This is a genomic window from Bacillus sp. PK3_68, assembly GCF_003600835.1.
GTDB lineage: Bacteria > Bacillota > Bacilli > Bacillales > Domibacillaceae > Pseudobacillus.
In genome coordinates this window covers 3,200,001-3,257,671 of record NZ_NQYC01000001.1, presented here as the reverse complement: position 1 = coordinate 3,257,671, position 57,671 = coordinate 3,200,001, and the positions used below count along the sequence as shown (strand labels likewise).

Genomic DNA, 57,671 nt, shown 5'->3' with positions numbered 1-57,671 from the left:
TACTTTTGCATGATGTTGTTCCACCACTTCTTGATTATTACATACCATGAATAATCCGCTAATCGGAAATCCACCAATATGTTTCCCTTCAGGAATGCCTGATTTTTGCAGTAACTCCAAGCTTCCTCCTCCAGCTCCAAGGAAGACAAAATCGGCAGTATGGTATTCCATTTTACAGCCATCCATATCATGTACTTTTACTTCCCACAAACCATCTTTTGTGCGTTTAACACCTTCAACACTATGTTTATAATTGATATCGACATTTTGAGTTTTTAAATGATCAAATAGCATGCGTGTTAAGGCGCCAAAATTGACATCTGTCCCCGTGTCAATTTTTGTTGCCGCGATGGCTTCGTCTGCTGGACGGTCCTGCATAATAAGCGGAATCCATTCTTTCAGTTTTTCTGGATCATCAGAAAACTCCATCCCTTTGAAGAGAGGATTTTTTGACATTTCTTCAAAACGTTTCTTCAAGAACGCTACATTTTGCTCACCCTGCACCATACTAACGTGAGGTAATGGCATGATAAAGTCCTGTGGATTATTGATCAGCTTACTATTTACAAGGTAGGACCAAAATTGCATTGAAACTTGAAACTGTTCGTTAATATTTATCGCTTTGCTAATATCTACAGACCCGTCTGGTTTTTCAACTGTGTAATTAAGCTCGCATAGTGCTGCATGCCCTGTTCCTGCATTGTTCCACTCGTTAGAGCTTTCCTCTCCAGCATCCGCAAGCTTTTCAAACACTGTAATATTCCAGTCCGGTGCTAATTCTTTTAGGAGTGTTCCTAAAGTCGCACTCATGATTCCGGCGCCAATTAAGATGACGTCTGTTTTATTTTCTCTGCTGCTCATTTTTACCATCCTTATACCCTAAGATTTGCAGAAAAGATGTAGCCGCTCCTTCTTAGGCATCACAAGCAAGCCAAGGCGTGACCTGATCACACACCTTTTCTGTATCAATTGCATCCTATTTACAGTATATCACTATTATTTATAGATTAAAATATCACTATTATATGATGGTTATAATCCACTAAATATATGGAAAAATTTTAAAATCCGACCAAAAAGTTTTCATCCAGCTTGCTGCAAGTAAAAAAGCAGCTGCTCCCCCATACCGAATGCTATCGAGATGCGCCTAGCCCCCACATATGTTGAATGGCCCCTTCAAAGCGGCTGGTTGTTTAAAAGACAAAAGAGCGGTTGTTATGCGATTTCTCCCTATATTCCTTAAGACGCTCATTAATCCAGAATGGGCAGCCGTGCTTTTTTCTTTTATTTCTTCTTAATTCTTCCCATCACAATGGTATTATAGTAGTTTCCATCAGCTAATAATTTGTCATCTTTGAAAATGCCTTCTATTGTAAAGCCAAGACTTTCATAGAGTTTTACTGCTTTGTCATTCGTTTCAAGAACATGTAAGCTTATTTTTCTTATTCTATTCGAGTCTCCCCATTGAATTAATTCTTTTAAAAGATTTCGTCCAATGGCGTATCCCCAATAATCTTTTAAAACAGCAATACCAAATTCCACTCTATGGGATGTTCTTCTCAATTTGTTTCCAACCGCTCTTACAAACCCTACAATTTGATGATCAACTTCAGCTATTAGAAAGAGGTTGTTACTACCTTCTGTATCGTCTGCAATTATCTTTTTGAAGCCGGATTCATCTATAAAATCTTCTCCCTGTTCTCTATCTAAATTCTCGGTCTCCCCATCTATTTGTAATCTTATTTCAGACAAGGCTTTCGCATCTGTTTCCACTGCGGATCTAATTGTGTAAAACAAATCATTAATAAAAAATTTTTTCGATTCAATCCTCATAAAAGACGCTCCTCCGGATAATTCACATTTTGAAAGGCGCTGCGGAACGCTTCAAGAATTTATATTGAAAGGGAAAAGCATTAAAACGGGCACTTCCAAAACTTGCAAACAAGATAGAGAAGGGAGAAGATTAAAATACACTATAATCTTCTCCCGCTCTCTTCTCTTCATTAGATACAGCTCCTTCATGGACTGCATCTTTTAAAACACGTTTCACTGTCCCCGCCCCATCAATATTCTTTTTCAAAGTTATCAAGCAATGCCCGCACTTCATCTGTTGATTTTGTGTTCATTAATTGGTTTCTTAATTCACCAGCTCCACGGAATCCTTTGACATAAATTTTGAAAAAGCGATGAAGCCCTGTGATGGAACGTGGCAGTACTTCCGCATATTGATCTTGAAGATCAAGCTGCAATCTTAAAAGATCAAGATACTCTTTACTGCTATGCTCTTTTGGCTCTTTTTCAAAAGCAAAAGGATTTTTAAAAATACCTCGCCCGATCATCACACCATCAATACCATATTGTTCAGCAAGCTGCAGCCCAGTTTGACGGTCAGGAATGTCTCCATTGATTGTCAGCAGCGTATTTGGGGCGATCCGGTCACGTAATTTTTTGATTTCCGGAATTAGCTCCCAATGCGCAGCTACTTGGCTCATTTCCTTTCTTGTGCGTAAGTGAATAGAAAGGTTCGCAATATCCTGTTTTAAAATATGCGTTAGCCACTCTTCCCACTCATTTACATCCTCATAGCCAAGCCGTGTTTTCACACTGACAGGCAATCCGCCCGCTTTTGCTGCTTGAATAAGTTCTGCCGCAACGTCTGGACGCAAAATAAGGCCACTGCCTTTCCCTCTTGATGCCACATTCGGTACAGGGCAGCCCATATTAATATCGATACCTTTAAACCCTAACTCTGCCATGCCAATACTCATTTGACGGAAATATTCGGGATTATCCCCCCAAATATGTGCTACCATTGGCTGTTCATCTTCTGTAAAAATCAAACGGCCACGCACACTTTTCATACCATCTGGATGACAATAGCTATCCGAGTTTGTAAACTCTGTGAAGAATACATCCGGTCGACCGGCTTCACTTACTACGTGACGAAAAACAACATCTGTCACATCTTCCATTGGTGCAAGTACAAAAAATGGCCGTGGTAAATCACGCCAAAAATTATCTATCATTTCAAACTCAAATCCTCTCACTATGAATACCACTTCAAATTCTCGGTCAAAAAATATAAAATCAAATGTCCTGCTTCTTTTTCACTTATATCATGCTTAATAACTTATTATCAAACGCAAGTATGTTGGATATTTATCATTTATAAAAATCGGCAATGGTTATTTTACTAAAATCAACCCCGAATGATATTGTTATATGCAAAAAAGCAGGTGGTATAGATTTTTTCTATATCAACTGCTTTTCTATTATACCAATTCCAAACACGCGACCGCTTCACAATGTGTCGTTTGTGGAAACATATCAACTGGCTGTACATCAAGTGTTCTGTAGCCACCGTCTTCCAGTATGCGCAGGTCACGTGCTAAAGTAGCCGGATTACAGGAAACATAGACGACTTTTCCCGGCTTCATATCAATAATGGTTTCTAAAAGGGCTCCATCACAGCCTTTTCGGGGCGGGTCGACAACGAGGACATCTGCTCTGTTGCCCTGCTTATACCATTCTGTGATCACCTCTTCTGCTTTGCCAACGGCAAATTCAGCATTTTCAATTCCATTCAGCCGGGCATTTCTTTTTGCATCTTCAATGGCTTCTGGCACCACTTCAACCCCAAAAACTCTTTTGGCTTTTTGGGCAAGAAATAGGGAGATCGTGCCGATGCCGCAATAGGCGTCAATGACTGTTTCATTTCCGGTGAGATCCGCATATTCAAGCGCTTTGTCATACAGCACTTTCGTTTGTACCGGATTCACCTGGTAAAAGGATCTAGCTGAAATCGCGAACTTGACGTCGCCGATATAGTCATAGATCACTTCGCTTCCCCAGAGCACCTTTGTCGTCTCTCCCATAATAACGTTTGTCCGTTTTGAATTAACATTATGAACAATTGATTTCACATGAGGCAGCCTCGTGATCATCTCTTCTACAATTTTATCTTTATGGGGAAGCTCAGCTGTCCGGGTAATAAGGACGATCATTAGTTCCCCTGTTTGCTTTCCATAGCGGGCCATAATGTGGCGAAGCACCCCTTTGTGAGCCACTTCATCATATGCTTTAATGTCTAACTCACTGCAAATTTCCTTTACCGCCTGGATCGCTTCATTTACTTTCGGAAGCTGGATGATGCTCTCATTCGTATCAACAATTTCATGGCTGCGCGGCTTGAAGAAACCAGCAATCAATTTACCGTTCCTCTCTCCCACGGGTACCTGCGCCTTGTTACGGTAATACCATGGCTCTTCCATGCCTAAAACAGGATGCACGTTCACATCCTCAAGTTTTCCAATCCGGGTAAGTACTTCCCGGACTTGCTTTTCTTTAAATTGCAGCTGTCCTTCATAGCTAATGTGCTGCAGCTGGGTTCCTCCATATTTGTGCATGTCAGCAGCTGGCACATCTATACGGTGTGGGCTTCTTTCAAAAAGTTCAACCAGCCGGCCGAAGCCATAGCCTTTATTTATTTTCGTCACTTGAATGCGGCCTGTTTCTCCTGGCAGCGCACCCGCTACAAACAGCGGATAACCTTCTACTTTTGCTACCGCATTTCCATCATGAGTTAAATCTTCGAATTGTACTTCTATCATTTGATTTTTTTGAACAGGGGCTTGAATTTTTGCCACGATTATCCACCCTTTTTGTTTTTTCTTAAGAATCGAAAGCTATTCTATCACAGTTTCCTCAGAATTCGCAAAAAAGCCAATCACAAGAAGTTTGTTTCCCTTTATGATAAGATAAAATCTTTTCTTAAAAAAAGAGCTCGAATGAAAGATTACATTCCCTCTGCTCATCATAAAACAAAGCCTGCCTTTCACCCATTTATAACGGTGAAAGGCAGACTTTTATAACTGCGAAGCCGTGGCGAGACTGGCGTAATGCCCTTCCGTCTCTATAAGTTCTTCATGATTGCCTCGTTCAACAATCCGTCCTTGATTAAGCACAAGAATTTGGTCGGCCCGGCGGATCGTGTTCAACCGATGGGCAATCACAACGGTCGTCCTTCCTTCCATCAGACGATTGAGTGCTTCTTGAATATGCATTTCAGTAATGGTATCAATGCTGCTCGTTGCTTCATCTAAAATTAAAATAGCAGGATCTGCTAAGAGGGCTCTCGCAATAGCGAGCAGTTGCCTCTGTCCCTGGCTAATCCCTGAGCCTTCAGACTGTAGTTTTGTTTCATAGCCGTCCGGCAGCTTCATAATGAAGGAATGGGCATTGGCAGACTTGGCTGCTTTCACTACTTCTTCATCTGTTGCGTCTAAACGGCCATAGCGAATATTCTCTTTAATCGTCCCTTCAAATAAAAAGGAATCCTGGAGCACAAAGCCCATATGCTTTCTCAGTTCTTGACGCGGGATAGTGGACGTATTATAGCCATCTATGAAGATCGCTCCGTTGTCCGGATCATAAAAGCGGGCGAGAAGATTAATGATCGTTGACTTCCCTGATCCTGTCGGTCCGACAAGTGCTACCATGTCTCCTTTGTCCGCTTTAAAACTGACCTCTTTAATCGTTTCATTTCCCTTCTCATAAGAAAAGGATACTTTCCGAAACTCAATATCTCCGCGAACATGGTGTAATGGAAACTCATCAGCTTGCTCTTCTTCCTTTTCTGTATCTAAAATATCAAAGACTCGCTCTGCTCCGGCAAGTGCTGAAAGCAAGGTGTTAAATTGATTTGCAAGATCATTCAGAGGACGCGTAAACTGCCGCGAATACTCGGCAAACACGACAATGACCCCAACAGTCACATAGCCATGCAGTGCTAATAATCCCCCTGCTCCGGCAATTAATGCGAAGCTAATATTATTCAGCATGTTCATCAACTTCGGAATAAAGCCCGAATATGTCTGCGCCCAAAAGCCAGTTTCCTTCAACTTTGCATTTCTTTCATTAAAAGCGAGCGCAATCTTTTCCTCTTGGGAAAACATCTTGACAATATGTTTGCTTGACACAGCCTCTTCAATAAACCCGTTTAACTCACCTAAATGGCGCTGCTGTTCCTTGAAAAACCGCCGTGTCCGGCTTGTGATCCATTTCATGCCAATGTATAGAAGCGGAACAATCAACAGAGTTATCGCTGTCAGCATCGGGCTTAAATAAAGCATAACGATTACCGCTCCTGTCAGCGTCAATACACTGGAAGCAACTTGAATTACGGAACTGTTCAGCGTGCTGCTGATATTTTCAATATCATTCGTTACCCTGCTCATCAGCTCTCCGTGCTGGCGTTTGTCAAAGAAGGATAACGGCAGTTGTTGAAGGTGAGTAAATAACTCGGTTCTCATTTCAAATACCGTCTTCTGGGCGACACCGACCATCCAGTAGCTTTGTAAAAAAGTAGCTAAAGAATAAAAAATATAGACAACCCCAAGCAGGGCAAGCAGAAGAACGAGACCTTTTTCATCTTTCGTAATGATGAAATCATCAATTGCTATTCCAACAAGATACGGTCCGAGCAGACCCAACGCAGAACTAGCGGCCACCATGAGAACAACAAGAAAGAGAAGTCCTTTCCTTCTTGCCAAGTATCCAGCCAGCCTTTTCAACGTTGGCACAAGTTCCTTCACTTGCGGCTTTGATCCGGGATGACCGTGACGGCTATGAGGATGAGCAGGCTTAACGGCTGGCCTTGACATACGGCATCCCTTCCTTTCCGTATTGGGAAGCTAAAATGCGTCGATATAGTTCGCTTCCAGCTATAAGATCTTCGTGACTGCCAGATGCGGTAATGCGGCCGTCTTCCAGCAAAATAATCTGGTCTGCCTGCAGTGCTGTGCTAATTTTTTGTGTAATAATTATGGTTGTGCAATTCTCTTCCTGGAGAGCAGATAAGAGCCGTGCTTCTGTTTTTACATCAAGAGCGCTTGTGCTATCATCCAACAGCAATATGAGCGGCTTGCGGATAAGTGCGCGGGCAATAGACAGCCGCTGCTTTTGACCGCCTGATAAATTAACACCCTTCTGTCCGATCATCGTTTCATATTTATTCGGCAACCGTTCAATGGTTTCCTCAATTTGAGCTCGCCGAGCCGCTTCCACTATTTCTTCCATAGAAGCATCTTCTTTTCCCCAAGAGATATTCTCTCTGATAGTCCCCGTAAACAAATGGGATTCCTGCGGCACAAAGCCAATTTGTTCACGAAGGGCCGCCGGCTGAATAGAGCTGATGTTCTGACCATCAATTAAAATTTCACCTGAATCCGGTTCGTATAAGCGGGGAATTAAATAAAAAAGCGTTGATTTCCCGGATCCGGTTGCCCCTAAAACGGCTGCTGTTTTTCCAGGTTCAACCGAAAAAGTAAGCCCATCGAGAACAGGCTCCCTAACCCCTGGAAAAGAAAAAGTGACATGTTGAAATTCAATTTTACCGCCTAAAGGTTGAAAGTCATTTCCTTTTAAACGCTGGTCCCCTTCTTCCTCCGGCTGTTCAAGGAGCTCGCCAATTCGCTGACTCGAAGCCCGTGCTCTTGAAAAAGCCATTAAGATAAATGTAAACATAGATAAAGAAGAAATAATCCGCGTAGCATAGTTAATTACAGCAACAATCTGTCCTGCTGTTGCTGAACCGCTTGTGAATTCAGCAAGGCCGAACCACAAAATAGCAATCAAGCTGCTATTCATGACAAGAAGCAGAACAGGAGTCGTCGTTTCTACCGTACGCAGAACACGGGTCGTCTGTGTCATCAGCTTTTCGCTCGCCTGCCGAAAACGGCTGACTTCATATCTCCATCTGAGAAAAGCTTTAATAATACGAATGCCTATCAAGTTCTCCTGCATGACATTATTTACACCATCAAGCCGCTGCTGAACTGATTGAAAGAGAGAGGCACTTCTCTTCATCATATTTATTAGAAAAACGAGCATAAGCGGGATCGTTATCAGCAGAATCATTGTCAGCTTGGCATGAATAAGCAAAGCCATTACCGTGCCGAATATGACCATCAAAGGAGCACGCAACATAATCCGCAAGCTCATAAAAACGGCATTTTGCAGCTGAGTCACATCATTGGTCATTCGTGTAATTAAAGAAGAGGCCGCAAACCGGCTGTAGTTGGCGAAAGAAAATGACTGGACTTTTTCCATCATTTTCTCACGCAAATCAAAGCCGAAGTTTTGGCCGACGTGAGCGGCTACAAACGAGTTAATAATCCCGGAAGCAAAGGCAAGCAAAGACGTGCCCAGCATGAGAGCTCCCCATATATAAACAGCTCTCATATCATGCTTTATGATGCCTTCATCAATGATCTTGGCCATAAATAGCGGATGGGTTAGTTCAACTGCCAGCTCTATAAGCATTAACAGCCAAGCAAAAGCCATGTAATTTTTATACGGTTTTAAATAAAACAATACACGTTTCAAGGCCCTCTCCCCTCTCCTGCTGGCCCAATCTTACGACTGTGTTTTTACCAGTATAGTCCAAGCGATGGACAGCATCAAATCATTTGACGCTGCTTTTCTTGACGTCCATGCATCAACAAATAAACGAATAAACCTACTAATACATAGACCGCACAGTAAACATAAAGCATTCTAAAACTCATTCCTGTGACTGCCCAGCCGATAATAAAAGAACCAAGGCCAATGCCGAAATCGAATACAGACAGAAATGTAGCTGTCGCCAGCGCTTTCTTCTGAGGAGCTGCTTCTTGAATGGCTATGGTTTGAAAGCTCGGGAACAAGGTGCCCCAGCCGATGCCGATCATCCCGGCTGCTATAAGGAAAACAAGGGCTGTTGATGTTTGGCTAAGCAGAAGCAGGCCGGCTGAAAAAAGGAAAATGGCCGGATAGACAATTACATTCGCTCCATATTGATCAAACCATCTGCCGGTAAACGGACGGGACAGCAATAAAACGACCGCATAGACGATAAAGAAATAGCTGGCCACTTCTCCTACTTGGATCTCTTCTGCATAAACCGAAACGAAAGATAAGATTGATGAATAAGCGATCGAGAAAAAGGCGCCAACTACTGCGATCGGCAGCGCTGAAAACTCAAACAAATCTTTAGGATTAAACTTCACTTGAAAAATAGACATCACTCGAATCTCGTGTCTGCTTTCTTTCACATTGATTAACAGGCTGGTCACAAGAGCAAGGCCTGAGATGACGATACACATAACAAACATCGTAAAGCTGCCCCATTGCCGCATCACTGTTAATCCTAGGAAAGGGCCGATAACCATCGCCAGGTTCGTAGACATGACGTAGTAACCCATCCCCTCCCCGCGGCGCGAGCCGGGAATAATTTCAGCAACCATCGCTCCTGTAGCTGTGGTTGCCATTCCGAACCCAATTCCGTGAATAAATCGAATAGCCAACATCGTTCCCAGCGTGTCAGGGAAAAAGTATAACACCGATGCTCCCAAAAAAATCACTTGTGAACTGATCAATATGGTTTTTTTCCCTAACCGCTCAATCCACTGGCCGGCAAAGGGGCGGACCACAATAGCCGAGATTAAGAAGCAGGTGGTGAGCAGTCCAGCCTGTGCTGCACTTCCTCCTAATTCCTGAATGGCATATATTGGCATAGTAACTAATAGAAAATAAAAAGCAACGAACAAAAAGAAATTGCTCGCTGATACACTAATGAAATCCTTCGTCCATAAAGGCTCCTTATTCATTTCTGTTCTTCCTCTCCTTGATGACTTTCCAATGCAGACAGCCATTCTGTCATAAGCTTCTGCAATTGCTGTTGATGTTCTTTACCAAATCCTTTAATTGTTTGCTGATTCATCTCTAATACCGCTTGTTCCCAAACAGGATACTCTCTTTCGGCAAGCTCCGTCAGTTCAATGAATTTAACCCGTTTATCTGCACCCGGCACCTGCCGTACATACCCTTGCTTGACGAGACGCTGAATCGTCCGAGTCATTGGAGGGGCTTCAACAGCCAAATATTCACTGAGCTCTTTTTGTGTGAGTCTGCCTTTTTGCTTTAACACATACAATACGGACCATTGTGCACTGTAAAGACCGTACTTTTGTAATACGGTATTGTTGCGCTTCATGATCTGCCTTGACAACTGGTGAACAGAGTGAAACAAAAGATGCAATTCCATATCTCTTCTCCTTTAATTACCTAGGTAACTATTTGCAACTTTTCTATTGTATCATAGTTTTCTCTAAAGAAAATAAAAAACTGCCGAATTTTTTCGGCAGTTTTTGCATGGCTTAATAAATTCGATCTTGAGGGCGAAGTTGATCAACAGGAACAAATACTTCAAGATGGCGATACAAATTTTCAAAATCAGCAGGCAATGAGCCCCCCGGTTCACCGTCAAGATTCAGCAGCACTTTTTCCGGCGCATGAATCTTAATGCGATTTGCTTTCGTGTAAATGACATGAGGATCGTTTAAGTGTTCGCCTCTCAAAGCGAGCGTAGCAATCCGGATGAATTCAGCCAAGTTAGTTTTCTTTAGAATTAATAAAGAAAACAGACCGTCATTCACAGAAGAGTCCGGTGCCAGCTTTTCAAAACCGCCAACCGAGTTTGTCAACCCAATTAAAAACAGCATGACCTCTCCCTCAAACAGCTTGCCATCATATTCAATCGTTACCTCAGATGCTTTAATGGAAGGAAGCATTTCAATTCCTTTTAAATAATACGCTAATTGACCGATCATCGTTTTTAGTTTGCTCGGCACTTCATATGTCAGCTCTGTCAGGCGCCCGCCGCCCGCAATATTAATAAAGTATTTATCATTCATTCGTCCGATATCGACCGGAATGGTTTTCCCAGCTGTAATGATGTCTACAGCTCCATCAATGTCACGGGGAATTTTTAAAGCTCTGGCAAAATCATTGGTTGTCCCCATCGGAATCACACCAAATTTCGGGCGATATTCCTGTCCCGCTAAACCATTGACGACTTCATTCAACGTTCCGTCACCGCCAGCAGCAATCACCACATCAAACCGGCGCTCTACCGCAATTTCAGCGGCTCTCGTCGCATCTCCTGCTCCGGTAGTAGCGTGAGCGGATGTTTCATAGCCCGCTTCTTCAAGCTTTTGCAATACCTCCGGCAAATGCTTCTTGAACAGTTCGCGCCCTGAAGTAGGATTATAAATAATTCTTGCTCTTTTCATCTCTATCCATCCCAGTCTCAATTTATAATCATGTTTAATTTTACCACTCATATTTCCGCTTTATATCTTACTACTTTTTTTGGAAAAAAGCTATTTCTCCTTTTCTGACAACTATTCAAATAAGTAAATGCCCCTATCAGCTAAAAAGCTGAGTGACTCTTCCATTCCCTTTTCATCAATCCGGAATGCCTCTACTATTGCACGCTTCCACTGAGTCGGCTCACGAAAATGATACTCCCGGATATCCCGGTAATTCATTACTTTAAGCGTATGATTCCGTAAAAAGTAACAGTTATTTCCTTGAAAACGAACAGCTGAGATCCGCCGCATCGTAATATTGCTATCACAATCCTTATAGGATGCCTCAATGTCTTGCTGGAGCTCTTCTTCCGTAAGAGCCTCCCAAATGATCTGCTTTGTAACGAACGTCTTTCCATGGGACCTCCGTTCAAGCTGAAATCTTTTTTCGTTGCGGTTTGTGAAAATAATTTCTTCTCCAAACCCATGGAGAACGTGTTTCGGGCGGCTATTTAATTCAATGGGCCGTGTGATCGGGGAGCCATAGCCAACGTCTACATAAAATTCCTTGTTGGCCATATGAACCATGATCGCTGCATGTCCCGGCAGCACGCGTACGAATGAACATGAAAATCCCAATTCTTCAAGGAGCCTTGCAAAGTTCATATTCAATGAATAGCACGTGCCTCCCCATCCCCTGCTCTTCAGATTCATGACGAACTCGGTAAAACCCGGCACTTGGCAACCCTGCTCATTAAAATAATGAAATTTACTAAATGTTTCATATGGGATCAGCGACAAATGATGCTGGATAAGCCGCTGTAAATAATTCAAGCTCGGTTTTTCCCTGTTAATTTTCAGCTGTTCTAAATATGCTGATACAGCATCCATATGTCCACCTTCTTAATTCTTTTGTTTATCGTAACATGAAAATGGAATCGTTTCCTGTATGACACTTCATAAAAAAACAGGCTTGGGAAGTTTCCCGAAAGCCTGCCTTCAAATAAAGTTAAAACAGCCGCTCAGCTAATGATGTTTTGATGCTTCGGTACACTTCCTGCCATAGCTCCCTTTTAGTAAGGTATGCTTCTTGCAACTCCTTATACATCTCTTTCTGCCTGTCCGCAAACTCCTCATGATCAAGAGGCGGCAAGCTGGACCTCTTGCTGTTTACAAGCTCTTGTAACTCCTGAGCACGCGGCCCCCATACTGCTTTTTCTTCACCTTGTTCGTTCATAAAGATGAAGATCGGGATTGCCCGGGACGTTCCATTCGTCAAATATTGATCCATGAGTTCTAAATTTTGATCTCTATATAAGAAGCGCACTTCCATGCCAGCATGACGAGCAATTTCTAGCAGGATTGGTACATTCAGCATGGCATCGCCACACCAATCCTCCGTCAATACAATGACCTTCAGCTGTTCTGTCTGCAAGCCTGTTAAGAAAGAAGCTTCATCCTTTTGAATTTGAAAAGAGGATTGAATTTGTTTAACTCTTTCCTTATTCTCTTTCATATTTTCAATATATACATCCGTCGGGATGCCTTTTTGAAACCAATCCATCAAATTCATGGTCTTTTCCTCCGCTTATTAATTAAGAAGCCTCATACTTCTTCGTTTGTTATTCGCTATTCTCTCCAGAAACCCTTTTATTCTTCCCTTATTTATAAAAAGCTTTCCAAGGTAGAGACAAACTCTCTGATTGATACTCAAAAACTCATCAGAACCTATCTTCCAACACGCACAACCTAATGAGGAGCGCGAACGGATCATAGCAATTATGACTATCGCATACAGGTCGGCGTTAAATGATCAATAACTTGGGCTCCTTTCTTTATTATCTCATAAAGCAGAGCTTTTTTCTAAAAGTGGTTGATTTAATTCGCTAACCAATTTATAATTATAAAAAATTATTAATATTTATGTAATTTAATAAATAAAAATACAACAGGAGGACACAATGAAAGCAGCAGTTATCGGGGCCACTGGATATGGAGGAATTGAACTTATACGCCTTTTATCCAACCATCCAAATTTCACCCTTCATTCTGTATATTCATCGAGCAAGGATCAAGTACCAGCAACGGATGATTATCCTCATTTAAAAGATATTTGTCCTTTGCCTTTAAGAAAAATTGATGCAGAAAAAATTACGAGCGAATGCGATGCGGTGTTTTTAGCCGTCCCTTCAGGAGCCTCAACTACCCTGTCGCCTCAGCTCTTGAAAAATAACACGAAAGTCATTGATTTATCAGGGGATCTTCGTTTAAAAGATCCAGAACATTATGAAAAGTGGTATAAAAAACAGCCAGCTGATCCCTACATACTGGAGCAAGCCGTATATGGCTTAACGGAGTGGAATCGGAAAGCGGTCAAAGATGCAGTCCTTCTATCCAATCCAGGCTGCTATCCGACAGCTGCCTTACTCGGTCTTGCGCCAGCTATTCAGGCGGAAGTGATTGATGGCACCGGCCTTATTATCGATGCCAAATCCGGTGTATCTGGTGCCGGCCGCGGACTTTCACTTGCTGTCCACTTCGCCGAAATGAATGATAACTTTAAAATCTACAAGGTTAATCAACATCAGCATATCCCCGAGATTGAGCAGCAATTGAACCTCTGGGATAACAGCAGCAGCCCAATTACTTTTTCTACTCACCTTTTACCTATCACCCGTGGAATTATGACAACCATGTATGCTGAAATGAAAAAGCCAATGACTACGGAAGAATTGCATCAGCTATACGAAGAAACCTATCAGAACGACTTTTTTGTGAGAGTCCGGCCGCCCGGCGAGTTTCCGGGTGTGAAAGAAGTGTCCGGCTCCAATTTCTGCGACATTGGAGTAGCCGTTGATGAACGGACAAACAGAGCAACGATCGTCTCAGTCATTGATAACTTAATGAAGGGCGCTGCAGGCCAGGCCATCCAAAATGCGAACTTAATGTTCGGTTTTGAAGAAACCGCTGGCTTACGTGGATTCCCGATGTATCCATAACTTTCTTTAGGAGGAAATAACCTATGCATGCGATAAAGGAAACTACCCATATAAAAGTGCTGCCTCAAGGATCCATTGTCTCACCAAAAGGATTTTCTGCTGCCGGGGTGCACGCTGGCCTGCGTCATTCTAAAAACGATTTAGGCGTTATCTTCAGTGAAGTACCCGCCCAAAGTGCAGCCGTTTATACGACAAGCCATTTTCAGGCAGCACCGATTAAAGTAACAAAAGACAGCCTAGCAGTAGAAAATAAGCTGCAAGCCATCTTAGTAAACAGCGCTTGTGCCAATGCCTGCACAGGAAAACGCGGACTTGCTGACGCTTATCAAACACGCCAATGGCTCGCGGAACATCTAAATATCCCTGAACACCTAGTTGCCGTTTCTTCAACTGGTGTCATCGGTGAATATTTGAAAATGGATAAAATGAAAGCTGGTATTGCGAATTTGCAACCCATTCCAGAAGCAGCCGCTGCTGAACAGTTTGAGGCCGCCATTTTAACGACTGACCTGGCAACCAAAAAATGGGCTGTAGAAGCAACGATTGATGGAAAAACCGTCACGATGGGCGGCGCTGCCAAAGGCTCAGGGATGATCAATCCAAATATGGCCACGATGCTTGCTTACGTAACCACTGATGCGGTGGTTTCTGCGGATCATTTACAAACGGCTTTGAGTGAGATTACTGATCAAACATTCAATCAAATCACAGTAGACGGCGATACATCAACAAATGATACGGTCGTCGTGATGGCAAACGGCCTGGCAGGCCACTCCCCTCTATCTCCTGATCATCCGGAGTGGCCAGTCTTTCTCTCCATGCTTCATGAAATCAGTGAGCAGCTCGCCAAAAAGATTGCCCGTGATGGCGAAGGTGCTACAAAGCTTGTTGAAGTAGAAGTGCTTGGTGCTGTGTCCGATGAAGATGCAAAGAAAGCAGCTAAGGAAGTCGTCGGCTCCAATCTCGTTAAAACAGCAGTGTACGGTGCCGACGCTAACTGGGGCAGAATTATTAGTGCCATTGGCTATAGCGATATTGAAGTTAACCCTGAAACGATCGACATCTCAATCGGCGACTATCCGATCCTTTCTCAAAGCGAAGTAGCTGATTACTCAGAAGAAGCGGTCATTGAGTATCTAAAAGAAGAAGAAATCAAGATTACAGTAAATCTTCACCTTGGCGAGGGGCACGGTTTAGCCTGGGGCTGTGACCTTTCCTATGACTATATCAAAATTAATGCGAGTTACAGAACATAATTTTTTATAAAAGGAGCCTGCAGACCACTGGCTCCTTGCTATCTTTTAACAAGGAGGAGCTTATGAAAACCATCGTTGTGAAGTGCGGCGGCAGTGTACTGAGCGAGCTATCGGAATCATTTTTTGACAGCATGAAAGAATTAAAAGAGCAAGGATTTGCCATCGTATTCGTGCATGGCGGCGGACCTGAAATTAACTCCATGCTCGAAGCCTTGCAAGTCAAGAGTGAGTTTAAAAACGGTTTGCGTGTGACATCTGAACAAGTGCTTAAGACGGCTGAACTAGCTTTAGCTGGCAGCTTGAACCGCAAGCTGGTCAGAATGCTTGAAGAACACGGCATTCCAGCAATCGGCTTAAATTCAAGTGACAATGGCTTGCTGAAAGCTGACTTTATCAATCAGGAGCAACTTGGCTATGTCGGCGATGTAACAACAGTAAACAGCCATTTTATTCAATTATTATGCGAGGAGCAGCTGCTTCCTGTGATGACCCCGCTTGCAGCAGGACCAAACGGAACGGTATTAAATATCAATGCGGACCATGCTGCCTGTGCGGTGGCTAATGCCCTGCAGGCTGAGCATTTTCTTATGGTAACTGACGTCGATGGCGTATTAAAAGACGGCCAGCTTGTCCCAGCGCTCACTAAAGCAGAAACAGAAGCACTCATTGATACTGGGGTCATTAGCGGCGGAATGATTCCAAAGGTACAGTCTGCTCTAAAAGCTTTTTCTGACCATGTGCAAAGCGTACATATCGTTTCTGGCAAAAAAGCCTTTTATGAACAGGGAGAATGGCTCGGAACAAAGTTTGTAAAGGAGAAGGTGACAATATGAGCAGTTTATTTCCAACGTACGCCCGCTGGGATATCACGCCAGTTTCAGCTAAAGGGGCTTGGCTGACAGATAATAACGGAAAAAAATTTTTAGACTTTACGACCGGCATCAGTGTATGCAACCTTGGACATGTGCCGGACAATGTGAAACAAGCGGTGCAGGACCAGATTGGAAAATTTTGGCATACGTCTAACCTATTTCAAATTGAGCTTCAGGAAGAAGTAGCCAAACAATTGGCAACCGCTTCGGGACTTGACTTAGTCTTTTTTGCTAACAGTGGAGCAGAAGCGAATGAAGCAGCGATCAAATTGGCTCGTAAAGCAACTGGCCGGCCTAAAGTAATTACGTTTGTTGATTCTTTCCATGGACGCACATTTGCCACAATGGCAGCGACCGGTCAAGAAAAAATAAAAACCGGCTTCGGCCCGATGCTTGAGAAATTTGAATACGTCCCTTTCAATGATCTCAAAGCTTTGAAGAAAGCCATCGACGGAGAAACAGCCGCCATTATGTTTGAGGTGATTCAGGGCGAAGGCGGTCTAAACGCCGGTGAACCGGAATTTCTGCGCCAGGCTGAGGAGCTTGCTCATAACAATGGCTCACTTGTCATTGTGGATGAAGTTCAAACAGGGATCGGACGTACCGGCAAACCCTTTGCCTTCCAGCATATTGCACTTAATCCGGACATCGTTTCAAGCGCTAAAGGCATTGCCAGCGGCCTGCCACTCGGTGCGATCATCGGTAAAAAAGAATTGGCCGAAGCCTTTTCACCAGGGTCGCATGGCTCTACATTCGGGGGCAATCCTGTCTCTCTTGCTGCAGCAAAAGAAACACTTAAAACAATTTTTGAAAGCAGCTTTTTAGAAGAAGTAACAAGAAAAGGCAACAAGCTTTCCTCCCTGCTCGCAGGTGCCCTGTCTTCTGTCCCTCAAGTAAAAAAATTGAAAGGCAAAGGCTTGATGATCGGCATCGAAATGAATGAGGAAGCAGCACCGTTCATTCCGGCAGCACGCGCCAAAGGACTGTTAATTTTAACAGCCGGCACGAATACGATTCGTTTGCTTCCTCCTTTAAATGTAACAGATGAGGAAATTGAGCAAGCGGCAGCTATACTCGTCGATACCATTAAAGAGCTTGCTTATGAAAAAACAGCCGGCAACTAAAAGAAGGTGACTCTTTGTGAGTCACCTTCTTTATCTCCTTTATATACTTACCAGCTTCTTCCGGCACCTCCTCCACCTGAGGAGCCGCCACCTCCTCCTCGTGGGCCGCCACCCCGCCGCCGCGAGACAGAATAGCAAAAAAGATTTGTGTTAAAAAGCCGCCAAAAAACTTCATGTCGAGAAAGATAACAACCACGGCAATAATGATAAGCAGAAAAGGGTTGATCCCTATGCCTTCATCAGCCCGGTAAGGAGTCGCTTCTGCCGCATGACCATCCCAGCCATATTCAGCAGCCGTTTCATTATATAAAGCTTTATAAGTGTTCATAATCGCTTCGGCTGGTTCTTCATTCTCCAAATAAGGAAACGCATACTCGTCTAAAATCCGGCCGACTTTTCCATCAGGCAAAGCTCCCTCGAGTCCATAGCCGACTTCTACTCGGACCTTTCTTTTTCCCTTGTCTCCTTCAGTGGTCACAACGAGTAGCACACCGTTATTTTCTTTTTTGCTGCCAATTCCATATTGGCGAAACGCCTCATTGGCGTACTGTTCAACTGGCTTCCCTTCCGTCGTTGGTACGGTCAGCACAGCGACTTGAGCAGTGGTCGCATCTTCAAGCTGCCTGCCCAGTTGGACAAGCTCGGCTTTTTGCTCAACAGACAATACACCTGAAAAATCCTGGACATAAATGTCGCCTCGCGGAGCCGGCGCTGCCAGAGCAGGCAAAACAAAAGCTTGAATAGAAAGAATTGCTGCTGCCAAAAAGAAAGCAGCTTTTTTCATCATTGCTGCACACCTTCAAAGTCTACTTTTGGTGCCTCCTGCGCTCCCGCTTCTGCTTTGAAGTATTCCTTTTCATCGAAGCCGAAGATACCCGCCATTAATGAACCAGGGAATCGTTTTACTCTCTTATTAAATGTTGCTACTTGAGCGTTATAATCTTGACGAGCAACAGCTAACCGATTTTCTGTACCGGCGAGCTCATCCATTAATTGTCTGAAATTAGCATCCGCCTTTAATTGCGGATAGTTTTCCACAACGACAAGCAACCGGCTCAACGCTCCCGATAGCTCATCATTCGCCTCAGCCTGCTCTTTCGGAGAACCAGCTCCTGCCAGCTTAGCACGAGCATCGGACACATTTTTCAGCACTTCTTTTTCATGACTCGCAAATCCTTTTACTGTATTTACTAAGTTCGGAATCAAGTCCATTCTTCGCTGCAATTGATTCTCTACCTGTGCGTATGCCTGGTCGACATCCTCTTCTTTTTCAACCATACCGTTGTAGCTTGATATGAGCATCGCCGCCAATATAACAACGATAATCGCAATAATAATAAGCGGGCCCCACCCTTTTTTCATTCTCTTCACCTCTTTATTCTATCTTTTTGTATTTACCTCTTTTTATGCAGCAGAAAACCAAAATAAAACACCTCTCTAGGCTAGAGAGGTGAAATAATGAGTTATTTTACAGCTGCATAAGAATGAACAGCAGCATAGGTGCGGATAAAGCGGGCCGCTTGCTCAACAATAAATTCCTTGTCATGATCCATAGAAGCGACATGATAAGAGTTCGGCAGTGTCACAAGCCGCTTGTTCTTCGAAGACAGTGCCCGATAAATAAAGACTGTGTTTTCAGGAGGAACTACATGATCTGTAAAAGATTTAATGCATAGGGCAGGAACCTCAATTTCACCGAGGACCGTTGGGGTCTCAGCCATTAATTCCTGCAACTCATGGATCGCCCGGACTGGCGCTTTTTCATACGTAATTTCATGAATGCCTTCTGCCTTAATATCAGGAGCGCCCTCTTTTATAAACCGAGGAGCGGAAGAGCCTCTTAAATACTCAAAAGCCGGAAGAGTTAAAGCCGCATTAATCGTAATCATCCCTTCAATGTCTTTGTATTCAGCCGCAAGCTTTAATGCTAAGGTTCCCCCATCGATTGTCCCATCACAAATACTCTTTTTCCTCGCTTCTTTAATTGCCAATAGCCTTGCTTTAAGCTTTTATACCAGTCTTCATGTGTGCACTTCTCCATATCAAGATAATGAGTGCCATGTCCTTTTAAGCGGGGAGCCAATACGGTAAATCCCTGCTTCGCAAGTTGTTCTCCTAAAAACCGTACACTTTGCGGCGTTCCAATAAATCCATGAGAAATCAAGATCCCAATGTCATTTCCTTCAAAGTAAAATGATTCTGCTCCTGGAATAACTGCAAATTGTTCTTTCATAGTTGGCTCCCCTTTCAATTCCGATTATTTTTATAGGTTATATACAGTTTAATCCTTTAATGCCTATCTGTCAACTAGGAATTAAAATTTAACATGTATCTTCTTCCTTTGTTTTTACTCTCGGAGATTAAGTTCATAGAGGAAAGGAGATAATGAGCGAGCCATGGACAAGGAACTTGAAAAAATTCACGTAGCTGGCGATTTGTAATTGTAGAGTGCAATAAGAGGAAGTACTCTTGAAGAGCACGAACATGAGCATCACGCGTGGAAAACAGACAGGCTGGACAATGCCATTTTCGAAGGTGACGTACCATAGAAAACTTGTAACATTGAGGACAAGATATTCCCTTTATTAAGTCCTCCTCTTTCAGCTGAAAACGTTGCAAAATATCGATCTCAAGAGGGACATGTTGCTGAACAAAGAAGGAGGAAAGTGTTCGCTGATCCCTGTTCGTAAGCGTCTTGCTGGCGAATTTTTCATCCAAGGAGCTTAAAAAAGAAGGAAGCTGTCCCAGTTGGATCACTTGGAGATTGTGCTTAAAGGACTTAATAATTGCTTTCTTGTTGGTAAAAACAGTTATCGTATGAATCTTTAGGCTAGGCTGCTTATACTGTGCAAACCATTCCTGCAGCAATACTCTTTGACGGGCTGTTTGTAAAACAGGATTAAGAAACCTCTCTTCTTTTCCCTCCATAATGCGGATCATTTGCTGGAATTGTTCCTGCTATATTTTTCATTTCCATAATCAATAAATAGCCAGGAGCGAGGAGTAATGTATCTATCTGGAAAAATTGATCGCGCACTCGCAGCCGGAGATCATGAAGGAAAAAGTGACGTGGGTTCGGATCGATTTCTAGATAAAAATCAATCGACTGTTCCCTACGAAGCCCTGCCTTCGAAATCGCTAACTCTTCTTCAATGAGAGGTCTTTTAATATGGTGATCAGGCAGCCTTCGCAGGAGAGCCTCCAGCTTCAATATTTTCACCGGAACCTTGCGTTCTTTGACAATCATAGCACCACTGATCATATCGATCGCTTCTTTTTAGGGCAAATCCCCTATTTTAGAGAAAAGTCTGCGATTTATCAGGGATCATGAGGAAGATATCTAGGATAGGAGAGGCGATCTCATCAATTATCCGCTATTTATCTGAGGATTAACTTTTTATCAGAGATTGTAGATTTTATATTTGGAATTAGACTCGCTTTCTTATGAATTACTCGCTGTTTATCAAGAATTCAACTTTTTATCATGAATGATTAGCTATATATCTGGAATTACCCGCACTTTTTCATGAATCATCCTCTATTCATCAAGAGTTTGCTTTTTTATCATAAATTGCAAGCACTATATCCAGCATCATGCACGCTTTATCTAAAAAAGCCTCTCAAGCAGACAGCTTGAGAGGCTTCCTATTTAACGCTTTTTAATTTCTTCGAGCAATAGTTTATTTAGTACAGACGGATTGGCTTGTCCTTTAGAGGCTTTCATAATTTGACCGACAAGGAAGCCGACTGCTTTGCTTTTACCATTCTTAAAGTCTTCGATGGATTGCGGGTTCGCATCAAGTGCTTCTGTAATAAACTTGAGCAATTCGCCTTCATCGGAGATTTGCACAAGGCCCTTTTCTTTAACGATCGTTTCCGGATCGCCGCCGTTTTCTACAAGCTCTTTAAAGACTTTCTTCGCGATCTTAGAAGAAATCGTGCCTTTTTCAATTAAAGCGATCATTCCTGCTAAGTTCTGCGGTGTCAGTGCAACCTCGCTTAGCTCTTTTCCTTCGGCGTTCAAGTAAGCGGACACCTCACTCATGAGCCAGTTAGAGGCTAGTTTAGGATCGGCTCCTTTTTGAACAGTCGCTTCAAAAAAGTCAGACATTTCTTTAGTAATGGTCAACACGTTCGCATCATGCGCCGGCAGACCAAGTTCATTCATATAACGCTCTTTTCGCTGATCCGGCAGCTCTGGAATCGAAGCGCGGACACGTTCTTTCCATTCGTCGTCAATGTACAGCTCAACGAGGTCCGGTTCAGGGAAATAACGATAATCATCCGAGCCTTCTTTTACACGCATAAGCAATGTTTTGCCTGTAGATTCATCAAAGCGGCGTGTTTCCTGATCGATCACACCACCGGTAGACAATACATCTGCCTGGCGTTTTTCTTCATACTCTAGTCCTTTTCTAACAAAGTTGAAAGAGTTTAAGTTTTTCAATTCGGTTTTTGTACCGAATTCCTCCTGGCCGTATGGGCGAAGAGAAATGTTCGCGTCACAGCGAAGGGACCCTTCTTCCATTTTACAGTCAGATACTTCTGTATATTGAATGATGGACTTTAATTTTTCAAGATATGCATATGCTTCTTCAGGTGTGCGGATATCCGGCTCAGAGACGATTTCAACGAGCGGTGTGCCTTGACGATTGTAGTCAACGAGCGAATAACCGTTACGGGAGTGCGTTAATTTCCCAGCATCCTCTTCTAAGTGAAGACGAGTAATGCCGATTTTTTTCTTTTGGCCATTTACTTCAATTTCAATCCAGCCGTTTTCACCGATTGGCTTGTCAAACTGCGAAATTTGATAAGCTTTCGGATTGTCCGGATAAAAATAGTTTTTACGGTCAAACTTCGTTTCCGTATTGATCTCGCAGTTCAATGCCATAGCCGCTTTCATCGCAAACTCGACTGCCTGCTTATTTAAAACAGGGAGCACACCTGGATAAGCAAGATCGATGACTGTTGTATTTGTGTTTGGCTCTGCTCCAAAATGAGCGGGAGCAGAAGAAAAGATTTTAGATTCTGTTTTCAGCTCTACGTGGACTTCTAGCCCAATAACCGTTTCAAAGTTCATGTGTGTCACCCCTTACAGCGATGGTTTCTGTTGATGAAAATTAGTTGCCTGCTCGTATGCATAAGCCGTACGGTAAACAGTTTTCTCATCAAAGTGCTTGCCGATAATTTGCAGACCAAGCGGCATACCGCCTGAGAATCCACACGGCACGGAAATTCCCGGAACTCCTGCAAGGTTAACAGGAATCGTTAAAATATCGTTCGCATACATCGTTAGCGGATCATCAATATTTTCACCAAGTTTAAAAGCTGGTGTCGGTGTAGTTGGCCCGATAATGACATCATAATTTTCAAATACGTCCTCAAAGTCTTTTTTGATTAATGTACGCACTTGTTGAGCTTTTTTATAGTATGCATCGTAGTAGCCAGAGCTTAAAGCAAATGTACCGAGCATAATACGGCGCTTTACTTCATCGCCAAAGCCTTCTGCACGTGTCTTTTTGTAAAGATCAATCAAGTTTTCTGCATTCTCAGTGCGATAGCCATAACGGATACCGTCAAAACGAGCAAGGTTAGAAGACGCTTCGGAAGAAGACAATAAATAATAAGTAGCAAGTCCATATTTAGAATGTGGAAGAGAGACTTCCTCCCATGTCGCGCCGAGCCCTTCTAACACTTTCAAAGCATCCAATACAGATTGACGCACGTCTTCTGAGACCCCTTCGCCAAGGTACTCTTTTGGCACAGCAATCCGTAAACCTTTAATATCACCTGTCAAGGCATCCGAATACGTATCAACTGGTACATTAGCAGAAGTGGCATCCATTGGATCTAAACCAGAAATGGCCTCAAGCAAACGGGCGTTATCTTCTACATTGCGTGTCACTGGTCCGATTTGATCTAAAGAAGAGGCAAAAGCGATCAAGCCGAAACGGGACACACGCCCATATGTTGGCTTCAAGCCAACAACCCCACAGAAAGCGGCCGGTTGGCGGATCGAGCCACCTGTATCGGAACCGAGTGAGAACGGTACTTCCCCTGCCGCAACCGCTGCAGCCGAACCACCTGACGAACCACCTGGTACTCTACTTAAATCCCATGGGTTCGCTGTCTTTTGATAGCTAGAATTTTCTGTCGAAGATCCCATCGCGAATTCATCCATGTTAAGTTTTCCAATCGTAATCGCTTGAGCTTCATTCAGCTTGTTCATAACTGTGGCATCATAGATTGGATCAAAGTTATTTAAAATTTGGCTGCCGCTCGTTGTGCGCAACCCTTTTGTCACAATATTATCTTTAATGCCAATTGGCATGCCGAACAGCAATCCTTTTGCCTCATCGGTGCCAATTTTCGCCTGCAAGGCTTCTGCCTGTTTGCGGGCATTTTCTTCATTTAATGTAATAAATGCTTTGACTTTATCTTCTACTTCGCTAATTCTTTTATAAGATTCATCCACTAAATCAGGAATGGATACTTCTTTCTTATGTAAAAGGTCATGAAGCTCAGTCAACGTATGATTAAATAATGACATCTTGTTCTCTCCTTACTCAATGATCGCCGGTACCCGGATTTGTCCATCTTCGTGATCTGGAGCATTTTTCAATACTTCCTCGCGCGGCAATCCTGGTTCAGATTTATCTTCGCGCAGTACATTTTTCATGTCCAATACGTGCGACGTTGGTTTCACACCTGTTGTATCCAGTTCATTCAACTGCTCAGCAAATTGAATAATGCTATCGAGCTGAGCTGTAAATGTTTCCACCTCTTCGTCTGATATAGCCAGACGTGCAAGATGAGCGACGTGTCTAACTTGCTCTTCGGAAATTCGTGACAATTTCCTTCACCTCCAAGAAAAATATAAAACGGTCACAATACTATTCATCTTATCAAATATTAAGGCTCACTAGCAATATTTCAACGGATTTCTCCAGCCTTTATTTTATCACTCTTTCTTTCATTCAAATAGCTTCCATGAAAAGAAGTCTATTTACTGTTAAGTGATGATCAAGCGGTTTAATTTTTATTGGGCTAACAAAGCAAGTTACTTCAATAAGGAGTAAACATTTGTTATAAAAAAAGGAATTTAAATTGATTTTTCATCACATAAATCGCTATAATTAGCACTAGGTATTAACACTAGATTGCAAATAAAAATAAGGGGTGGATTCTATGATAGGTGCGAGAATAACTGCTATTGGTACATACGTACCCGAAAAAAAGTTAACCAATGTTGAACTGGAGCAAATGGTTGAAACAAATGATGAGTGGATCATTCAAAGAACAGGGATTCATGAACGCAGAATTAGCCGTCCTGATGAATTTACCAGCGATTTATGTGAAGCTGCCGTAAGGAATTTAATGCAAAGATACAACAAAAACGTTGAAGATGTAGATATGATTCTTGTGGCAACGAGTACACCAGACTTCCCATTTCCTTCTGTTTCAAGTATCATACAAAGCCGTTTAAATATTGCTCGAACAGGGGCCATGGATTTAAGTGCGGCATGTGCAGGGTTTGTTTATGCATTGCATACGGCCCATTCTCTTATCGCCTCTGGACTCCACAAAAAGGTGCTTGTTATTGGAGCAGATACACTCTCAAAAATTACAGATTATAGCGATAGAAGTACATGTGTTTTATTTGGTGATGGTGCTGGTGCGGTATTGGTTGAAAAGGATGAACAATCAAAGAGTTTTATTGGGTTCAATCTGGGAAGTGACGGAAGCGGCGCACAGCATGTATACCGTTCTGGATTATCCAAAAAGGTCAATGGAATTGAGTTAGTCGATACTCAATATCTTGTGCAAAACGGCAGGGAAGTTTTTCGATGGGTTGTAAGGAATGTTCCTGATAGTGTAAAACAAATTTTAGAAAAAACGAGAACAAGTTTAGAACAAGTTGATTGGTTTATACCTCATAGTGCTAACTTGCGACTCATTGAACCGATTTGCGAGAAATTAGAATTTCCGATGGAAAAAACTCTTTATAGCCTAGTCAACTTTGGAAATACTTCCGCTGCAACTATTCCTTTAGCTCTTGATCTTGGAATCCGTGAGGGAAAAGTTAAAAATGGAGACAGGGTTCTCATGTATGGTTTTGGTTCTGGTTTAGTTCACGCAGGCCAACTTTTAGAATTAAATTTTGACGAACAAATTCATACTCCCGCACCGTTGTAACATAAAAAATGGTGAGAAATTTTACTTCAGCAATCAGGTGCGTTAGTTGAAGCAGAATGAAGCAACTTTATTATTAATTTTTGAGTGCGGACGTATAAACTAATCAACTCTAAAGAGCCTTCCTACACAATAAAATGTAGCAAGGCTCTTATATTTTTATGTGAAAAATTAACTAACTCTATTATTCTTTACAGTTACTTTATTTTGCCGTTCGCAGTTCCCTTCTTCTCCAGTGTAAAAAACTGCCTCCAAACAAATGGGAGGCAGTTTTTCTTATTAAGATTGTGTCTGGAATTGCTCTTCCTCTGTTGAGCCTTTTAGGGCTGTTGTGGAAGACTCACCGCCCGAGACAACCATCGATACTTGGTCAAAGTAACCAGTACCAACTTCGCGCTGGTGACGCGTAGCTGTATAGCCGTCTTTTTCGGAATCAAATTCTGCCTGTTGCAGTTCGGAGTAAGCACCCATGCCACGGTCTTTATAGCCAAGCGCCAATTGGAACATGCTGTGATTCAAAGAATGGAAGCCTGCAAGTGTAACGAATTGGAACTTGTAGCCCATTTTGCTAAGCTCCACTTGGAAGGTCTCGATTGTTTCATCATCCAATTTCGCTTTCCAGTTGAAAGAAGGCGAACAGTTGTAAGCAAGCATTTTTCCAGGAAATTTCTCATGGATCGCTTCAGCAAAGCGGCGTGCTTCTTCAAGGTTTGGTTCAGATGTTTCACACCAGATAAGGTCTGCATACGGAGCATACGCCAGACCGCGGGCAATCGCCTGATCAAGGCCTGCTGTTGTACGGTAGAAGCCGTCCGGTGTCCGCTCACCAGTAATAAATGGAGCATCCGCCGGATCAAAGTCGCTTGTGATCAAGTCAGCGGCATTCGCATCTGTACGGGCAACAAGAATGGTTGGTGTTCCCATAACATCAGCCGCAAGGCGGGCGGCAATCAAGTTTTTCACGGCTGTTTTAGTTGGCAGAAGAACTTTTCCTCCCAAGTGACCACATTTCTTCTCTGAAGAAAGCTGATCTTCGAAGTGAACACCTGCTGCACCCGCTTCGATCATTCCTTTCATTAATTCAAACACGTTCAACTGGCCACCAAATCCTGCTTCAGCATCTGCCACGATCGGCGCAAAGTAATCAATGGAATCGTCGCCTTCCATATGAGCGATTTGGTCAGCACGCTGTAACGCTTGGTTAATCCGCTTGACTACACTTGGAACGCTGTTCGCAGGGTATAAGCTTTGGTCTGGGTACATATGGCCGGAAAGGTTGGCATCCGCCGCCACCTGCCAGCCGCTTAAGTAAATAGCTTTGAGCCCGGCCTTTACTTGTTGGACAGCCTGGTTTCCTGTTAAAGCACCAAGAGCATTGATAAAGCCTTCTGTATGGAGGTAGTTCCATAGCTTTTCCGCTCCGCGGCGTGCCAATGTATGTTCAATATCGATCGATCCACGCAGCTTAATCACTTCTTCTGCAGAATACGGGCGAGTGATCCCCTGCCACCTTTCATCCTTTTCCCATTGTTCTTGTAATTGTTGTACGCGTTCGTTTGTCATTTTAATTCCTCCCATATGTTTTTTATGACTGTTGCGCAATAGCTGTTTTAAAAAATTATGTAACAGCACTGCTTACTTCTATTCGGCAATACCCCTTTAATGCCGCTGTTGTTCGTATATTAACCCCTTTTTGTTATAACACAGTTGTTATCTTATGATTGTATTATATAACAGCCATCACAAAATGGAAACCCTATTTTCAAACAATTTTAAATTTTCTTTTCGACAAAAGAAGACTGCCGAGAAACCCACGGCTACCACGCCAAGGTCAAGCGGCAATTAGACTGGGGAACGGCTGAACCAACCGCTAAACACTCCTACCTAATTGGTGTGATAAAATGAGCATACATTAAGAAGACAAGGGGGGATGAAACATGTTTAAGTGTGTAGTTTTTGATGTAGATGGAACCATTCTAGATACAGAAAGAGCGATACTAAAGTCTCTGCAAAAGATTTTAAGAGAAGAACAAGGGAAGAAGTATCCGTTAGAGGAATTAAGATTTTCCTTAGGCATTCCTGGTAAAGAAACGTTAAAGAAGTTGCAGATCTCGGATATAGATCGGATTCATTTAAAATGGTCTAAGGCCGTGCTCGATTTTTCTGGTGAAGTTTCTATATTTGCTGGTCTGGAAGAAGTGATTCATTATTTACATCAGAGTAAGATAAAAACAGGCATTGTTACTTCCAAAACAAAACAGGAACTTATGGATGAATTTGACCCGTTCGGCTTACGCCCATTTTTTGATCACACCATTTGTGCAAACGATACAGAAAAACATAAACCCCATCCGGAACCTCTTTTAACATGCCTCAAAATACTGGGGTGCGAACCCGAAGCTTCATTGTATATAGGCGATTCTATTTATGATATGCAATGCGCACAACAGGCTGGTGCAAAATTTGCTTTAGCGTTATGGGGGGCCAAAGCAATCAAGGGCTTTGAATCCGCTCATTACATATTGGAAGAACCACAAGATCTTTTAAATGTACTTAAAACTTAAAAAAACACACTTGCGAATTATTGAATAAACAGGAACAATAACTGAACAGTATGCAGATTTAAGCAGCTTTATGGTTATATATTTAAATCCGCTGCATTATTTTTTACATTTAAATCTGAATAACTGTATTTTACCCCGTTCTGAATTTAGAACGGGGTTATACTAGTTTAATATTTTAACATTAAGTACCTTTACTATCTATCGGCACCGCAGGATGTTTTTCTATTATTCTTTTACTCCAACGACGGATACCTCTCTGCTTCCTTTCCATCTGACTAATAAGGTCTTGTTGCTCTCTTGTTCTAAATGTTTAGGATTCATCAATTGCTTCAGTTGATTAAAGTCCTTCACTTTTTCCGCCGGCACCGGAATGTCGTTCAGTGCCGATTCCTTCTCACTGAAAGAGGTATCATATATATAACTAATTAACTGCTGGCGGCGCTTCCTTGTATTGGTAGTTAAAATATATGCTTCCTCGACCTGATCAGCTGAAGCAAAATTATTGCCGCCTTTTACTTTTCCATGAATGTAACTCATTGTTTGATTTTGATCCATATAGATTGGCACAGACATCATTTGTCCGTCGGTGAACCAAAATTGCACTTCTCCCACTTGAGAAAAGTCATCTACTTTAAATTGGCGTGAGGGTTCAGTTAAAATGTCATTTTTAAGTGCCTGCATCAACGCTTGCATCTCTTCCCGCTCAGTGACACGCAGCTCTCTCGTTCCACGAAAATCAGTGACCGCTAAATAACTGATTTTTTCCGGTCGGGAAATGGCAAATATAGGACTAGTTGTTTGTTTAAACTCTTGATTGTTTCTTAATCCCTTCGTCATTTCAGTTAACTGCTCATCCTTCAGATAATATTGCCGCTCTATCCGGCTGCCGTCTTTCAACCTATAGGTTATTCCAACTTGATAGCCTCTTTGTTTAGAGGGCTCCCCATTCTTTATCAACTGTTCATGGAGGGAGACAGCCTGACGGATGGATTCTTTTTCTTCCATCTCTGCCACCCTGTTTTTGTTAATGGCCATAGAATTAGGAAGATCCATCGAATGATAATCCACATTGTCTCCCACATATACTGCCGCAATATCGCTTTCTGCTGGGAGCCTTTTTTCATACATACTTGCAGCAATTGCAGTCGGTATAAGCAGCACGGCGAGTGCGACAACATAAAGAACAAACCCTTTCCACGGCCAGGAGAGCCGCAGCGTTTTCTGAACAATCATTTGCATAACGGTATAACCAGCGAATGCTCCGATGAGATAGCCAAGCATCGTCCATCCGAATGCGCCATCAAGAAATTCAGCAAAGTACAGTCCGCCTGCGAGCATCGCAAATAAGGTAAGACTAAAAATAAATAGCGTCCGGAAAAAAGGAAAAGCAATCGTTTCATCCACTGCTTCTGCCGGTCTTATTTTGTAAATCCAATAAGAAACAGCAACGAGCAGAACAATCAATCCAGCATATAAAGCAAGTTCTAAACTGCTGAACGGCCTTTCTAAAATTGACGCGGCCCTCACTAGAAAAATCCCTTCGGTCATCACTCTATCTATATAAACATCTGCCGCAAGTCCATTAATGAAAAAGCGAGCATTTCCTAAGACGAGCATAATGAGCGCACCCGGTAAAATAAGGACACCGTACGCCATCACACCCTGGAGCAGCGTGGCACCGATAAATAATCCAACAAAAATAGTGACGGCGAACAGCAATAACACAATTAATAGCGAAAGGCCAATCCAGCCAAAAACATCACCTACTGTGTAGAGCGGCGGTGTAATAAATGAGCGCAGGGCCAATAGTACAATTCCAGTCAGCAGGATCGGAAGAATCAGCGCCACACTGCCGGCTGCGTATACATGCGTCAGCAATGTTTGCCGCTTGAATGGCAAGCTATGCATAAAATCAGAGGACCCTTTTTTCGTCATATAGCTAGTCAAAATTAATCCTGTAATAACCGGAAAAATAAGGTAAGTAATGTATTGGAAAGGATAAGAAAAAGTAAAGACTCCATTTTTCCCTTTAGGAGGGAGATAGCTTTCCAGCGATTCTGCATTCATAAAGACCATCCACATCCCAAGTGGCAGGACGATCAGCAGTGCGAGTGCAAAAAAGACACTGATCCATAAAACAGAACGGGCATGCTGCTGAAACAGCCCTTTATTAAACGATAAGATTCCGGATTTCATAGCCGACACTCCCCATTTCATATGTAAATATTTCTTCAAGAGTTAGCGGCAGGATATCAAATATTGCCGGCTCAAATACTTGCACATGCCGGTGAATGTCCTCCTCTTGCCCGCGCACGATACAAATAAATACACGCCCCCGCTTCTCGTAGTGAAGAAGATCCAGGCCGTCAAGAAACACCTGATCCGGCACCTTGCGAAAGGCTACTTGCACCTTGCAGACGTCTGTCTTTAACTCTTCCAATTCGCGTTCAAACAGGAGCCCTCCCTTATGCATAATACCGACACTGTCACAAAAATCCTCCATCTCGCGCAAATTGTGAGAAGAGACAATAACAGTCATTTCCCTTTCGCTCACATCCTGGATAAGCAGATTCTTCACTTGCTGACGCACGACAGGATCAAGGCCGTCAAATGGCTCATCCAGTACAAGCACGTCCGGCATGGCAGACAAAGTTAAGATAAAAGCGGCCTGTCGCTGCATCCCTTTTGACATTCGCGAAAGCTTTGCATGCGGATCAAGGGAGAAATGCCCATGCAGTTGTTGGAATCGTTCACCATTCCATCTCTTGTAAACTGCTTTATAAAAAGAAGCCATCTGCATCAGCGTTGACTGTTGAAAGAAATAAGGTTGATCAGGAATGAACAATACTCTTTCTTTCACTTCTGGCCTTTCATAAATAGACACTCCTTCGATTTTGGTCATACCTTTATCTGGCCGGATGACGCCAGTAATAATTTTTAGAAACGTTGTTTTTCCAGCTCCGTTCGAACCGAGCAATCCGTAAATGGACCCTTTTTTTACATGGATAGATACATCTTTGACTGCTTCATAGCGCCCGAATCGCTTCGATACTTGTTCAGCTGTTATCATTCTCGCTCCCCCTTTCCGGCACATCCATTTTTTCGATCAAACGGATCACATCTTCTTTTGGTACGCCTAAAAATAAAATTTCCTCGACAATTCTCTCCAGTTCTTTCTTCAGCACCATCATCCGCTCCTCGCTCATTTCTTTTTTCACAGGGGAGACAAAGCTTCCTTTGCCTGGGATAGAGTAAATATATCCCTCCCGTTCCAATTCGCGGTACGCCTTTTGAATCGTATTCGGATTAATCGTTAAATCCTGGGCAAGTGAACGGACGGACGGCAACTGTTCGTCTTCCTTCCACACTTCACGAATAATAAGTTCTTTCAGCTTGCTCATCAGCTGCTCATAAATCGGTATACGACTCCTCGTATCAATCGTAAACATCGCTTCGCTTCCTTTCAGCCAACCGTATTAACTGTATTAATATATATAATACAGTTTTAAGGAAATATCAACCTTTTTTGAAATGAATATTCCAAAGAGGTAGCCAACAACACAAATATGGTATAATTAGTAAAAAGAGCGTGAGGTAAATGTATGGGATTCTTTATAGCAATCATTCTGCTGATCTACTTATTTGACTTCACAAAATTGCGGCAGCAAAATAAAACGATCATTCAGCAAAATGAAAAGATGATTTCTTTGTTGGAGGAAATAAGAAATAAATAACTAAAAAAGATGCCCAAAAAGCTTAAGCTTTTTGGGCATCTTTTAATTGTTACTCATATATATGCACTTGCGGTTCCTTTTCATTAGCTTTTTTCACAATAAGTGCTTCCGGTCCATTGACTGAAGAGATCGTTACTTCAATAGGAACATAGGCTGGGAAGTGGTCCATCACCAGTCCGGTAACAAACTGTGTAAAGCCGATGGCCTCTGCCTTTCCATAAAACTGAATAGGAATCTTAATCTTTAAGTCAACAAGTTCTTCGCCGTTATATAATGCAGTTCCAACCACACCATTATAGTTTTTAAAATACTTCTCCACATCTTGCTTGAAATTTAAAAAGTATGTGGTGTCATCCCGATGATCTTTCTCTGCTTCTGCCGATGGGAAAAGATAATATTTTTCATTCACTTTCTCCCATCCTCTTATTCTATCTTCATCAGCATCAAGATGCGTGTAAGCAATAAAATTGCCAGGCACAACGGAATTTTGAGGAGCCTGCTTAAACAAAGCGATCGTTACAGGAACATTCTCCAATCCTTTCGTCTTTCTGACTCGTTGAGCTACTTCCTCCGCTATTTTCTTGCCTTCACGCTCTACTTCTTCATCAGGGATTTTGTAATCATAGACAGCTCCGTACTTCTCTTTTGTATAGTAGTGTACAGAGTTTAAAGCAAGTCCAATAACAGCTCCTGATAATTGCAATGAATTGTTATCTGTTTTTGTCAGGTAATCATGCTCCATTACATGCGCCAAATAAATCGGGCTGTCTTCATTGCGCTGCTCCACTGAGCCTTTTCCGCTGTCCGGTGGATTCAACCCAAGATTTTTTACTGGATCCATATTTTTTTCTTTCAATTGCTCATTTTTTTCTTTCAGCTGTTCAGGTGTATACTTCCGTTCCAGCCATGCCTTGATCGTGTCGCCGTCAAGCATTTGCCCTTCCTGGAATAAATAATCTTTCGGAGAAAAGTTGTCTTGGGCAATTCTCATTAAACCCGTTTCAAATTCCACTATATCGTAGCGTGTATTAAGGTTGGAGACGACCATTCCTCTTGCCTTTCCTGGCTTAAATGGTACGATCGTCCGGTAAAAATTCTCGGAGATTTGATAGTTTGGAATGATCGCTTTCTCCTGCTTTCCATCTTCCTGGATTACTTCATCTTTTTTATCTAATTTCGGCGCGCATCCGCTCATGAGAAGCATCGCTGCGAGTGCCGCCGAAAATACTTTTTTCTTCAAAAGAGCCACCTCTTACTTATTAAGTTCAACCAACAGCTTTTGTTCATCCCATACTTCAATAGCTAGCTGCACCGCTTTTTCCAATTTAGAACCCGCTTCTTCACCAGCAATCACAAGATCCGTATTTTTGCTCACACTGCCCGCCACTTTTCCGCCAAGAGCTTCAATCCGCTCTTTTGCCTCGTTGCGAGTTAACTCATGCAGTTTCCCGGTTAAAACAACTGTTTTCCCTGCAAAGAATGAATCAGATGCTGCTACCGCTGCAAGCTTCGGCCCTTTGTAAGTCATATTGACCCCCGCCGCTTGCAGTTTAGCGATCAATTCTCCCACTTCCGGTTGATCAAAATACGTAACAACAGCCTCGGCCATTTTATCGCCAATCTCATGAATAGCTGTTAATTGTTCTATAGTTGCTTCGGAGAGTGCCTGCATCGTTTCAAAATGCTGGGCAAGTGTTTTAGCCGCTTTAGCTCCAACATGGCGAATACCAAGACCAAACAATAACTTTTCAAGTGAATTGTCCTTTGATGCTTCAATAGCCTCTAACAAGTTATCTGCCGACTTTTCTCCCATCCGCTCAAGCTGAATGAGCTGCTCTTTCGTTAGACTATACAAATCAGAGACATCCTGTACGAGACCGCTTCTATATAGCTGAGCTACCACTTTCTCTCCTAACCCGTCAATGTTCATCGCATTGCGAGAAACAAAGTGAATCATGCCTTCCCGTATTTGTGCGGGACATTGCGGATTTATGCAGCGAAGCGCTACCTCACCTTCCAGGCGGACAAGTTCGCTGTTACATTCCGGACAATGGGTCGGCATCTGAAACTCTTCTTCTTCGCCTGTCCGTCGTTCAGCAATGACATTGACAACCTCAGGAATAATATCCCCCGCTTTTTTAATGACCACAAAGTCACCGATCTTGATATCTTTTTCTCGAATTAGGTCTTCATTGTGCAGCGTTGCCCTCTGTACGGTTGTTCCAGCTACTTTGACCGGTTGCAATAAAGCGGTCGGTGTCACTACACCTGTCCGGCCCACACTTAACGTAATGCCAGTTAACTTTGTGACAACCTCTTCAGCTGGAAATTTGAAGGCAATCGCCCAACGTGGACTTTTTACTGTTGCTCCCAGTTCCTTTTGCTGTTCAAGCGAATTCACTTTGACTACGATGCCATCGATCTCATAAGGCAGCTTTGGCCGTTTATCGGCCCAGCCGCCAATATACTCGATGACTTCGTCAATCGTGCGGCACACTTGGCGCTCTTTATTTGTTTTAAATCCCAGACGGTCTAACATCTCCAAGCTTTCGCTATGAGTGTTAACCCCTAGCGTTTCCGCTTCGGCTACTCCATACAGAAAAATGTCCAAGTTGCGGGAAGCTGCAATCCGCGGGTCCAGCTGGCGCAGAGACCCGGCTGCTGCATTGCGGGGGTTTGCAAAAGGCTCTTCTCCCTTTTCGTCACGAATGGCGTTTAAAGCAATAAAGGATTGCTTTGGCATAAAAGCTTCTCCTCGTACTTCCATTGTCAGCGGCTCTTTTACACGTAAAGGGATAGAACGGATGGTCCTTAAATTCACGGAAATATCTTCACCGATCGTGCCATCCCCGCGTGTTGAGCCTTGAACGAATAATCCATCCTCATATTTTAAAGAAACAGCCAGACCGTCGATTTTCAATTCACATACGTAGGAATAGCTATCTTCATCCAGTGTCTGCTTTACCCGGCGGTCAAAATCCCGCAAGTCTTCTTCATTGAATGCATTAGCAAGGCTCAGCATGGGGGCATCGTGCTGCACTTTCTTAAAGGCATCTAGCACCTGGCCGCCGACACGCTGGGTAGGTGAATCAGGGGTTTGCAGTTCAGGGAACTCCTCTTCCAGCTTAAGCAGTTCCTGTGTTAAGCGGTCATACTCCGAATCAGGAACAGAGGGCTGGTCCAGCACATAATATTCATAATTATACTGATTTAATAGATTATGAAGCTCCTGTGCTTTCTTTTCAGCAGCTTGCAAGTCCATATTGACCACTCCTTCATTTATGCTTTTTCAATTGGGGCAAACGCAGCCAGAAGACGTTTAATGCCGATCGGGCTTGGAAAAGCAATATCTAATTCCATGCTTTCCCCGCTGCCTTTTACACTGACAACTGTTCCTGTCCCCCATTTTTTATGGCTCGCCTTGTCTCCGACCTTCCAATCAGAATTGATATTGGTTGTCTTTATTTGCGGTCTAGCAACCGGACGGCGGGCAGGTTGTGTTTTTAAACCGAATGATGTAGTAACCTTCTTGCTCGCTGCCAGATCATCAATTAGATCTGCCGGGATTTCGCTAATAAATCGCGAGACAGGGTTCATATTTGTCCGACCATACAGCGTCCGCATTTGAGCATTCGTCAAATAAAGCTCTTCTTCTGCCCTTGTAATGCCGACGTATGCCAGCCGTCTTTCTTCTTCCATTTCATTCTCATCCATTAAGGAACGGCTATGAGGGAAGACTCCTTCTTCCATTCCCATTAAAAAGACGACTGGAAACTCTAATCCTTTTGCGGAGTGAAGTGTCATTAAAACAACAGAATCCTGTACTTTTTCCTCTTTCCCCACTTCATCAATGTCTGCAACGAGTGCCAAGTCTGTGAGAAAAGCGACCAAGCTTTTATCTTCACTGTTGTCTTCGAAGTTCTTTGTAACGGATAGAAACTCTTCGATGTTTTCCAGTCGGCTTTGGGATTCAATTGTCTTTTCCGCTTTGAGCATGTCACGGTAACCCGTGCGCTCTAATACTTCTTCCACCAGCTCAGAAACCGATAAATATTCCTGCTGTTGAGTGTATGTTTCAATGAGTCTGCGGAATTCCAGGGCCGTCTTCGCCGCCTTGCTACTAATGCCGATAAAATCCGCTTCTGCTAAAGCTTCATACATCGTTAAGTCATTGTCTTGTGCGTACCGTGATATTTTATCAAGGGAGGTAGAGCCCAGTCCACGCTTTGGCACATTGATCACACGCTGTAAGCTAATATCATCTGCTGGATTAGCGATTAGCCGCAAATACGCCAGCAAATCCTTGATCTCTTTACGATCATAGAACTTGATGCCGCCCACGATGTTGTAATCAATGTTCGACTTCATCAATACTTCCTCAATTACACGAGATTGAGCATTCGTGCGGTATAAAATCGCGATGTCTGAACGCTTTCTTTGACCGCTCGCTGTCAATTCTTGAATCTTCCCTGCCACAAACTGAGCCTCCGTCTGCTGATTATCACCACGGAAGTACGCAATATTACAGCCGTCCGTATTTTCAGTCCATAAGTTTTTCGGCTTGCGATTTAAATTATTTTTGATTACCTCATTTGCAGCGTGCAAAATCCGCTTTGTTGATCGGTAGTTCTGTTCCAAGAAAATGGCCCGTGACTGCGGGTAATCCTTCTCAAAAGAAAGAATATTGGCAATGTCTGCTCCCCGCCAGCCGTATACACTCTGATCTGAGTCACCTACTACACATAAGTTCTGAAAACGGCTCGCCAGCAGCTTTACTAACATGTATTGTGCTCTATTCGTGTCCTGATACTCATCGATGTGGATATATTGAAATTTCCGCTGGTAAAACTCCAGCACTTCCGGCACCCGCTGAAACAGTTGAATCGTCACCATAATTAAGTCATCAAAGTCGAGCGCCTGGTTTTTCTTCAGTCGCTTTTGATATTCCGTATATACTTCGCTGACGATTTGATCCATATAACCGCCTTGCCGTTTGCTAAATGTTTCAGGATCAATCAGCTCATTCTTTGCTGAACTGATCGCTGCCAGGATGCCGCGAGGGTCAAACTTTTTTGGGTCAAGGTTTTTTTCTTTTAATATCCCCTTAATGACCGATTGCTGATCTGTTGTATCTAAAATTGTAAAATTACGGTTGTAACCAACCCGATCAATATCTCGACGTAAAATGCGGACACAAGCCGAGTGGAAAGTGGAGATCCAGACTTCCTCTGCCGCCCCACCAAGCAGCGCGCCGATCCGATCTTTCATTTCTCGTGCTGCTTTATTGGTAAAGGTAATAGCCAGAATGTTATACGGATTCACGCCTCTTTCTACCATCAAGTAAGCAATCCTATGAGTCAATACTCTTGTCTTTCCAGATCCTGCTCCCGCCATAATAAGCAACGGTCCCTCTGTCGTTTTGACAGCCTCCTTCTGCTGCTCATTCAAACCTGTTAATAGCTTTTCAGTTAAAAATTGCATCGTACTTTCACCGCCTATTAGAACGTTCGTTCCTATTATATCTGATTTTTGACTGCTGCAACTGTTTGAAGTGCTTGATTTAAATTTTCATATACGGCATTGCCCACAACAATCACGTCTGCATACTCAGCTACTTCTTTCGCCTGCTCTGGCCCAGTAATACCTCCACCATAAAAAAAGACCGTTTGATCAAGCGTCTGGCGTACGGCTTTTACGGCAGCTATATCTCCATATGTCCCACTGTATTCCAAGTAAAATAAAGGCAGTTGAAACATTTTTTCAGCCATCATGGCGTATGCTGTAATGTCTTCTATCGCAAGCGGAGCCTTTGCTTCCGTTAATGATGCCGCTTTGCAATCAGGATTTGCAATGCAATAGCCTTCTATATAAATTTCATCCCAGTCCATTAGATCTCCGTACTCTTTCACCGCCTTATGATGAAGACCGGTCACCCATTCCGAGCTGCCGCTGTTTAGTACCATCGGAATAAAGTACAGGTCAAATCCTGGGGTAATCGATTCAATCGTTGATATCTCTAGTACGCATGGTACCGTATAACGGCGGACACGCGCCATTAAATTCAGTACATTTTCTAAAGTAACTCCATCACTGCCACCGATCATAATGGCATCAGTTCCTGACTCGCATACCTGCTCGAGCGCTGAGTCATCTATCTCCTTATTTGGATCTAACTTAAACACATGACGCCATTCACGCACATCATACATCTAGCAATTTCCTCCATTCTTTTATCCATGCCGACTGCCTAATAGCAAATTTGCACCTCATCATTATAACATTTGTTTCTCCATGCTAAAACAAAGGTCTGACTCCCATCGCATGAATCAATTAACGCGATGAGGGCCAGACCCTATTTTTGTTCTTTTTATGGTTGTTTTTTTTCCAAAACTTGCTTTTCCTTTAAGCGGTCCAAAACAAGCTGGTAGGCATCATTTCCATAATTCAGGCAGCGCTTCACTCGTGAAATGGTAGCGGTAGATGCACCCGTGCCGTTTTCGATTTTATGATAGGTTTTGCCTTCTTTAAGCATACGCGCTACTTCCAAACGTTGGGCCAAAGACTGAATTTCATTTACCGTGCAAAGATCATCGAAAAATAAATAACATTCTTCTAAATCGCGAAGTGAAAGAACCGCTTCAAACAACTGATCCAATTCCCTTCCGCGCAGCTTTTCAATTTGCATATTAAGCGTCAAACCCCTTTTTTAGTTATTTCGCAAAGTTACCATCTTGTTTAACCCTTTAGAAGCAGGAATAATATTGATCCACGTCTTTCCCTTCACAAATCCCATTGGAGCCCCATCTTTAAAAGGTAAAATCCGCCCGTCTACATTTGACCACTCTGCCGTATGAACCACTCCATTCTGAAGAAGGTAAGCATTTCCTCCCGAAGAAAGATTGATATCAAGACGGCCTTCCCCATCTGTCACTCGATGCTCCGCTTCGATAATCAGGATATTAGCTGCACTGACGGCTTTTTTCGTTTCCCGGTCCACCTGCTGTTCCTCTCCGACAAATCGTTCATATTCCTTTTTGTCAGCGTCATACTTGTACTCCACCTGAAAGGCCGGCTTGCTAGAATAATTAATCTGAACAGACGGTGCTTTCTGTTCAGCTCCTGCAATCGCATCCGATGACTTGAGAAAATTCAGCCGGTCTGGCATCCCTTTCATCTTATATCCGTTGATCTCCGCCTGTTCATACATCTTGTCAAACTGGATATAAGAATTATGCGGTGCTTTACGAGAAGCATCCCTCATAAAAATTGTGTTGTCGTGCTGGATGCCATTTATTTGATCGATCTCTCCACTAAACAGCCTCTCCTTTGCTTCAGGACTATATCCGTGAGCAATAAATAAACTGTCGTATCCTTTAGCTAAATCAATAAAGTAGTCTCGGGCACTGCGAACAGGCCCTACTTCTTTAGGTTGTTCACTTTGATAAATAGCAAGAAATCTTGTCATATCCCCTTCAACTAATACTTCATACACCACGTCTGCGGCAGCTAAGCCCGTTTGCGGCCGTGCCTGCGGGTGATTATTAATTACTACGGCGACTGCACGCTGTTCAGGCCGTTCTTCCACTCTTTTTCCAGTTAAAGGAAATTTATATGTCTGTCCCTTGGCTTCCTGCACGCTGTCTTTTTCTATCTTTGTCTCTTTCTCTCCCCAGCAGCCGCCCATAAGCAAAGTGCTCGTTAACAAGGCGAGCATGGTCAATTTTTTCATACACAAACTCCCATATATATTTCTCTATACTTTACTATTTTAACGCATTATCGTTGGAAAGAGTACCGTTTTCTTCATTACATCATACATTCCTTGCGGAGTAATACGAATATATGGCAAATGAGTAGATGATAAAAATAATAGAGTATACAGAGGATCATCATATAAATAACCTCTTTCCACTAGAAGCCCCTTTAATTTTTCTTCTTCATCCATAATGTCCTCAAATGGCTTAGTGGACATTAGTCCTGAAAGCTCTAACGGAATCTCATAAATTACTTTTTCACCTTCAGCGAGGACAATTCCGCCACCCATTTCTTTCATCCGATTAAATGCTCGCTCCATCTCACGTTTACACTTTCCGATCAAAAGAATATCTCCCGTATTGGAAAAAGAAGAAGCAAGCCCTTCTACCTTTGAAGTAAATCCTTTAAGAGTGGTATTCACTCGCCATTTTCCCTGGCGATCGAGCAATACTAAAAAGCTCTCATCATCCGTGGTAGAAATCTCTTCCGCTGACATATCTCTTTCAAGTGAGTACGGCTTTGTTATTACGTTGTTAATAAGCTGCACTCCAAAAGGCATAGAAAATTGCAAATCTTCTTCTTTCAAGCTATAATCCAAATCAAGCGGACCAAATCCAAACTCCTCCCATCTTATAGTTGGGAAAGGCATAATTTCCTCTTCTCTCTTCACCCATTGCCCTTTTGACAACACAGAAATAGGCGAAGGATGGAATTCGTCCCTTAACACGTTAATATTAGCAATACGTCCCGGCGCAATCATGCCGTGTAAATGATCTATACGGTAATACTTTGCCACATTGTAGCTAGCCATATGGTAGGCATCAATGACTGGAATATCATATTCAATTGCTCTAGCAATCATCCAATCTAAAATGCCCTCTTTATAAAAGGAAGGGCTTGCGCCATCTGTTGTAAACATCATCATATCATATTGTTTAAGGCCCATGTCTTTCATATCCTGAAGCAGCACTTCAAGATCCGGCCGGATGGATGAATGGCGCAAGGAAACCATATAGCCAGCCATAAGTCGCTTATAGATGTCCTTTCCGTTCATCGCCTCATGATCGCTATCTGCTCCAAGCAGGGCCATCTTCGTTAGTGTTTTCTCGGAGGCGCCCGGAAAATGACCTTCAATTCGTTTGCGAAGGCGCTTTGTTTCCTGTATCCAGTGCAGCATCATCTCATCGCCAGCCAGAAGCTTCGGCCAGCCAGTCAGTTCGCCTCCCTGTACAACGGCATCATGCTCCATCCAAGCTTTCACCGCTACGTTAGAGACAACCTCTTCTTCATTCGCCAATTCTGTTTGGCCGTCGTAGCGGCACCACCAGTACATGCTGACAGGAAGTGACCGAAATTCTTCTAACAAAGAAAACGCTTTCTTTTCTTCTAATGACAAAAACAACATTAAGTTATCGTTAATAGATGTAGTTGTGCCTGTTTTCGCTGCAAATTCTGCGAAGCTTTGCGGATTGTAAAGTAAAAACGGATGGACATGCGGTTCAATATAACCCGGAACGAGAGTTTTGCCACTGCAATCATACACTTCGCCTTGATCAGCCTCTGGCATTTCTTCTCCTACATAAACGATACGATCTTCATATATCCATATATTCGCAGTTATCCATTGCTTTAGCACCGAATGCAAAAAGCGGGCATTCTTCAGCACTAGCGTCGGAGAAAGTTCACCATTCACTACCGCTACATGTTCTCTTAATTGTTTGTTTTTCCACTGATGTCTTTGTTCTAACATTTATCTAAACACCCCTCCTGCAAGGAAGCTATTATCCCGTATTTTAGATTAGTGTTATCTTAACATATTTCATAGTTTAAAGCATTAAAGAAATTGATTTTTTTTGAACAATATGTGAAAAATTGCGCATACTATTTCATATGGTGTTTTTCCTTTATATATGAACGTTTTTCTCCCCCTTATTTTCTGAATTTCCTTTCACATATGAATTGATTTCTCGCTAAAAATAGTCCCAGGAATCTGTCTGGGACTATTTTTCATTTTGTATTCATAGAGTTATAAAATGCAGCCGAGAAGACAGCTCTTGATGCCCGATGGGTTCCATAAAACTTCACATCACTAAAAATACCTGTCTTATCGATATTCTTCATTATTAAAGAAGCCTGATAAGCCCAATGCTGATCATTCACATCTGAGTATGTATTCGTTGCCTTCGCTAAATCGGGATTTAATTTAAACGCCCGCTGCACAATGACAGCCATTTCATTGCGAGTTAAATATTCATCCGGCCGAAACGTTTTATCCTGAAACCCGCTAATAATGTTCGCTTCCCGGATGGCGGCAATATCAGCAGCAAAACGTTTTGTTTTGGGAACATCCTTAAACTGACTCATCACCTTAGGTTTAAGCTTTAATACCCTGTTTATAATAGCCGCAGCCTGCCCTCGTGTAACAGGCTCGTCCGGTCTAAATATATGATCATCAAACCCTTCAATCACCTTTTGTTTAGAAAGAGCATCAATCGCCGCGTATGCTTTATCGGTCTCCAGCACATCTATGAAACTGTCACCAATGGGTAATTTTTTAATTACGCGCTTTGCTCCGGCATATTTCGGTCCCCAGTATGCATTATCTAACGATACAAGCGCCACGCCTTTACTCGTTGTTGCATTTAATACTTTGTTATAACCTGCATAGATAGCAACATATTAACATAAACACTAAGCTGAAGCCTGTCACGAAGGCAATCGAGCGCTGAATTAATAATGGTCTATCTACATATAATTTCTGATTTTGAATTGTTCCGCCTGTTAAGTGAGAGATATAAGCAGGAAGTATAGGAAAAATACATGGTGAAAAAAACGATAATAACCCTGCTCCCAACGCAACAATTAATGAGATTTGTTCCATCCTGACACCCTTTCATTGTGCTCTCTCTCATTTTGAGCGTTTTTTGTTAAGAATTTATGAAGATCATAAAAAAGACAGAAGGACACTTCCTTCTGCCTTAGTGAGCTATTTAAACTTTTATACCAATGATAGATAGGAGATGATCATATTTGATGAGCTTTTTATCACTTTGTTGAATAATGGTCAGTTTTTTTGCTCACTCCTTCATTGCTTTGTTAAACAGCGTCAATACAGTTAATCAATCTGCTTTCAATATCCCTTGCCACTTCTTTTAATTTGTCGTTTTCAAGCATGGAGATTAAAATTGTCGGCTTTGGCATCCCAACTTTTGTCTGGCCGTTCTCTTCATAAGCAACAATTTTACACGGCAGAAAGTAGCCGGCAAGACTTTCTTCTTCTAGCACTTTTTAGCTTCGTGCGGATTGCACACTTCCAGCACGATAAACTTCTTGTTAAAATCCACTCCCTTTTCTTGCAGTTTTTCCTGAATGTCAAATTGCCAAAGCACGCCAAACCTTTCGCTTTTCAAGGAGCTCTCCAGCCTAGAAATAGCTTCTTCTAAAGAAGCAGATACGACTTTTGTATAATGAAACATGCCTTTCCGCCTTTCTGTTTTGTAATCTTCCATAATTATTACTTTCCATAGGAAGCGGCTTACAAACATGATTACTTGACTGCCCTTTTGTGAAACACAAAAAAACAAGGCTCCTAAAAAGAGCCTTGTTCCGCTACATTATTTTATTGACTGGGCACTGGCAATGGCCCGGCTGCCAATATCTTTCCGGTAGAAAAAGTGATCTGTCTCAATCGCTGCTACTTTCTTATAGGCTTCTTGTCTGGCCTCCTGAATAGATGGAGCTATACCCGTCACAAGCAGTACCCGGCCTCCATTTGCACAGACCGTTCCTTCCTCGTCCTTAAATGTTCCTGCATGCAATACAGCAGAAGCTTCTATTCTCTCAATCCCTTTAATCGGGTGGCCTTTTTCATAGCTTCCAGGATAGCCCTCTGCTGCAAGCACAACACCGAGCACCGCCTCATCTTTCCATTTCAGCTCAGGATCTTTTCCTGACAGCACATCTAAGAAAACCTGGGCAAGATCTGATTCGAGCCGCGGCAACACCACCTGTGTTTCCGGGTCGCCAAAGCGGGCATTAAATTCGATTGTTTTTGGCCCCTCTTTTGTCAGCATTAATCCTGCGAAAATAATACCCGTGAACGGGCGTCCTTCCGCTGCCATCCCTTTGGCAATCGGGAGCAGAATTTCCTGAATGGACTGCTCAATCACATCAGCTGAAATATGAGGGATCGGAGAATAAGCCCCCATGCCGCCTGTATTCGGACCTTCATCGTTGTCAAACGCCCGCTTATGATCCTGAGCTGGTTCCATCGGATAGACATGCTCACCATTGACAAAGGCCATTAGAGAAAACTCTTCTCCTTCAAGGTACTCTTCAATGACTAGTCTCGAAGAAGCCTCGCCAAACTTTTTAGCTACCATCATCTCTTCAAGGGCAGCGAGCGCTTCCTCCAGCGTCATGGCGACCGTCACGCCTTTTCCAGCTGCAAGCCCGTCTGCTTTTAATACAATCGGTGCTCCCTGCTCTTCAATATATGCTTTTGCTTCCTTGTAATTATCGAAAGAAGCATAGTGGGCAGTAGGAATATTGTATTTTTCCATCATCATCTTAGCAAATGACTTGCTTCCTTCAAGCTCCGCTGCCGCTTTGTTCGGTCCGTATACTTTTAATCCCTTTTCTTGAAAGTGATCGACAATCCCGGCGGAAAGCGGATTTTCAGGGCCAATGATAGTTAACCCGACGTTCTGGCTGATAGCGAACTCGCTTAACGCGATAAAGTCCATTTCATCAAGCTCTACGATTTCTGCATCCTGGGCAATACCAGCATTGCCCGGTGCACAAAAGACTGTCTGCACTTGCGGGCTTTCCGAAAGCTTCTTACAGATTGCATGTTCTCTGCCTCCGCGGCCAATAACAAGAACGTTCATATCTTTGTTCCTCCCCCGCTTGATTAATGTTTAAAATGTCTAATGCCGGTCATCACCATCGCAATGCCGTATTCGTCCGCTTTTTTAATAGAATCTTCATCTTTAATGGACCCGCCCGGCTGGATAATCGCTGTAATGCCTGCTTTAGCTGCTGCTTCTACCGTATCATTCATCGGGAAAAACGCATCAGAAGCAAGGGCTGCTCCATTTGCTTTTTCTCCAGCTTGTTCAAGGGCAATTTTCGCTGCGCCTACGCGGTTCATTTGTCCTGCCCCAACACCGAGTGTCATCCTATCATCTGTCACAACAATGGCATTGGACTTGACATGTTTTACAACTTTCCAGCCAAGCTTCATTGCCGCCCACTCTTCTTTTGTCGGCTCACGTTTGGTAACCACTCGGAGGTCCGCATCGTCAAGTGAATGGAGGTCTAGATCTTGAATAAGCAAGCCGCCCTCTACAGATGTTAATACCTTTTCACTGCTATTTCCTTTATCAAACGGCAACGTTAACAGGCGAATGTTCTTCTTTGCTGTTAATATAGCAAGCGCTTCTTCTGTAAATTCCGGGGCAATGATGATTTCCAGGAAGATTTCGTGCAGTTTTTCAGCAAGTGTTCCATCTACAGGACGGTTCAACGCCACAATTCCTCCGAAAATAGAAGTTGGGTCTGCTTCATAAGCTCGCTCATACGCTTCCTGGATCGTACTGCCTACGCCAACACCACATGGATTCATGTGTTTCACTGCTACCGCCGCTGGCTCGGCAAACTCCTTAACGATTTGCAAGGCAGCATCAGCATCACGAATGTTATTGTACGAAAGCTCTTTTCCATGCAGCTGTTTGGCACGCGCAATCGAAAAGGCAGAGCCAAGCGGCTGTTCATAAAAAGCAGCTTTCTGATGTGGGTTTTCTCCATAACGGAGCGGCTGCTTTAACTCATATGTAACTGTCATTTTTTCCGGTTGCTTTTCATCTGTTAGTTCTGTCATGTAGTTAGCAATCATCGCGTCATAAGCTGCCGTGTGACGGAACACTTTTGCCGCCAGCTTTCGTCTTGTTTCTTTTGTTGTGTCTCCAGATGACTTTAATTCTGCCAATACTGTTTCATAATCAGCTGAATCTACAATCACTGTTACGTATTCATGATTTTTAGCAGAGGCACGCAGCATAGCTGGTCCGCCGATATCAATGTTTTCAATGGCATCATCTACTGTTACATCGGGTTTGGCAATCGTTTGTTGGAACGGATACAGATTGACACAGACAAGATGGATAGGAGTAATCTTTTGTTCCTCCAGCTGTCTCGCATGATCAGCTTCTCCTCTTTTTGCAAGAAGGCCTCCATGGATAAATGGATTTAATGTTTTCACACGGCCTTCAAGAATCTCCGGAAACCCAGTCACGTCACTGACACTCATGACCGGCAGTCCGGCTTCTTGAATCATTTTTTTCGTTCCGCCTGTTGAAACAATTTCAAAATCTAACGCTATTAATTCTTTGGCCAAATCTACGATGCCACTTTTATCTGATACACTGAGTAACGCACGTTTTTTCATTCTGTTATTCCCTCCATAACTGCTTCAGTTAAAAGTTTTTTGATTACCCGCGGATACAATTCATGTTCAACTGCTTGAATTTTTTTCTGTAATGATTCCCGTGTTTCATCTCCCGCCATCCGGACACTCTCCTGATCAATAATAGGCCCGGTGTCCATTCCTTCATCCACAAAGTGAACGGTCACTCCGGCAATCTTCACCCGAGCATTAAAAGCCTGGCCGATTGCATCTTTTCCTGGAAAAGCAGGAAGCAAAGAAGGATGGATATTTACTATTTTGCCACGATAAGCGTTTAAAAGAGTATCCCCAATTAAACGCATATATCCTGCCAGAAAAATAAAGTCAACTCCGGCTTCCCGGAGTCTCTCGACTATTTCTTGTTCGAATTCTGCCTTGGATGCGTAGTCTTTTGCCCGAAAAGAAAACACTGGAATATTAAATTGTTCTGCACGCTTGATCACATATGCATCCGGTTGGTCACAAACTAACAAAGCAATATGAGCCGGAATTTCCCCTTGTTGAACCGCTTCTGCGATCGCCTGAAAATTACTTCCGCTGCCGGATGCAAAGAGGGCGATACAGTTTTTTTTCTCTGTTTTCATCACTCGAATTGAACCCCTTCACCTGAGATAACCCGTCCGATTGTATAAGCTTTCTCCCCTGCTTGTTCAATCAGCTGTTTGGCCTGCTCTTCTTCTGTGGCAGATACGACCATGACTAATCCAATACCCATATTGAAAATGTTATACATTTCCTTCGGATCAAGCTCTCCGTATGCTTTCAATGCATGGAAAACCTCTGGAACGTCCCATGTGCCTTCTGTAATAACTGCACCTAATCCTTCCGGCAGTGTGCGTGGAATATTTTCGATAAAACCGCCGCCTGTTATATGGGCCATGCCCTTGACTTCCAAGTTTTTCAATACTTCAAGAACCGGCTTCACGTAAATCTTTGTCGGTGTAAGCAGTACCTCTCCGAGAGGAGCAGACAGCTCTTCCAGCTCCGCTTCTGGCGTAAGGCCATGTTGCTCAAAAAAGATTTTGCGTATGAGCGAGAACCCGTTGCTATGTACGCCGCTTGAAGGCAGTCCAATCAGGACATCTCCCTCCTGAATATTCTCACCAGTAATCAGCTTGCTTTTTTCCGCCACTCCTGTGGTAAAGCCGGCGATATCATATTCGCCGTCACTGTACATGCCGGGCATTTCTGCGGTTTCACCGCCGACTAATGCACATCCCGCCTGTTCACAGCCGTCGGCGACTCCCTTGACGATTTGCTCGATCTTTTCAGGCAAAGCCTGGCCGCAGGCAATATAATCAAGGAAGTAAAGCGGTTCTGCTCCCTGTACAATGACGTCATTCACGCACATCGCCACACAGTCAATACCAATCGTATCATGACGGTCCATCATAAAAGCGAGCTTTAATTTCGTGCCAACACCATCCGTGCCGGATACTAACACAGGTTCTTTTACATTTGTAGCAGATAAATCAAACATGCCGCCGAAACTGCCAAGCGTGCCCATCACGCCTGCACGGTTCGTCCGTTTTACATGTTTCTTCATCCGGTCCACCGCTTCATAGCCCGCTTCAATATTTACTCCTGCCGCTTCATACGACTTTGCCATTCGTAGATCCCCCTTATATACTCTTAGCTGCATGAACAGCTAGCTTTATTAACACATCAGTTCTTTATCATGCGGATGCATCGTGTCCGGCAAAATTTCTGTCGGATACTCCCCTGTAAAACAGGCGAGACACTGGCCGCAATGACCATTTTGTTTTTCATGACCGATTGCCTTAATCAATCCTTCCACACTCAAGAATGTTAAAGAGTCGGCGCCGATTGCCTCCCTTAATTCTTCTACGGAGTGAGTAGCGGAGATTAACTCTTCTCTTGTTGATGTATCAATGCCGTAATAGCAAGGATTTTTAATTGGCGGCGAAGTAATGCACACATGTACTTCCAACGCACCAGCATCCTTTAGCATTTTCACAATGCGTCTGCTCGTTGTACCGCGGACGATTGAATCATCTACCATGACAACCCGCTTGCCTTCAACAACGCCGCGAACCGGCGACAGCTTCATTTTTACCCCTTGTTCACGTAACGATTGAGAAGGCTGGATGAACGTCCGGCCGACATAGCGGTTTTTAATGAGTCCCATTTCATAAGGAATTCCTGTTGCTTCGGCAAAGCCGATAGCAGCCGAAATACTTGAATCTGGCACTCCAGTTACGACATCCGCTTCAATATTTACTTCTTTTGCTAGCTGAATGCCAGAACGCTTTCTCGCGCTGTGAACATTAATTCCGTGAATGTCACTATCCGGACGGGAGAAATAGACATATTCCATCGTGCAAATAGCCTGGTTGGTCGCCATTGAGAACCGCTCGGACCGTATGCCGTCCTTGTTAATAATTAATAATTCACCTGGTGCTACATCGCGAATAAATTTTGCACCGACAATATCAAAAGCACAAGTTTCGGAAGCGACACAAAATGCATCACCGAGCTGACCAATTGATAACGGGCGCAAACCATTCGGATCAAGCGCCACCAGCAATTCATTTTCTGTCATAACCAGAAAAGCATAAGCACCCTTTAGCATCGATAGCGCATGCTTCATCTGGTCTTTCATCGTTCCAAATCCGCCACGGCGGATTAAGTGAGCCAAAACTTCAGTATCTGAAGTTGTTTGGAAGATACTTCCTTGTCCTTCCAGCTGATGCTTTAAAGAAGTAGCATTCACTAAATTTCCATTATGAGCTAGTGCCAGACTGCCGGTTTGCGAATGAAACAGCAGCGGCTGAACATTTTCATATCCGCCGCCTCCTGCTGTTGTATATCTTACGTGGCCAATGGCACCAAAGCCCTTTAACTCTTGAACCTTTTCTTGGCTAAATACCTCTGTGACGAGTCCCTCACCTTTTACGCCACGAAGCTTTTCGCCGTCTGATACAACGATCCCAGCACCTTCTTGACCACGATGCTGTAGGCTGTGCAGACCATAATAAGTGATCTGTGCCGCATCCTCATGCCCCCATATGCCAAACACGCCGCACTCTTCATTTAAGCCTCTGACTTCAGCAAGCATGGAATCGCTCCTTTCCAAGCTCCTTCAAGTTCACGGACTTCTGCTTTGATAACTATATCCTCTTGCTGTTTGATCACTAAATTTTCTTCAGCTGTTACTTCTCCAACAAGCTTCGCTTCCGCTACGATGGATTCAAACGCCTCTTGGTTTTCTTTGCTGACTGTTACGATAAAACGGGACTGTGTTTCACTGAATAAAGCGGCTGTCCGCTCGATGTCATCATCCATTTCTATATTTGCTCCAAGACCTGTGCCGAAAGCTTTTTCCGCAAGGGCCACTGCAAATCCGCCCTCCGCTACATCATGTGCTGATTGTACAGCGCCTGCTTGGATGGCCCTTAATAAAGCCTCCTGTCTTGCTTCCTCTACTGTTAAATCAATCGCTGGTGCTTTTCCGAAGATTTCTCCATTATTATGCAGCTTCTGCAATTCACTTCCGCCAAACTCCGCTTTTGTTTCTCCGATGATATAGATAAGATCGCCTGCTTGTTTGAAGCTTTGCGTTGTAATATGAGAAAGATCTTTAATTAGACCGACCATGCCCACAACAGGTGTTGGGTAAACAGCTGTTCCGTTCGTTTCATTATATAAAGAAACATTTCCTCCGATTACCGGGGTACTCAACACTCGGCATGCCTCGCTCATTCCGTCTGTTGCTTTTTCAATCTGCCAGAAGATTTCCGGTTTTTCCGGATTTCCAAAGTTCAAACAGTCTGTAATGGCCAATGGTTCACCGCCTGAGCAAACGATATTACGCGCAGCTTCTGCTACCGCAATTTTTCCGCCTGTTTCCGGATCGAGATATAGATAACGAGAGTTACAGTCTGTTGTCATCGCTAGCGCTTTATTTGTACCGCGCACACGAATGACCGCTGCATCAGAGCCTGGAGCCACTACTGTATTTGTCCGTACTTGATAATCGTATTGCCCGTAAACCCATTCTTTGCTCGCAATGGTAGGCTGGGAAAGCAATTGAATCAGTGTTTCTTTAAAATCTGTGACTTGAGGCGTTTCCTGCTCCATTGCCTGATACTCGCGATAGTAAGCTGGCTCCGCTGACGGCTTATAGTAGACTGGTGCATCTTCCGCCAGTGCATCAGCAGGTACTTCCGCCACTATTTCCCCTCTATGAAGAAGGCGAAGCATACCGTCATCTGTTACACGGCCAACCTTAGCAGCCTCCAGTCCATATTTGGCAAAAAGCTCTTCGATTTCTTTTTCCCGTCCTTTTTTGATGACAATGAGCATCCGCTCTTGTGATTCTGAAAGCATCATTTCATATGGTGTCATGCCTGTTTCACGCTGAGGTACAAAATTAAGGTTCATTTCGATGCCTGAACCAGCCTTGCTCGCCATCTCAGCTGAAGAACTTGTCAATCCGGCTGCTCCCATATCTTGAATGCCGACAAGTGCATCACTTTTCACAAGTTCAAGACAAGCTTCCAGCAACAGTTTCTCCATAAACGGGTCACCTACTTGAACGGCCGGACGCTTTTCTTCAGATTGTTCACTCAATTCCTCAGAAGCAAAAGTCGCTCCGTGAATGCCATCGCGTCCTGTTTTTGCGCCTACGTACATAACCGTATTGCCAATGCCTTTTGCCTGGCCTTTTTGGATATCTTTGTGATCAATCAATCCGACACACATCGCATTAACGAGAGGGTTGCCTTCATACGTATGGTCAAACTGAATTTCCCCGCCGACCGTTGGAATACCAATACAGTTGCCATAGCCAGCAATGCCTGCTACTACTTCTTCAAATAAATACTTGACACGGCTTGACTCTAATTCACCAAACCGCAAGGAATTTAACATCGCTACCGGGCGGGCCCCCATTGAGAAAACATCGCGGATAATGCCGCCCACGCCTGTGGCTGCCCCTTGATACGGCTCAATCGCTGAAGGATGGTTGTGGCTTTCAATTTTAAACACAACGGCCTGCTCGTCGCCAATATCAACAATTCCAGCTCCTTCTCCCGGCCCTTGAAGAACACGTTCTCCTGTTACCGGAAATTTACGAAGTACTGGTTTGGAATTTTTATAGCTGCAGTGTTCAGACCACATAACAGAGAAAAGACCGGTTTCCGTATAGTTTGGCGTGCGTCCCAGAATCTGCTCAGCTTTTGCGAATTCCTCATCCGTCATGCCCATCTCGCGGTAAATTTTCTGTTCTTTAATTTGTGATGGACTTGGTTCAAGCATTAACGACATGAGATTCCCTCCATTGTTTTACGATTGATTGAAATAATTTTAATCCGTCTGCACTTCCAAGCAGCTCATCCACTGCTCGCTCAGGATGAGGCATCATTCCAAGAACATTTCCTTTTTCATTTACAATTCCAGCGATGTCCTGCAAACTACCATTGAAATTGTCTGCATACGTAAATACGATTTGCTGATTGTCTTGCAGTTGTTTTAACGTTGCTTCATCACAGTAGTAGTTTCCTTCTCCGTGAGCAACAGGAACAGTAATTTCTTCACCCTTGCTATATGCAGAAGAAAACATGGTTTCGTTGTTTTCTACTCGCAGTTGTGTCGGTCGGCAAACGAACTTTAAGTCTTTATTGCGCAGCATAGCTCCTGGCAGCAAACCTGACTCAAGTAGAATCTGGAAACCATTACATACACCGAGAACTGGCTTTCCTGCTTCAGCTGCTTTTTTTACTTCGTTCATCACCTTCGATAAATGGGCGATCGCTCCAGATCGAAGATAATCGCCGTAGGAGAAGCCGCCTGGTAGCAAAATGCCATCAAATTGGCTTAAATCATCAGCATCATGCCAAACATATTCTACTTCCTCGCCCAATTCGTCTTTCACTGCATGAAACATATCAACATCACAATTAGAGCCCGGGAACACAATCACTGCGAATTTCACTGCTGAACACTCTCCTCAATCTCGTATCTGTAATCTTCGATAACTGGATTAGACAACAGCTTCTCGCATACTTCGTTTACTGTCTTTTCTACTTCCTGACTGTTCCCATCGACCGTTAATTCCATATATTTTCCGATGCGTACGTCTTGAACGCCTTCATAACCAAGATTAGCTAATGACTGTTGAACCGCTTTTCCTTGTGGGTCTAATACACTTTCTCTTAATGTAACGAATACTTTTACTTTATACATGCTGATTTCCCCCTAATCTATTAAACACTTCTTCATATGCTTCTACTAAATTGCCTAAATCACGGCGGAACACATCTTTATCTAACTTGCGGTTTGTGTTCCGTTCCCATAGACGGCACGTATCCGGCGAGATTTCATCGGCCAGTAAAATGGATCCATTTTTGTCTTTGCCGAATTCGACTTTAAAGTCGATCAAATCGATTTCCATATCTGCAAATAATGAGAGGAGTGCTTCATTAATCGCCAGAGCTTGCTTCTTTATCTCAGCTACTTCCTCTTTAGAAGCAATTTTCAATAACTGAATGTGGTCTTCAGTAAGAAGAGGATCACCAAGTTGATCATCTTTAAAGTAGAATTCAACGATTGGCTGATCAAATACCTGTCCTTCTTCGAGTCCGAGACGCTTGGCTAGGCTGCCTGCCGCCACATTTCGCGTAACAACTTCGAGAGGAATAATACTTACATGCTTGACCAGCTGCTCATGTGTGGAGAGCTGTTCAATAAAGTGGGAGGGAATGTTAAGCTCCTTAAGCTTTAAAAAGAGGCGGCTGCTAATTTCATTATTCAATCTTCCCTTGCCCGCCAGCTCTGCCTTCTTCTCTCCGTTAAAAGCAGTGGCTGAATCTTTGTAGGCGATCAAGACAACATCCTCCTGATCAGTTGCATAAATCCGTTTCGCTTTTCCTTCATAAAGCAGTGAGCCTTTTTCCAATGTGACTTCCCCTTGTAAAATAATTAAAAATCTTCAGTCACTATTTGTTAGAGGAGGTCCCGCCTGTACGGAACCTCTATGTTGTTATCAGTCTAATTCAAGACGGGTAAAGATTGTATCAACATGCTGTAAGTGATAGTTATAGTCAAAGCAATCAGCAATTTCTTCAGCCGTTAATTTTGAGGTGATCTTCTCATCCGCTTCAATCAATTCACGGAATGGGACTTGTCTCTCCCATGCTTCCATTGCCTTCGGCTGAACCGTATCATAGGCTGCTTCGCGTGCCATACCTTTATCGATCAAAGCGAGCAGGACACGTTGTGAATAAATCAAGCCTAAGGTCCGATCCATATTGCGCTTCATATTCTCAGGAAAGACCGTTAGATTTTTCACGATATTTCCGAAACGGTTCAACATATAATTCAAGGCAATGGTAGCATCCGGTAAAATAATCCGTTCAGCTGAAGAGTGAGAGATGTCACGCTCATGCCAAAGCGGCACATTTTCATAAGCTGTCAGCATATGGCCACGGATCACACGGGCAAGGCCTGTCATGTTTTCTGAACCAATTGGATTGCGCTTATGCGGCATAGCAGAAGAACCTTTTTGACCTTTCGCAAAGAATTCTTCCACTTCGCGTGTTTCGCTTTTTTGCAGCCCGCGAATTTCCACCGCGAATTTCTCGACAGATGTAGCAATTAAAGCTAGCGTAGCCATGTAATGAGCGTGTCGATCGCGCTGCAATGTTTGTGTAGAAATCGGCGCCGGTTTTGTCCCAAGGTGTTTGCAGACATACTCTTCAACAAATGGGTCGATATTCGCATACGTACCGACAGCTCCAGAGATTTTTCCATACTCGACTCCTTCAGCTGCCTGATTAAAGCGTTCAAGATTTCTTTTCATTTCTTCATGCCACAGAGCCAGCTTCAAGCCAAATGTAGTCGGCTCTGCATGAACACCGTGCGTGCGTCCCATCATCACGGTATATTTATGTTCTTTTGCTTTTTCTTTAAGAATGCTGACAAAATTCTCAAGATCTTTTCTTAAGATCGTATTCGCCTGCTTCAGTAAATAAGATAATGCTGTATCGACAACATCCGTAGAGGTTAAGCCGTAATGAACCCATTTCCGTTCCTCTCCAAGTGTTTCAGATACCGCACGTGTAAAAGCCACCACGTCATGGCGTGTTTCTTCTTCAATCTCTTTAATGCGATTTACATCAAATCCTGCATTTTCGCGAATTTTTTGCACATCTTCTTTCGGAATGTCACCAAGTTCTGCCCATGCTTCACAGGCAAGAATCTCCACTTCCAACCAAGCCTGATAGCGGTTTTCCTCCGTCCAAATGGCTCCCATCTCCGGGCGTGTATAACGTTCGATCATTTTTTTATCCTCCGATCAGCTTTCCATTATTGCTCCAGATCCCGCTTGCCTCTACTTCTTCAAGTACGGCTTCCATGTCACTTGTCAGAATTGTGATATGTCCCATTTTTCGTTTTACTTTTGCTTCTGCTTTTCCGTATAAGTGAACGGACCATTCCGGGTGTTTTGCTATTCCCTCCAAAACCTCTGGCATGTGTTCGCCAAGTATATTGACCATGAGAGCGGGCTTTAAGAGCTCTGGCGTTTTTAGTGGCCAATTACAAATCGCACGAATGTGCTGGCCAAACTGGGAGACATCACAAGCTTCAATTGTATAATGCCCTGAATTGTGAGGTCTTGGCGCTAGCTCATTAATGTAAATTTCTCCATCCTTGCCGACAAACATTTCTACAGCCAGCGTGCCGACGAGTGAGAGTGCTTCAGCAATCTTCTCAGCTGCTTTAACAGCTTCTTTTTTGACCCCTTCTGCTACTCTTGCCGGTACAATCGTTTCATGGAGAATATTTTCTTTATGTACATTTTCTCCAACCGGAAAATAAGTTGTTTCTCCTTGAAGGTTTCGTGTAACAATCACTGAAATTTCCCGTTCAAATGGAATCCACTTTTCCAATACACAAACTCCATGCTGTAAAAGCTGAGCAGCTTTCTCAACCTGAGATGGCTCCTTAATCACAAATTGTCCCTTGCCATCGTAGCCGCCACGTGCTGTTTTTAAGACAGACGGATATCCGAGCTTATCTATCGTATCATAAATTTCCGCTGTTTCCGTAATGACTTCATAAGGTGCTACGGGAACGCCCGCTTTGACAATTGTTTCTTTTTCAGCCACACGGTTTTGTGTGATTCTGATTAGTTCCGCTCCTTGCGGGACAAATGCTTTTTCCTGCAGTTTTTTTAAACCTTCATAATCTATATTTTCAAATTCGTACGTAATCACATCACTAACAGCAGCCAATTGATCTAAAGCTTCAGGATCATCATAAGCCGCATTAATTTCGATATCAGCCACTTGTCCACATGGAGAGTTTTCTCCCGGCTCAAGAACCGCAATCTTAAAACCTGCTTCTTTAGCAGCTAGGGCCATCATTCGGCCAAGCTGTCCACCGCCGATAATTCCTATTGTTTGTCCAGGCACAATCATTCGTTTAGACAAGTTGATCACTACTTTCCAATACAGTTTCTTCTATATGTTTGCGGCGCTCTTTCAACCTTACAGCCAGACCATTATTAGTAACAGACAATATTTGTGCTGCCAGCAACCCAGCATTGATAGCCCCTGCTTTCCCAATGGCTACTGTTGCTACCGGCACACCCCCTGGCATTTGTACAATGGATAATAAAGAATCCATGCCATTTAGTGCTTTAGATTGGACAGGCACACCAATGACAGGCAAAGTCGTTTTAGCAGCAACCATTCCTGGAAGATGAGCGGCACCTCCCGCACCAGCGATAATTACCTTTATCCCTTTCTCTCTTGCGCTTTCAGCATACTGAAACATAAGATCAGGTGTGCGATGGGCTGAAACGACTTTTTTCTCAAATGGCACTTCAAGCTCTTCCAGAATATCGCAAGCATGCTTCATTGTTTCCCAATCAGAGGTACTTCCCATAATTACGCCCACTTCTACTGACATGATTGCCCTCCTAAATAGTTAATCGCATATAAAAAAACATATAAAAAACCGGATGGCTGTCCTTCTCACAAGAGAAAGCAGCTCATCCGGGCAAAAAAAGCTCGTTAAGACAGAATAAACCCCAGATAAAATGTGCTTTCCCCATAGTCCGATCATTTACGGTAATCGGGTAGAAACTTGCAGGCCATATCCCCGCTATTATATGAGGCAACGTATTTGTCATCTACATCTTAACAAGCTTAAAACTGTATTGTCAATAAAAAATCGAACGATTTTATTTTTTATTTTTTTAATGTTCGTGTTTAAGGGGTTAATTTCCCTTCAAAAATGATTTCTCTGCCGATCGGCGTATATTTTTTCTCCCCATCAACAGTTTCCTCTTTAAAAACAGGGCGTTCCATTCTTCGGACAGGTGTGTAACCTTCTGCCGACATACGCTTTAGACACTGGTCAATTGTTTCATTCTCCTGCAAATAAAATTTTTTCTTTTTGCTCATTCTGCCAGCTTCCCTCTTTTAACAGTTTTCACCCAGAACCCGCCGTGAATTGTTTTCGGTTCATAAGCGATAATAAACGCCTTAGGATCCAATTCTTTAATTTGGCTATATAGTTTCAACTCATATTTTCTTGGCGTTAAAATTTGCAGCGCCATACGATCTCCTTCAAGCCCATTGGCTGCCCAGCTCGTCACTCCATAACCTTGATCTCGAAGCTGCTTTGGCAAATCCTTATCATATTCTTTAGTAATCACATTGACAGTAATGTAGCCAAGCGCTAGCTTTTCTTCCAGTTTCATTCCGGCGATTACCCCTAAACCATAACCAACAGCATAAGCAATAACATTTTGAATTTCATTTAAGTTATCCAGCACCATGCCTAAACCAATAATATAAATAATAATTTCAACCATACTAACAAATGCAGCAAAATAACGATATCCCTTTAATGTTAGAATCATCCGAATCGTAAAGAATGATACATAACAAACATTAATAATTAAAATAATCAATGCCATAACTAATCCATTTTCCAGCATGGGACACCCTCCTTCAATTTAACAATCTTCCAAACAATGACGTAAGTTTATCACAAATTAAATAGAGAAAGAAGAAGGAAAAAAAGAAAGGGTCGTTTAGCATAATAAAAAAAAGAACAGCGTCTGCTGTTCTTTTGGATTGCCTGGCAGCGTCCTACTCTCACAGGGGGAATCCCCCAACTACCATCGGCGCTGAAGAGCTTAACTTCCGTGTTCGGGATGGGAACGGGTGTGACCTCTTCGCTATCGCCACCAGACTGTATAAAGTTGAAAGAGTTTGTTCTTTCAAAACTGGATAATATGTGTCAGTAACCGGCAACTCCGTGCCATTTCATGTGTGACGCCGTTAGGCGTATCATTAGGATAAGTCCTCGATCGATTAGTATTCGTCAGCTACACGTGTCGCCACGCTTCCACCTCGAACCTATCTACCTGATCATCTTTCAGGGATCTTACTAGCTTGCGCTATGGGAAATCTCATCTTGAGGGGGCTTCATGCTTAGATGCTTTCAGCACTTATCCCGTCCGCACATAGCTACCCAGCGATGCCTTTGGCAAGACAACTGGTACACCAGCGGTGCGTCCATCCCGGTCCTCTCGTACTAAG

50 protein-coding genes, 2 rRNA genes, 3 pseudogenes and 1 riboswitch (2 of these 56 cut by a window edge) are annotated in these 57,671 nt (G+C 43.2%); of the genes and pseudogenes, 7 read left to right on the top strand and 48 right to left on the bottom strand.

Annotated features, from left to right (window positions below; genetic code table 11):
• The 11 genes from mqo to CJ483_RS16420 all read right to left on the bottom strand — a co-directional run.
• Window positions 1-861: the 5' portion of a malate dehydrogenase (quinone) gene (gene mqo / locus CJ483_RS16470; RefSeq protein ID WP_120036213.1), read on the bottom strand. The gene continues 666 nt to the left of window position 1, outside the view; 861 of the gene's 1,527 nt are visible here — the first part of the coding sequence; it begins with the start codon at window positions 859-861; its stop codon lies off the left edge, out of view.
• A gap of 423 nt (window positions 862-1,284) precedes the next feature.
• The gene (locus CJ483_RS16465) at window positions 1,285-1,833 is read right to left on the bottom strand and encodes a GNAT family N-acetyltransferase (protein ID WP_120036212.1); all 549 of its coding nucleotides are present in this window, start codon (window positions 1,831-1,833) and stop codon (window positions 1,285-1,287) included.
• A 230-nt stretch (window positions 1,834-2,063) separates the two neighbouring features.
• Entirely contained in the window at window positions 2,064-3,026 is a 963-nt protein-coding gene (locus CJ483_RS16460) for a tRNA dihydrouridine synthase (protein ID WP_120038101.1), read from the bottom strand.
• 246 nt (window positions 3,027-3,272) lie between these two features.
• Window positions 3,273-4,646 carry a 23S rRNA (uracil(1939)-C(5))-methyltransferase RlmD gene (gene rlmD, locus CJ483_RS16455; RefSeq protein ID WP_259455691.1) on the bottom strand — a complete coding sequence of 458 codons (1,374 nt, stop codon included), beginning with the start codon at window positions 4,644-4,646 and terminating at the stop codon, window positions 3,273-3,275.
• Window positions 4,647-4,865: 219 nt separating this feature from the next.
• On the bottom strand, window positions 4,866-6,662 hold the full coding sequence (locus CJ483_RS16450; protein WP_120036211.1) for an ABC transporter ATP-binding protein: 1,797 nt from the start codon (window positions 6,660-6,662) through the stop codon (window positions 4,866-4,868).
• Window positions 6,643-8,385 (bottom strand): ABC transporter ATP-binding protein, encoded by a 1,743-nt coding sequence (locus tag CJ483_RS16445; RefSeq protein ID WP_120036210.1) that lies wholly within the window; start codon window positions 8,383-8,385, stop codon window positions 6,643-6,645. Before CJ483_RS16445 ends, CJ483_RS16450 begins: the two co-directional genes overlap by 20 nt.
• Before the next feature lie 74 nt (window positions 8,386-8,459).
• Entirely contained in the window at window positions 8,460-9,647 is a 1,188-nt protein-coding gene (locus CJ483_RS16440) for an MFS transporter (RefSeq protein ID WP_120036209.1), read from the bottom strand.
• Window positions 9,644-10,084, bottom strand: a complete 441-nt coding sequence (locus tag CJ483_RS16435; RefSeq protein ID WP_120036208.1) for a MarR family winged helix-turn-helix transcriptional regulator — start codon at window positions 10,082-10,084, stop codon at window positions 9,644-9,646. The genes CJ483_RS16440 and CJ483_RS16435 overlap by 4 nt, the downstream gene beginning before the upstream one ends.
• 112 nt (window positions 10,085-10,196) lie before the next feature.
• Window positions 10,197-11,111 (bottom strand): diacylglycerol kinase, encoded by a 915-nt coding sequence (locus tag CJ483_RS16430; RefSeq protein ID WP_120036207.1) that lies wholly within the window; start codon window positions 11,109-11,111, stop codon window positions 10,197-10,199.
• Between the two features lie 111 nt (window positions 11,112-11,222).
• Entirely contained in the window at window positions 11,223-12,020 is a 798-nt protein-coding gene (locus CJ483_RS16425) for an arylamine N-acetyltransferase (protein ID WP_120036206.1), read from the bottom strand.
• A gap of 118 nt (window positions 12,021-12,138) precedes the next feature.
• The gene (locus CJ483_RS16420) at window positions 12,139-12,702 is read right to left on the bottom strand and encodes a thioredoxin family protein (protein WP_120036205.1); all 564 of its coding nucleotides are present in this window, start codon (window positions 12,700-12,702) and stop codon (window positions 12,139-12,141) included.
• A 388-nt stretch (window positions 12,703-13,090) separates the two neighbouring features.
• Here CJ483_RS16420 and argC point away from each other — a divergent pair, with 388 nt between their 5' ends.
• The 4 genes from argC to CJ483_RS16400 all read left to right on the top strand — a co-directional run bounded on the left by argC (window position 13,091) and on the right by CJ483_RS16400 (window position 17,380).
• Window positions 13,091-14,128, top strand: coding sequence for an N-acetyl-gamma-glutamyl-phosphate reductase (gene argC / locus CJ483_RS16415; RefSeq protein ID WP_120036204.1), 1,038 nt, complete (start codon window positions 13,091-13,093; stop codon window positions 14,126-14,128).
• A 23-nt stretch (window positions 14,129-14,151) separates the two neighbouring features.
• Window positions 14,152-15,384: a bifunctional ornithine acetyltransferase/N-acetylglutamate synthase gene (gene argJ / locus CJ483_RS16410; RefSeq protein ID WP_120036203.1), complete on the top strand. Its 1,233-nt coding sequence runs from the start codon at window positions 14,152-14,154 to the stop codon at window positions 15,382-15,384.
• A gap of 62 nt (window positions 15,385-15,446) precedes the next feature.
• Window positions 15,447-16,217 (top strand): acetylglutamate kinase, encoded by a 771-nt coding sequence (gene argB / locus CJ483_RS16405; RefSeq protein WP_120036202.1) that lies wholly within the window; start codon window positions 15,447-15,449, stop codon window positions 16,215-16,217.
• Window positions 16,214-17,380, top strand: a complete 1,167-nt coding sequence (locus tag CJ483_RS16400) for an acetylornithine transaminase (protein WP_120036201.1) — start codon at window positions 16,214-16,216, stop codon at window positions 17,378-17,380. Before argB ends, CJ483_RS16400 begins: the two co-directional genes overlap by 4 nt.
• A gap of 47 nt (window positions 17,381-17,427) precedes the next feature.
• Here the strand turns inward: CJ483_RS16400 and CJ483_RS16395 are convergent.
• From CJ483_RS16395 to gatC, 8 genes and pseudogenes are all read right to left on the bottom strand, one after another.
• Window positions 17,428-18,164: pseudogene (locus tag CJ483_RS16395) on the bottom strand (TPM domain-containing protein).
• Window positions 18,164-18,742 carry a LemA family protein gene (locus CJ483_RS16390; protein WP_120036200.1) on the bottom strand — a complete coding sequence of 193 codons (579 nt, stop codon included), beginning with the start codon at window positions 18,740-18,742 and terminating at the stop codon, window positions 18,164-18,166. Before CJ483_RS16390 ends, CJ483_RS16395 begins: the two are co-directional and overlap by 1 nt.
• Before the next feature lie 101 nt (window positions 18,743-18,843).
• A pseudogene (locus tag CJ483_RS16385) lies at window positions 18,844-19,613 on the bottom strand (alpha/beta hydrolase).
• Window positions 19,614-19,687: 74 nt separating this feature from the next.
• Window positions 19,688-20,320 carry a hypothetical protein gene (locus CJ483_RS16380; RefSeq protein WP_142927237.1) on the bottom strand — a complete coding sequence of 211 codons (633 nt, stop codon included), beginning with the start codon at window positions 20,318-20,320 and terminating at the stop codon, window positions 19,688-19,690.
• Window positions 20,280-20,642, bottom strand: coding sequence for a nuclease-related domain-containing protein (locus CJ483_RS16375; protein WP_120036198.1), 363 nt, complete (start codon window positions 20,640-20,642; stop codon window positions 20,280-20,282). The genes CJ483_RS16380 and CJ483_RS16375 overlap by 41 nt, the downstream gene beginning before the upstream one ends.
• 387 nt (window positions 20,643-21,029) lie before the next feature.
• On the bottom strand, window positions 21,030-22,460 hold the full coding sequence (gatB, locus tag CJ483_RS16370; protein ID WP_120036197.1) for an Asp-tRNA(Asn)/Glu-tRNA(Gln) amidotransferase subunit GatB: 1,431 nt from the start codon (window positions 22,458-22,460) through the stop codon (window positions 21,030-21,032).
• Between the two features lie 12 nt (window positions 22,461-22,472).
• Window positions 22,473-23,930 carry an Asp-tRNA(Asn)/Glu-tRNA(Gln) amidotransferase subunit GatA gene (gene gatA, locus CJ483_RS16365; protein WP_120036196.1) on the bottom strand — a complete coding sequence of 486 codons (1,458 nt, stop codon included), beginning with the start codon at window positions 23,928-23,930 and terminating at the stop codon, window positions 22,473-22,475.
• Between the two features lie 12 nt (window positions 23,931-23,942).
• Entirely contained in the window at window positions 23,943-24,233 is a 291-nt protein-coding gene (gatC, locus tag CJ483_RS16360) for an Asp-tRNA(Asn)/Glu-tRNA(Gln) amidotransferase subunit GatC (protein ID WP_120036195.1), read from the bottom strand.
• A gap of 335 nt (window positions 24,234-24,568) precedes the next feature.
• Here gatC and CJ483_RS16355 point away from each other — a divergent pair, with 335 nt between their 5' ends.
• A complete protein-coding gene (locus CJ483_RS16355; protein ID WP_120036194.1) occupies window positions 24,569-25,576 on the top strand; it encodes a ketoacyl-ACP synthase III in 1,008 nt (335 codons plus the stop codon).
• A 276-nt stretch (window positions 25,577-25,852) separates the two neighbouring features.
• Here the strand turns inward: CJ483_RS16355 and aceA are convergent, their stop codons facing one another.
• On the bottom strand, window positions 25,853-27,136 hold the full coding sequence (aceA, locus tag CJ483_RS16350) for an isocitrate lyase (RefSeq protein WP_120036193.1): 1,284 nt from the start codon (window positions 27,134-27,136) through the stop codon (window positions 25,853-25,855).
• A gap of 374 nt (window positions 27,137-27,510) precedes the next feature.
• On the opposite strand from aceA, the gene CJ483_RS16345 reads away from it, so the two are divergent.
• Complete coding sequence (locus tag CJ483_RS16345; RefSeq protein ID WP_120036192.1) at window positions 27,511-28,137, top strand: HAD family hydrolase; 627 nt, start codon at window positions 27,511-27,513, stop codon at window positions 28,135-28,137.
• 225 nt (window positions 28,138-28,362) lie between these two features.
• Here CJ483_RS16345 and CJ483_RS16340 read toward each other — a convergent pair whose 3' ends face one another.
• From CJ483_RS16340 to CJ483_RS16330, 3 genes are read right to left on the bottom strand one after another with little or no spacing between them, the layout of a single operon-like run.
• Complete coding sequence (locus tag CJ483_RS16340; protein ID WP_120036191.1) at window positions 28,363-30,333, bottom strand: ABC-2 transporter permease; 1,971 nt, start codon at window positions 30,331-30,333, stop codon at window positions 28,363-28,365.
• Window positions 30,308-31,207, bottom strand: a complete 900-nt coding sequence (locus CJ483_RS16335; RefSeq protein WP_120036190.1) for an ABC transporter ATP-binding protein — start codon at window positions 31,205-31,207, stop codon at window positions 30,308-30,310. The genes CJ483_RS16340 and CJ483_RS16335 overlap by 26 nt, the downstream gene beginning before the upstream one ends.
• A complete protein-coding gene (locus CJ483_RS16330; RefSeq protein WP_120036189.1) occupies window positions 31,194-31,586 on the bottom strand; it encodes a GntR family transcriptional regulator in 393 nt (130 codons plus the stop codon). Before CJ483_RS16330 ends, CJ483_RS16335 begins: the two co-directional genes overlap by 14 nt.
• A gap of 153 nt (window positions 31,587-31,739) precedes the next feature.
• On the opposite strand from CJ483_RS16330, the gene CJ483_RS25145 reads away from it, so the two are divergent.
• Window positions 31,740-31,871: a hypothetical protein gene (locus CJ483_RS25145; protein ID WP_259455690.1), complete on the top strand. Its 132-nt coding sequence runs from the start codon at window positions 31,740-31,742 to the stop codon at window positions 31,869-31,871.
• 49 nt (window positions 31,872-31,920) lie between these two features.
• On the opposite strand, the gene CJ483_RS16325 is transcribed toward CJ483_RS25145, so the two are convergent.
• From CJ483_RS16325 to CJ483_RS16200, 25 genes and pseudogenes are all read right to left on the bottom strand, one after another.
• On the bottom strand, window positions 31,921-33,111 hold the full coding sequence (locus CJ483_RS16325) for a CamS family sex pheromone protein (RefSeq protein WP_259455689.1): 1,191 nt from the start codon (window positions 33,109-33,111) through the stop codon (window positions 31,921-31,923).
• Window positions 33,112-33,123: 12 nt separating this feature from the next.
• Window positions 33,124-35,133, bottom strand: coding sequence for an NAD-dependent DNA ligase LigA (gene ligA / locus CJ483_RS16320; protein WP_120036188.1), 2,010 nt, complete (start codon window positions 35,131-35,133; stop codon window positions 33,124-33,126).
• 17 nt (window positions 35,134-35,150) lie between these two features.
• Entirely contained in the window at window positions 35,151-37,352 is a 2,202-nt protein-coding gene (pcrA, locus tag CJ483_RS16315; RefSeq protein WP_120036187.1) for a DNA helicase PcrA, read from the bottom strand.
• 35 nt (window positions 37,353-37,387) lie between these two features.
• The gene (gene pcrB, locus CJ483_RS16310; protein WP_120036186.1) at window positions 37,388-38,080 is read right to left on the bottom strand and encodes a heptaprenylglyceryl phosphate synthase; all 693 of its coding nucleotides are present in this window, start codon (window positions 38,078-38,080) and stop codon (window positions 37,388-37,390) included.
• A 158-nt stretch (window positions 38,081-38,238) separates the two neighbouring features.
• A complete protein-coding gene (locus CJ483_RS16305; protein ID WP_120036185.1) occupies window positions 38,239-38,556 on the bottom strand; it encodes a YerC/YecD family TrpR-related protein in 318 nt (105 codons plus the stop codon).
• A gap of 21 nt (window positions 38,557-38,577) precedes the next feature.
• Complete coding sequence (locus CJ483_RS16300) at window positions 38,578-39,600, bottom strand: DUF3048 domain-containing protein (RefSeq protein WP_182917085.1); 1,023 nt, start codon at window positions 39,598-39,600, stop codon at window positions 38,578-38,580.
• Window positions 39,601-39,639: 39 nt separating this feature from the next.
• Entirely contained in the window at window positions 39,640-41,376 is a 1,737-nt protein-coding gene (locus tag CJ483_RS16295) for an adenine deaminase C-terminal domain-containing protein (RefSeq protein WP_120036184.1), read from the bottom strand.
• Between the two features lie 257 nt (window positions 41,377-41,633).
• Window positions 41,634-42,248: an S-layer homology domain-containing protein gene (locus tag CJ483_RS16290; RefSeq protein WP_259455688.1), complete on the bottom strand. Its 615-nt coding sequence runs from the start codon at window positions 42,246-42,248 to the stop codon at window positions 41,634-41,636.
• Between the two features lie 474 nt (window positions 42,249-42,722).
• Window positions 42,723-43,102 (bottom strand): annotated as a pseudogene (locus CJ483_RS16280) (DUF302 domain-containing protein).
• 138 nt (window positions 43,103-43,240) lie between these two features.
• A complete protein-coding gene (gene purD / locus CJ483_RS16275; RefSeq protein ID WP_120036181.1) occupies window positions 43,241-44,515 on the bottom strand; it encodes a phosphoribosylamine--glycine ligase in 1,275 nt (424 codons plus the stop codon).
• 23 nt (window positions 44,516-44,538) lie between these two features.
• On the bottom strand, window positions 44,539-46,074 hold the full coding sequence (gene purH / locus CJ483_RS16270) for a bifunctional phosphoribosylaminoimidazolecarboxamide formyltransferase/IMP cyclohydrolase (RefSeq protein WP_120036180.1): 1,536 nt from the start codon (window positions 46,072-46,074) through the stop codon (window positions 44,539-44,541).
• Window positions 46,071-46,676: a phosphoribosylglycinamide formyltransferase gene (gene purN, locus CJ483_RS16265; protein ID WP_120038093.1), complete on the bottom strand. Its 606-nt coding sequence runs from the start codon at window positions 46,674-46,676 to the stop codon at window positions 46,071-46,073. Before purN ends, purH begins: the two co-directional genes overlap by 4 nt.
• Complete coding sequence (gene purM / locus CJ483_RS16260; RefSeq protein WP_120036179.1) at window positions 46,676-47,701, bottom strand: phosphoribosylformylglycinamidine cyclo-ligase; 1,026 nt, start codon at window positions 47,699-47,701, stop codon at window positions 46,676-46,678. Before purM ends, purN begins: the two co-directional genes overlap by 1 nt.
• 48 nt (window positions 47,702-47,749) lie before the next feature.
• Window positions 47,750-49,171, bottom strand: a complete 1,422-nt coding sequence (purF, locus tag CJ483_RS16255) for an amidophosphoribosyltransferase (RefSeq protein ID WP_120036178.1) — start codon at window positions 49,169-49,171, stop codon at window positions 47,750-47,752.
• The gene (gene purL / locus CJ483_RS16250) at window positions 49,147-51,381 is read right to left on the bottom strand and encodes a phosphoribosylformylglycinamidine synthase subunit PurL (RefSeq protein WP_120036177.1); all 2,235 of its coding nucleotides are present in this window, start codon (window positions 51,379-51,381) and stop codon (window positions 49,147-49,149) included. Before purL ends, purF begins: the two co-directional genes overlap by 25 nt.
• Window positions 51,365-52,048 (bottom strand): phosphoribosylformylglycinamidine synthase subunit PurQ, encoded by a 684-nt coding sequence (gene purQ / locus CJ483_RS16245; RefSeq protein WP_120036176.1) that lies wholly within the window; start codon window positions 52,046-52,048, stop codon window positions 51,365-51,367. Before purQ ends, purL begins: the two co-directional genes overlap by 17 nt.
• The gene (gene purS / locus CJ483_RS16240; RefSeq protein ID WP_120036175.1) at window positions 52,045-52,299 is read right to left on the bottom strand and encodes a phosphoribosylformylglycinamidine synthase subunit PurS; all 255 of its coding nucleotides are present in this window, start codon (window positions 52,297-52,299) and stop codon (window positions 52,045-52,047) included. The genes purQ and purS overlap by 4 nt, the downstream gene beginning before the upstream one ends.
• Window positions 52,292-53,011: a phosphoribosylaminoimidazolesuccinocarboxamide synthase gene (gene purC, locus CJ483_RS16235; RefSeq protein WP_120036174.1), complete on the bottom strand. Its 720-nt coding sequence runs from the start codon at window positions 53,009-53,011 to the stop codon at window positions 52,292-52,294. The genes purS and purC overlap by 8 nt, the downstream gene beginning before the upstream one ends.
• 87 nt (window positions 53,012-53,098) lie before the next feature.
• Entirely contained in the window at window positions 53,099-54,394 is a 1,296-nt protein-coding gene (purB, locus tag CJ483_RS16230) for an adenylosuccinate lyase (RefSeq protein WP_120036173.1), read from the bottom strand.
• A 4-nt stretch (window positions 54,395-54,398) separates the two neighbouring features.
• Entirely contained in the window at window positions 54,399-55,535 is a 1,137-nt protein-coding gene (gene purK, locus CJ483_RS16225; RefSeq protein ID WP_182917168.1) for a 5-(carboxyamino)imidazole ribonucleotide synthase, read from the bottom strand.
• Window positions 55,536-55,539: 4 nt separating this feature from the next.
• Entirely contained in the window at window positions 55,540-56,028 is a 489-nt protein-coding gene (gene purE / locus CJ483_RS16220; RefSeq protein WP_120036171.1) for a 5-(carboxyamino)imidazole ribonucleotide mutase, read from the bottom strand.
• Window positions 56,029-56,152: 124 nt separating this feature from the next.
• Window positions 56,153-56,254, bottom strand: a riboswitch (purine riboswitch).
• A 76-nt stretch (window positions 56,255-56,330) separates the two neighbouring features.
• Window positions 56,331-56,525: an NETI motif-containing protein gene (locus CJ483_RS16215; protein WP_120036170.1), complete on the bottom strand. Its 195-nt coding sequence runs from the start codon at window positions 56,523-56,525 to the stop codon at window positions 56,331-56,333.
• Window positions 56,522-57,064 carry a DUF2179 domain-containing protein gene (locus CJ483_RS16210; protein WP_120036169.1) on the bottom strand — a complete coding sequence of 181 codons (543 nt, stop codon included), beginning with the start codon at window positions 57,062-57,064 and terminating at the stop codon, window positions 56,522-56,524. Before CJ483_RS16210 ends, CJ483_RS16215 begins: the two co-directional genes overlap by 4 nt.
• A 141-nt stretch (window positions 57,065-57,205) precedes the next feature.
• A 5S ribosomal RNA gene (gene rrf, locus CJ483_RS16205) occupies window positions 57,206-57,321 on the bottom strand.
• Between the two features lie 102 nt (window positions 57,322-57,423).
• Window positions 57,424-57,671, bottom strand: a 23S ribosomal RNA gene (locus CJ483_RS16200) (it continues 2,683 nt past the right edge of the window).

Excerpts from the sequence above, each read along its gene's own strand:
- CJ483_RS16340 (WP_120036191.1), bottom strand. The coding sequence starts at position 30,333 with ATGAAATCCGGAATCTTATCGTTTAATAAAGGGCTGTTTCAGCAGCAT.
- CJ483_RS16330 (WP_120036189.1), bottom strand. The coding sequence starts at position 31,586 with ATGTTTACGATTGATACGAGGAGTCGTATACCGATTTATGAGCAGCTG.
- CJ483_RS16465 (WP_120036212.1), bottom strand. The coding sequence starts at position 1,833 with ATGAGGATTGAATCGAAAAAATTTTTTATTAATGATTTGTTTTACACA.
- pcrB (WP_120036186.1), bottom strand. The coding sequence starts at position 38,080 with ATGTATGATGTGCGTGAATGGCGTCATGTGTTTAAGTTAGATCCAAAT.
- argC (WP_120036204.1), top strand. The coding sequence starts at position 13,091 with ATGAAAGCAGCAGTTATCGGGGCCACTGGATATGGAGGAATTGAACTT.
- purN (WP_120038093.1), bottom strand. The coding sequence starts at position 46,676 with ATGAAAACAGAGAAAAAAAACTGTATCGCCCTCTTTGCATCCGGCAGC.
- purF (WP_120036178.1), bottom strand. The coding sequence starts at position 49,171 with ATGCTTGCTGAAGTCAGAGGCTTAAATGAAGAGTGCGGCGTGTTTGGC.
- CJ483_RS25145 (WP_259455690.1), top strand. The coding sequence starts at position 31,740 with ATGGGATTCTTTATAGCAATCATTCTGCTGATCTACTTATTTGACTTC.
- purE (WP_120036171.1), bottom strand. The coding sequence starts at position 56,028 with ATGTCAGTAGAAGTGGGCGTAATTATGGGAAGTACCTCTGATTGGGAA.
- argJ (WP_120036203.1), top strand. The coding sequence starts at position 14,152 with ATGCATGCGATAAAGGAAACTACCCATATAAAAGTGCTGCCTCAAGGA.
- CJ483_RS16345 (WP_120036192.1), top strand. The coding sequence starts at position 27,511 with ATGTTTAAGTGTGTAGTTTTTGATGTAGATGGAACCATTCTAGATACA.
- CJ483_RS16430 (WP_120036207.1), bottom strand. The coding sequence starts at position 11,111 with ATGAAAAGAGCAAGAATTATTTATAATCCTACTTCAGGGCGCGAACTG.
- purH (WP_120036180.1), bottom strand. The coding sequence starts at position 46,074 with ATGAAAAAACGTGCGTTACTCAGTGTATCAGATAAAAGTGGCATCGTA.
- purS (WP_120036175.1), bottom strand. The coding sequence starts at position 52,299 with ATGTATAAAGTAAAAGTATTCGTTACATTAAGAGAAAGTGTATTAGAC.
- CJ483_RS16460 (WP_120038101.1), bottom strand. The coding sequence starts at position 3,026 with ATGATAGATAATTTTTGGCGTGATTTACCACGGCCATTTTTTGTACTT.
- purM (WP_120036179.1), bottom strand. The coding sequence starts at position 47,701 with ATGGCAAAGTCGTATGAAGCGGCAGGAGTAAATATTGAAGCGGGCTAT.
- CJ483_RS16440 (WP_120036209.1), bottom strand. The coding sequence starts at position 9,647 with ATGAATAAGGAGCCTTTATGGACGAAGGATTTCATTAGTGTATCAGCG.
- ligA (WP_120036188.1), bottom strand. The coding sequence starts at position 35,133 with ATGGACTTGCAAGCTGCTGAAAAGAAAGCACAGGAGCTTCATAATCTA.
- CJ483_RS16300 (WP_182917085.1), bottom strand. The coding sequence starts at position 39,600 with ATGAAAAAATTGACCATGCTCGCCTTGTTAACGAGCACTTTGCTTATG.
- purK (WP_182917168.1), bottom strand. The coding sequence starts at position 55,535 with ATGATTGTGCCTGGACAAACAATAGGAATTATCGGCGGTGGACAGCTT.
- CJ483_RS16305 (WP_120036185.1), bottom strand. The coding sequence starts at position 38,556 with ATGCAAATTGAAAAGCTGCGCGGAAGGGAATTGGATCAGTTGTTTGAA.
- CJ483_RS16355 (WP_120036194.1), top strand. The coding sequence starts at position 24,569 with ATGATAGGTGCGAGAATAACTGCTATTGGTACATACGTACCCGAAAAA.
- purB (WP_120036173.1), bottom strand. The coding sequence starts at position 54,394 with ATGATCGAACGTTATACACGCCCGGAGATGGGAGCCATTTGGACGGAG.
- CJ483_RS16420 (WP_120036205.1), bottom strand. The coding sequence starts at position 12,702 with ATGAATTTGATGGATTGGTTTCAAAAAGGCATCCCGACGGATGTATAT.
- CJ483_RS16210 (WP_120036169.1), bottom strand. The coding sequence starts at position 57,064 with ATGCTGGAAAATGGATTAGTTATGGCATTGATTATTTTAATTATTAAT.
- gatA (WP_120036196.1), bottom strand. The coding sequence starts at position 23,930 with ATGTCATTATTTAATCATACGTTGACTGAGCTTCATGACCTTTTACAT.
- CJ483_RS16450 (WP_120036211.1), bottom strand. The coding sequence starts at position 6,662 with ATGTCAAGGCCAGCCGTTAAGCCTGCTCATCCTCATAGCCGTCACGGT.
- CJ483_RS16400 (WP_120036201.1), top strand. The coding sequence starts at position 16,214 with ATGAGCAGTTTATTTCCAACGTACGCCCGCTGGGATATCACGCCAGTT.
- pcrA (WP_120036187.1), bottom strand. The coding sequence starts at position 37,352 with ATGCAATTTTTAACTGAAAAGCTATTAACAGGTTTGAATGAGCAGCAG.
- purL (WP_120036177.1), bottom strand. The coding sequence starts at position 51,381 with ATGTCGTTAATGCTTGAACCAAGTCCATCACAAATTAAAGAACAGAAA.
- gatB (WP_120036197.1), bottom strand. The coding sequence starts at position 22,460 with ATGAACTTTGAAACGGTTATTGGGCTAGAAGTCCACGTAGAGCTGAAA.
- aceA (WP_120036193.1), bottom strand. The coding sequence starts at position 27,136 with ATGACAAACGAACGCGTACAACAATTACAAGAACAATGGGAAAAGGAT.
- CJ483_RS16335 (WP_120036190.1), bottom strand. The coding sequence starts at position 31,207 with ATGATAACAGCTGAACAAGTATCGAAGCGATTCGGGCGCTATGAAGCA.
- argB (WP_120036202.1), top strand. The coding sequence starts at position 15,447 with ATGAAAACCATCGTTGTGAAGTGCGGCGGCAGTGTACTGAGCGAGCTA.
- CJ483_RS16425 (WP_120036206.1), bottom strand. The coding sequence starts at position 12,020 with ATGGATGCTGTATCAGCATATTTAGAACAGCTGAAAATTAACAGGGAA.
- CJ483_RS16295 (WP_120036184.1), bottom strand. The coding sequence starts at position 41,376 with ATGTTAGAACAAAGACATCAGTGGAAAAACAAACAATTAAGAGAACAT.
- CJ483_RS16435 (WP_120036208.1), bottom strand. The coding sequence starts at position 10,084 with ATGGAATTGCATCTTTTGTTTCACTCTGTTCACCAGTTGTCAAGGCAG.
- CJ483_RS16375 (WP_120036198.1), bottom strand. The coding sequence starts at position 20,642 with ATGATCAGTGGTGCTATGATTGTCAAAGAACGCAAGGTTCCGGTGAAA.
- purD (WP_120036181.1), bottom strand. The coding sequence starts at position 44,515 with ATGAACGTTCTTGTTATTGGCCGCGGAGGCAGAGAACATGCAATCTGT.
- CJ483_RS16390 (WP_120036200.1), bottom strand. The coding sequence starts at position 18,742 with ATGAAAAAAGGGTGGGGCCCGCTTATTATTATTGCGATTATCGTTGTT.
- CJ483_RS16380 (WP_142927237.1), bottom strand. The coding sequence starts at position 20,320 with ATGATCCGCATTATGGAGGGAAAAGAAGAGAGGTTTCTTAATCCTGTT.
- CJ483_RS16215 (WP_120036170.1), bottom strand. The coding sequence starts at position 56,525 with ATGAGCAAAAAGAAAAAATTTTATTTGCAGGAGAATGAAACAATTGAC.